Consider the following 57,671-nt stretch of genomic DNA (forward strand, 5'->3'; position numbering starts at 1 on the left):
AGGACAATGATTTGGTGAAAAAAGGGGATACTTTGTTTACGATTGAGAGCCAAGATTATCAGGTTCGTGTAGACGAAGCAGAAGCTGCATTGGCTGCTGCGGAAAGTAGCTTTGATGTATCAAAGGCGGATGTTTCGGCATCTTCTGCTAATGTAGCGATCTCAGACGCAACGATTCAATCAAATTTAGGAAGCATTGAGGCAGCACGTATCCGTGCGAAACAAGCGAACAACGACTATATCCGTTACCAAAATCTATATAATAATCAGTCTATCACGAAACAGCAATATGAGCAGGCTTTAACGACTAAATTAGAAGCGGATAAACAAGTGGAAATCTTACAACAACAACGCAATGCAAGCGCTTCACAACGGAATGCCATCGTAAGTAAGACTACCGTAGCTTCTAAACAGACGTCTGTTGCTGAGGCGAATATAAAAAGGGCGAAGGCGCAATTAGAGGCTGCAAAATTAAATCTGTCTTATACTGCTGTGCTAGCCTCTGTTGATGGTCAGGTATCGAATATCAAGGTGCAGCCCGGTCAGATGATCAACCCGGGGCAATCTTTATTTTATATTGTTGATAATATTGAAACTTGGGTGGTTGCGAATTTCAAAGAGACACAATTGCAAAAAATGAAACCCGGTCAAAAAGTAGGTATTAAGGTAGATGCTTATCCAAATATTGAATTTGAAGGTGAGGTCAATTCCTTTTCTCCGGCGACTGGGTCACGTTTCTCATTATTACCTCCGGACAATGCAACTGGTAACTTTGTAAAAACAGTACAACGCCTACCGGTAAAAATCAAATTGACAAAAGATAATAAAGCTGAAAATGTTGCTTTGCTCAGACCGGGCATGAATGCTGACGTAGATGTGCATGTTCAATAACTATGGAAAATTTAAATCAACAAGATAGTCTGGTTGAATATGGTTTTAGACGCGTAGTCATCACGATTACAGCCGTGCTCTGTGCCTTGCTGGAAATCGTGGACACCACGATCGTGAATGTAGCCTTAAATGATATGAAAGGATCGTTGGGGGCAACATTGACAGACGTGGCCTGGGTTATTACGGCTTATGCCATTGCTAACGTAATTGTTATTCCGATGACGAGTTGGTTGTCCCAACAGTTTGGTCGACGTAATTACTTTGCGGCGTCAATTATCATATTTACAGTATCTTCATTTTTGTGTGGTAACGCGACCAATATCTGGGAGCTTGTCGCATTTCGCTTTCTGCAAGGAATGGGCGGTGGAGCCTTGTTGGTGACTGCTCAGACCATCATCACAGAAAGCTATCCCAAAGAAAAACGTAGTATGGCACAGGCGATCTACGGTATGGGGGTGATCATTGGACCGACATTAGGTCCGCCTCTGGGGGGGTATATCATAGATAACTTCTCCTGGCCTTATATTTTTTACATCAATGTACCATTGGGAATTATAGCTACTTTGCTGACCTTGTCCTTTGTGCGTAGTCCGAAATATAGCCAAAAGCAATCGGCAAAAGAGGTGGATTGGTTTGGTGTGATCTTTTTGATTATGTTTATTGGTTCACTTCAGTTCGTACTGGAACATGGTCAACAGGATGATTGGTTTGATGACCCATTAATCTTAGGTCTGTCCATATTATCTGTATTCGGACTATTGTTCTTTATCTGGCGGGAGCTGGTATATGACAAACCTATTGTTAACCTGAGGGTATTGCGTGATAAGAATTTACAGGTAGGGGTGGTAATGAGTTTTATCCTTGGTTTCGGCTTATTTGGATCGACCTTTATTATCCCGATTTATACGCAATCGATATTGGGTTGGACGGCAACGGATGCAGGTCTATTGCTATTGCCAAGTTCGATTATGACTGGGATCATGATGCCATTTATTGGTAAAATGATCCAGAATGGTGTTCCGCAGAAGTATATGGTTGCTGTTGGATTGAGCATCTTCTTTGGGTTTTGTTTTTGGATGTATAGTCTAATGACAAACGATACAGGATCTGAACATATGTTTTGGCCGCTTATCCTTCGTGGGGTAGGTTTGGGGTTGCTATTTGTTCCTGTAATGACTTTATCCCTGTCTACCCTTCATGGTAAATCCATCGGTGAGGGAGCGGCATTTACGGGTATGATGCGTCAGCTGGGTGGTTCATTTGGTATTGCACTGATCACAACTTTTATCGCGCGTGACTCTCAAAAGCACCGTGTTGACTTAGTTTCCAATCTGGATCCGAGTAAGTTTGAGGTACAGCAACGTGTACAGCAGCTGCAGATGAGCTTTCAGGCGAAAGGCTTTGCTTCAAATGAGGCATTGGCCAAAGCGCATCAAATACTGGACATGAATGTCATGAAGCAGGCAACTGTACTGTCTTACATGGATGTATTCCTCTATTTGGGGGTTGTATTTTTGATCTGTGTACCTTTTGTACTGATGATCAAACAGGGCAAGACGCAGATCGATATGTCCAGTGTGCACTAACCGCTGTGTGGACCAGAAACCATCGACGCAAAATTTTATATCGTTTTATTGGCCCTCAAAAGGAATTTCACTTTTTGGGGGCTTTTTTATTTCCAGAAAGGCATAAAATAAAAACCTGATTTGAAATTGATTGTTAAATAATAAAATATTTTTTAAGATTATACGTCTATAAACTAGTCGTTACAAAGAAGTTATTAGTTCAAAAGAAGGCCGCATGTATACAGGAAGACTTAATTTTTTAGCTTTTATTATCCCTTTGTTTTTAGTGTTGATGTTATGTGAATATTGGTATAGTCTGAAGAAACAAAAGCGATATTATACATTTGATGAATCAATCTCTAATCTAAACGTTGGCATTGTTGAGCGTATGTGCGATATGTTTTCTGTTAGCCTGTTCTATTTTTTTTTCGCGTGGGTCTACCAGAACTTTGCGATTTTCCATATCGAAGCCAACCTTTGGACTTGGATCATACTTTTTCTATTTACGGATTTTTTGTGGTATTGGTATCATCGATATAGTCATGAGATCAACCTGCTGTGGGCGGCGCATGTGGTCCACCATCAAAGCGAAGATTATAATTTTACTGTTGCTGCAAGGATTACCATATTTCAGGCGGTATTTCGCTCCTTGTTCTGGGCTTTTATTCCGCTTTTGGGTTTTCCGCCTTTTATGATGACCACAATCCTATTGGTGCATGGAGTATATCCGTTTTTCTCCCATACCCAAACGGTGGGTAATCTGGGGATTTTTGAAAAAATACTTGTCACTCCATCACATCACCGTGTACATCATAGCAGTAACGAGATTTATCTGGACAAGAACTATGGTGATATTTTGATCATCTGGGATAAAATGTTCGGAACTTTTATTGCTGAACAAAGAGCGGAGCCTTGCGTCTATGGATTAACCAAACCAATTCATCGGTATACTTTTCTTTGGCAGCATTTTCACTATCTCTTTGAAATAGGGCTGTCGTTTAAGCGTGCGGTGGGATTTAAAAACAAAATGCGTACGATATTTGGTCGCCCTGATGATATACAACCTGAAATTCGGGAGGAATTGGAGCGGAAGATCTTTGCGGGAACCAAGACTCGGGTTCATGGAAAAAATCTGAGCCGATATATTTTCTTCCAATCCATATCCACGATGGGACTTCTGTTTTTCTTTTTGCTTTACGGCAACTACCAAAACAGTGTACAGCTGTTGGTGGGCGGTCTCTTTATCCTGTGTAGTGTCATTTGTGTTGGTGGCTTGCTGGAGCATGAAAAATGGGTTTTTCCTCTCGAAATGCTGCGGTTATTTCTGGTTTTGCTATTTATAACAATTACTTTTTTTTCGTTTCCGGCACTCCTTGTTCTCTTTACAATTGCGATGATGCAGCTCACCTTTTATAGACCGGTAAAATATCATTACGAACGAATTCTTCATTTATCGAAGCACTAAACCTATTCTTTTGTTAAAGGGTTTGGCACAGTTCGACGAAGGTCTGACCGTAATTTCTGGCCATGATGTCCCAGCTGAACTCTTTGCTCGTATTGCATTTGAATTTCTGCCCCAGTTTTTCATAATGATCTGGATGGTCTAAAATGGACTGTAACTGCGTTATCCATGCATGAGCGTCCCGGCTAGCAAGCAGAAGTCCGTTGTGATTATGTGTAATGGCGCTAGTAATCCCTTCCAGTTCGGCGGCGACAACGATGGTGCCTGCAGCAGATGCTTCCAGACAGACCAATCCGAAACCTTCCATATCCCCCGGTACCTGGATATTGGGCATCAGAAAAGCTTGGGCTCCTGCGAGCAGCTGCTTTAATTGAGCAATGGAAACTTTTCCCAGATGCTGGATTTGTTCCGGATATGCCTTCAATAATTTGCGCATATCCTGTTGATCTGTTGGATATCCAAGAAATAGGGTAAACAGATGATAAAATTTGTTGGGCAATAAGTTGAGTAAACGTTCCGTCGGCGTAGGGTTATGATCAAACGGCCCTATCATAACAAGTTTAAAATTACCCTGAACTGCAGGAATGACATGTTCCATAAGCCACGAAAACCCTTTGCGTCTTACAGGCCTTCCTAAGGTGATAAAATAAGGCAGAGGCGTAGCATTTCCGCTTAAGTTACGATACTCAGTTCCGATAAAATCCAGGCCATTTTCCGGTGTTACAGCAGTGCTGGGAAGGGCCGGATCCACACCGTTTGGGATGACCAAGATTCTGGACGCATCAATTCCACGTGATTGAGCGGCTTGGGCAGTTGCCTGACTCACTGTTATAATCCGGTCAAATACATTGAAGCGGGGGATTATCCGACGTTGAAAATAAGGAAATGGAAAAACGACATCAAGGCCATGAAGGGTGACGACTCTTTTGAGATGGCCATATCCCTTATGAAAAGATGCCAAAGCAGCAATTAATCCGTCATTAAAATGAATGAGCTTAATGCGGGGGTTGTCGCTGATTTTCGATAGGATACGTCGGTTCAAATGAAAGAAAAAAGTCAGAATGGATTCTTTATTATCATAAACGATTGTATGTACTTTTAGATAGAGTGCCACATTATTAATGAGCTCAAAGCTCTGTTTTTCCATTCCGCCGACCGCGGGCGGATATTTGTGGCTAACAAATAAGATTTCTATTTCAGACGGTAGCATGTAGATTTTTTCTTTTGATACAGAGATAAAATATTACTCCAATTGCAGTCCAGAGTAGCTGACGGCCACGGCGCAGGAGGGAAACACTTAGCCAGATGCTTCCACCTGAAATTCCGATCATGCTAAGTAGTATTTTGTTTGAGATTTCTTCAACGCCAAGTTGCCCCGGAATAAATGCACCTGCACTTTTAAATATAATTACACTCATATCCAGGATTAACCCATGGATTAGTTTGACATCAACAGTCATAAATTTTAAGATCAGGTAGAATTCAAGGCTTCCAATTAACCAATGTAATGCAAACAGCAAATAGGAATACCAAAATACCTTATTTTGCTGCTGGTAGAAGTCTTTTGTGCTCCAAAGTAACTTCTGGATCTGATTTTTCGCTTTCAATAGAAGTGATGTATCGACTACTTGTGCTGGTGGTGCTTTGCTGGATATGAGCCAATAGAATATAAAAATGACAAACAATATTAGTATCGCACAGACGGCATAGACCGCAGGTCCTGTAGATCGGATAACTTCTTTTTTTAGCGGAGAAAACATCAACCAGATCATTGCAAGTAAGAAAAGGTTTAATTGTGATAGTATGGCCGTGATACGGGAGATGGTGACAGCATTTAGCCCTTGCTGTAATGGGATATCATAACGGGTTAGCAATTGGGCTTTAAGCAGATCTCCGCCGATGATGCTGGTGGGATTGAAGAGTCCGACTGTTTCACCGATTTGACGCACTGCAAAAAGCTCGATCAGGTTGATCTTTTTTTTCGAGGCTCCCAGACAAACCCACCAAGCCAGTGTTCCGAAGAAGTAGGCTACAAAAGTTGTCAATACGATAATGATAAAGCGATAACCAATAGTTGACAGTTCTCTTTTCAAGGCGGAAAGATCGCTGTGGGTTAGGAAAATTACCATGGAAATTAGGATCAACATGAGAAAGACGGCTTTGATTAACCGAGGGAATGTTGTTAATTTGCCCATGCGAGGTCTGTGTCCTGTGTTTTATCGGCCAGTAATTCGATGTCGTCAAAGTATTGTTGGGATAGCCGTGACCAGTCTAATTGGCCGACATAAGAAAGTCCCGCTGTAATCAAGCTTCTTCTTAGCGCTGCGTCAGACAGGATTTTCTTTACATAGTATACATATCCGGCCGCATTTTCGGGCTGGCATTTAAATCCACTTACACCATGCTGAATCAGCGATGCTGAACCACCGCCATCTGCTATCACACAGGGCAGACCCGAAGCTAATGCTTCGACAACAACGTTGCCGTAAGTTTCTGAAACCGAAGGAAAGACAAAGACATCTGCTGATGCGTACAGTATGGCAAGTTCCTGATGTGTCTTTTTTCCCAGAAAAATAGCATCGGGCATTTCCTGCATTGCAGTTGACTTTGCGGTTCCTTCGCCGACTACAATAAAATTATAGTCCAGTTTTTGAGCTTGTATTTGCTGGTAAATGTCAATCAGGGTTTTGATATTTTTCTCCCAAACGATCCGGCTTACAAATAGCACGGTTGGTTTTCCATTTTTGGTCAGTTGTTGGATGTAACTCATATTCTTTTTCGTAGGTGTAAATAGCTGCGTATCAATGCCTCTTTGCCAGAGCTTCAATCCGTCCTGTTGAAGGCCGATCTGCTGGAGTTCAGCTAAGATAGATTTTGTCGGAACATAGATGATGTCACATTTGTTGTAGAAATTATTCATTGCACGTTTCATCCATTGTTCTGTGGGCTTGACCAGAGGCAATATATTTTTGAAATAATATGCGATGTAGGAGATGAAATGTGTGTGGTATATGGTTAATACGGGTATATTTCTACGTTTGGCATAATTCAATGCAAAGAAGCCCAGCAGCGAGGGGGTTGCGATATGAATGATGTCCGGTGCAAATTCATCCAATGCCAGTTCGAGCTTTTTTTTGATGAGCTGCGGAATAGCCAGACAATAATCATCATTGACAGGTATTTTAAATGTGGGAACTTTGTAAGAAAGAAAGTCCCGGAATTGTGTGGGACCGCCACCGTAAATAAAGAAATAACTGAAATTTTGTTGGTCAATACGATTTATGAGCTGAAACATTGTGCGAGATGCACCGTCAAAATCTTCAACGAGTATTTCTGTAAAAAAGGCTACCTTTCTCATTTTATTTTAATTAGGGGTTTCATAAAAATATTTGAAAAGCGTAACTCAAAAGCTACTTAGATATTAATCTTTTATCATTAAAGTGTTTGTAAATTGTTAATTATTAATAATTTGTCAATAATTTTTATAAGTAAAATTAATTTTAGAATATAGTTGACCTAATGTTGCAATGGTATTTTTGGGATGAACAAATTATTCAGTCCATGTTATTAGATTTATTGTTCGAAAGGAAAACTAGACTCAAAGGTCTCCGAAAGGTTCTGATTTTAGCTGTTTGTGCTTCGGCGGGCGTCATGTTGGGCTTCAAATTGAAGCCTAAGGAAGTGAGGCCCATGAATTTCGTTTATGTCGATATGCCAAACGCACGGGAAGGACGGCTTAGTTTATTGACCTATAACATCGCTGGTCTTCCAGAATTGATTTCAAGTGCCGAGACCGAAAGGGCTTCGAGCATTACCTCGATCGGTGAATTAATAAATTCTTTTGATATTGTCAATGTGCAGGAGGATTTTAATTATAATAAGTTTTTGTACAGTAGAAACAGGCATAGCTATCGAACTGAAAATATGGGCGGTGTACCTTTCGGCGATGGATTGAGTACACTGTCAAAATATCCTATACAGGATTTTGAACGGGTGAGCTGGAAGGACTGTAATGGATCGGATTGTTTGACTCCTAAAGGATTTTCGTATGCAAGAATCCAGCTGGCGAAAGAGGTTTTTATTGATGTTTACAATGTGCATGCGACAGCTCAAGATGATCCCGATGCAACGGTGGCCCGCCAGAAGAATTTGAATCAACTGAAAAATTATATTCGAAAGCATTCCGCAGGGCAAGCTTTGTTGATCATGGGCGATTTTAATGCTCATTATGCGTACACCTTGGATAATATTGTTTCTTTTCAGAGTGAGTTAGCGCTGGTGGACGCTTGGGTAAATTTGAAAAATAACGGTGAAATACCCTCGCATAAACAAGACTTTACAGCTCGGGCTGCATTGGATTTAACGGATGATTGTGAAGGAATTGATAAGATCTATTACCGTAATAATAACCGTATTGTTTTTGAAGCAAAGGACTATCAAGTTCAAAAGCATCTTTTTCAAAACAAGGCGGGACAAGATTTATCTGACCATTGTGCCGTATCGTTACAGTTGGGATGGCGCATGATTACCCCCTTCGATCAGTAGACTTTCTCAATTCTTTCATATCAATCGCGATTAGCACTGAGCCCCTTCAGTGCTTTTTTGTGTTTGGGTATTTTCGACGGTCCAAACAGGGCTATCTATAAATAAAAAGCCCCATAAATAAGTTATGGAGCCTTTATAAAATTGGGATAAATTATCTTATTTATACATCTCTTCGCGTTGTGCTTTTACCACATCGCTGTTGATGTATTCATCGTAAGTCATTAATTTGTCGATAATTCCTTTCGGAGTCAATTCAATGATCCTGTTTGCCACAGTTTCAGTCAATTCGTGGTCACGGGAGGTGAACAGCATTGACCCTTTAAAGTCTGACATTCCATTGTTCAATGCGGTGATTGACTCTAAGTCCAAGTGGTTGGTCGGCTCATCAAAAATTAAGAAGTTGGCTCCCTGTAGCATCATTCTTGAGAACATACAACGCATTTTTTCACCCCCGGAAAGTACTGAAACTTTCTTCATCACCTCTTCACCAGAGAATAACATTTTCCCCAAGAATCCACGTAGAAACTGTTCATCCGCTTCAGGGTTGGTTGTATAGTCTCTTAACCAATCGACCAAATTTTCATTTTTACCTTCGAAAAAAGCTGCATTTTCAATTGGCATATCCGCAGGTGTGATGGTAACCCCCCATTTAAATTCGCCACCGAAATCAGTATCTCTACCGGTGATAATATCGTAAAATGCTGTAGTGACTAAAGAGTTGGGACCTAATACCGCAATTTTATCACCTTTATTGATCATAAATGTGATATCCTTGAAGAATACTTCACCATTAACGGTTTTGCTCAAACCTTCTACCTGTAATGTTTGGTCTCCCGGTTCGCGGTTCATGGTATTGAACATGATTGCCGGATATTTACGGTTGGAAGGTTTGATCTCATCAATATTGATCTTATCCAACGCTTTTTTACGTGATGTAGCTTGTTTTGATTTGGATGCATTGGCTGAGAAACGACGGATAAATTCCTGTAATTCTTTAACCTTGTCTTCCATCTTTTTATTTTGGTCTGCACGCTGTTTTAATGCCAGTTGAGAAGATTCGTACCAGAATGAGTAGTTACCTGTATAAATAGTCATTTTACCAAAGTCTATATCTACGGTATGCGTACATACAGCATCCAGGAAGTGACGGTCGTGGGACACTACAAGTACAATTGCTTCATAAGAAGCTAAAAAGTCTTCTAACCATGCAATTGTATTGATGTCCAAGTCATTGGTAGGCTCATCGAGAATCAAGATATCTGGATTACCGAATAATGCCTGTGCCAATAAGACACGTACTTTTTGATTACCATCAATTTCAGAGACTAACTTATAGTGAAGCTCTTCTTTAATGCCCAAGCTGCTCAATAAGGTAGCTGCATTGGATTCTGCATTCCAGCCATCCATTTCTGCGAAAAGACTTTCAAGTTCGCCTGCACGTTCGCCATCTGCATCAGAAAAGTCTTCTTTCATATAAATGGCATCTTTTTCTTTCATGATTTTGTAAAGATCTTGATTACCCATCATGACAGTTTCTAATACCGTATATTCGTCGAAAGCATAGTGATCCTGACTCAATACAGACATGCGTTCGCCGGGAGTAAATGCCACCGAGCCCGTAGAAGGGTCAACTTCGCCAGAAATAATTTTTAAGAAAGTAGATTTACCAGCTCCGTTGGCACCAATAATACCGTAACAGTTGCCAGGTGTGAATTTTAAATTGACATCTTCGAATAGTACACGTTTACCATAACGAAGGGAGAGATTTGACACATTAATCATGCGGCAAAGATACGTTTTAATCTTGTATTTTTTAACTATTTCCAAACATCAGTTCCTGATATAATCGCCTCGGTTTTAGCTTTTGTAAAAGCTGGATTTTCATGTGAATAGCGTCTAACTGTCGAAAATGCAAAATGCAGACATTGGACCTACGGTAGAGTAGAGAACATGGTTAAAAAAATGTGCCAGATTAATAAATTATGAATTCGGTGCTATACCTATAAATTGGCTTCTTTTTTGTTGCTCTAGCGTTGAAATGAAATCAATTATGAAAAGAAATAGCATTCCGTATGCTTTAGTAGTCGTTTTTGCCTTTTTGCTGAATTTGCAGGGAGCCCATGCACAGTTTGGTGGACTGCTTGATAAGGCGAGCAAGGCCGTAGCTTCCAAAGGGAGCAAAATGTTGGGATTGGACAAGCTTTTAAAGGAACCTGATGCGATAAGCACAAGTTTTGAAGATGTGAATCGAAAAGGTGAACAGATGCCCGATTTTCAAAATACAGCCGTCTATAAACCCTTGGAAAATTTAACCAAAAATGGTCAGGACGGCTATCTACTCGAAGCAGGTCATTTTGAAATGACCAACAAAAGTTACTGTCTGAAGGCGGGTACCTATGCCCCGTCCAAGGGTGATGGCTATATGTACGCCCCTACGCTTGGAAAAAAAAGGGAGGTTGTTATCGCGATCTTAAAAAGTGCGGAAAGACATCCTGAAGTTTCACAATCGTCGATACAGATGTTATTGTGGACTATTATTGCCAAGACCAAATTTATAGACTATGCTGGTGAGGTCAAGGAGACAGCATTGAAGTTATTGAGCCCAGAACAGTTGTTGTTATTGGAAGGCGGGGCACTAGGTATATTACCGTTTGATGTTGTGCAAAAAGCGAAAGATCAGATGCCACCTGCTGTGCAAACTATATTTGAAGCAGAGAATAATATCAGGCAGCTGGTTTCTTCTGGCAACTATTCTTATGCCGAATTTGAAAAGTATGCGATTATGGCCGGTATGGCCGAACCTCGTACTGATGTCCCTAGTGGTATCTGGACACTTCATCCCGATGGTTATTACGTCCGATATTTTCCTAGCGGTTACTCCATGACCAAAGTACAGATATATGTACCGGAGGAACTGATCACAAAATTGAAAGGTAAAAAGTTGATTTACGACGCGACAGATGACATTGCTTGCCCTGCGAATACAGGATCACAACGTTTAGCGCAAACTAATGAGCCGATTAAACACTAGGTATGATGTGGGTAAAAGAGAAAATGGATGTATTTAGATAGAAACAACAAGGGAGATCAAACGATCTCCCTTATTCATTAAATTTCCTCTTTTGCCTCCTATATAATATAAAAATGATGACAATAATAGCTGCGATCCCTAAAATAATATAATGGGAGCCTGATTGTTGTTGATGTTGGGTTGTATCCTCTGTCGTCTGCGCATATATAAAATTTGCTACGAAAAGAAGCACCATGAAAATCCACTTCTTGCACATAATAAACGGTTTATTAACTATAGTAGCAAGCTAACTATTTTTTGCAATAAAGACAAATAAATTTTACAAAAATGACAATATCAAAAGGTGGTTTGCGGTGGCTGTGTATAATGTGTTGATTTTTATGGAGATGTCGGGTTTTAAGGCTATGTTTAAAGTTAAAATATCTCCATTATTGGAAGAGATTGTGTCGAAATGCCCTGTTTGGTAATGAACGATTAAAAAATATTCTTTTTTTTGTGCTATAATGGGACAGATTCATGTAATCTGGCTCTTAGGTGGAAATACTAAGGCCAGAGGTCGGATTAATGGGCGTAAAGTTGTATATTGTGAACCTTTTGAGCATTTAAAGATATTAATGTCATGTCAAAACTTATTAATTTAACTGTCTTCAGAGAATTTTTGAAATCTAGCTTTGCTGGAGGGATTATTCTTTTTTCCTGTGTAATCTTGGCGTTGATCGTGGCCAATACGTCGGTATATGGATCGGTTATGGACTTTCTGCTTCGAGAAGTAGGATTTGAAACCGACGGTATCCAGCTGAAATATTCCTGGTTGTTGTGGCTCAACGATGGACTAATGGCTATTTTCTTTTTATTGGTGGGATTGGAGATAAAAAGAGAAATTGTAGAGGGGGAGTTATCTTCTCCTAGTAAAGCTGTTCTTCCTATTTTAGCTGCCGTGGGTGGGGCGTTATTGCCTGCGGCAATCTATTTTATCATCAATAAAGATGCTACCGAGACGGTGCACGGTTGGGGAATTCCCATGGCGACGGACATTGCGTTTGCGCTTGCCGTAATCACACTTCTGGGAAATAAAGCTCCGGCTAGCCTCAAGATTTTTCTGGCGGCTTTAGCCATTGTGGACGACTTGCTTGCGATCTTAGTTATCGCTTTGTTCTATAGCAACGGGATTCATGCAACATATCTATTTATTGCGCTGGGCATATTTGTTTTTTTAGTTGTCCTCAATAAACTTGGGGTAAAAGCGCTGTGGGCTTATCTCATTCCGGGGCTTTTTATTTGGTATTTTATTCATCATTCTGGCATACATGCGACTATTGCGGGGGTGTTGGTAGCAATGACTTTACCCACTACGCCTGATGAAAAAGAGTCTCCGCTGGAAAAGCTTGAGCATTTATTGACTAAACCCGTGAATTTTATTATTATCCCTTTGTTTGCGTTTGCAAATACATTAATTCCAATTCATGCAGAGATGATTGGCGGTTTAACTTCAAAATTGGGACAGGGTATTATTGTGGGATTGATTGCCGGAAAATCAGTTGGTATATTTTTAATTTGTTTTATCGCAAAAAAATTGAAAATAGCACAGCTTCCGGATGGTGCAAGCTGGGTACAGATTTTCGGTGTAGGTTTATTGGGTGGAATTGGTTTTACCATGTCTATCTTCATATCTATCTTATCATTTGATGACGCCTTCTTGATCGAAGAAGCAAAATTCGCGGTGCTTATTGCTTCGCTCTGCGCCGGAATATTAGGATATACGATATTGAGATTAGCGGGTAATTTCAAAAACAATCGGGATAGTGTAGGTTAAAAATGGCATGGATTTAACATGCTGTCAGCAGGTTTATTGTCGGTATAGTTCTTAGGCGAGTAAAAGCTGACCTCATATATAGATTAGTTTTAGTAACTTAGCACACATTTAACAAAATAATAAAAATTGAGATTTACTGAATTTGGTTTTGTTCCGGAATTGGAAGAGGGCTTAGAAAGCATGATGTTTGAAGAGGCTACGCCTATTCAAGAGCAGACAATTCCCGTCATAAAAGAAGGAAGCGATATGATTGCCTGTGCACAGACGGGCACAGGGAAAACGGCGGCATATATGTTACCAATTTTAGATGCAGTCGCCAGAGATGCTAAAGAATACATACGTGCGATTATACTTGTTCCGACAAGGGAACTGGCATTGCAAATAGATCAACAGATCATGGGTATGTCCTACTATACCGGGGCAACTTCCATCTCGATCTACGGAGGTGGTGACGGTATGGGCTACGAGCAGCAGAAACGTGCTATCCGGGAGGGGGTTAATATTATTGTCGCTACCCCTGGTCGACTAATTAGTCACCTTACCTCAATGAAAGTCGATTTAACTCATCTGACGCATTTTGTGCTGGATGAAGCAGACAGTATGCTGGACATGGGGTTTCAGGATGATATATTACGTATTGTCAGCTATTTGCCAAAGAAAAAGCAAATGTTGCTTTTTTCCGCGACGATGCCCCTCAAAATCCGAAATTTTGCGAGAAAGATTCTTTTTAAACCCGTTGAGGTCAATATCGCCATTTCAAAACCTTCGGAAGGTATAGATCAGCGTGTTTATCTTGTATATGATAAACAAAAGATGGATCTATTGAAGATTATCTTACAGGATGTTAATTATGTCTCTGTCATCATTTTTGCCTCACAAAAAACTACAGTTAAATTATTGGCGCAAGAATTGCAAAAACAGGGAATAGACGCAGAAGGCTTCCATTCTGATCTCGAACAGGCGAAGCGTGAAGATATCATGAGCAGATTTAGATCACGGCAGGTGAGGGTGCTCGTTGGGACGGATGTGATTTCGCGTGGTATCGATATCGTAGGTATCAGCCTGGTTGTAAACTATGATGTTCCGCCAGATCCTGAGGATTATGTACACCGTATCGGCCGTACAGCGAGGGCTGCAACAACAGGGACTGCCATAACTTTTGTAAATGACAAAGATCAGCAACGTTTTTCTCAGATTGAAAATCTGATTGGTTATCCTGTCGAACAGATCGCTTTACCGGAGGGCTTTGAGACTGGACCTGAATATAATCCTACTAAGAAAAGCGGCAATTCGCAAAATAGAAGACGTTCCAATAAGAACAGAAATAAAAATTATCAGAAACAAAAAAGGGCTTAATTTATTAAGCCCCTTGTATTTTATGCTATTCGATTGTCTGATCGATTTATTCTGTCGCCCATACAGCCAGCTCATAGCCGTCGGGGTCTTTAAATTGAAATCTTTTGCCACCGGGAAAGCTAAAGATATCTTTGACAATGACACCCCCGGCCTGGGTGACTTTGTCACGCGTAGCGACCAAATCATTCGAGTAAAGAACGACTAAAATACTGCCGTTTATCGGTTTCCCAACTGTAAAACCTCCATCCACATATTTTCCGTCAAAGGCTGTATACTCAGGACCGTAATCTGTAAAGCTCCAGCCAAAACTTGCTGAATAGAATTTTTTAGCTCTTTCAAGATCGCTCGATATAAATTCGAGATATTGAATTTGCTCATGGATAAGTTTGTTATCTGAAGAAGAATTGCTCATAATATTGTCTAAGTGATGTTCATTTTTTTGAAAGCTCACCTGACTTTCTTATTTCAAGTGAGCTTTCGATATAATGTAAATATAAGACTTTGCCTGAACAAATTTTTGGGCATATCTCATGAATCTGTTGTTAATTAGTAGTAGACTGCCTCATATTCTTTGTGTTATATCGAAATATAGATTATTCTTTTTTTCTGCCAAGGAGTGCCTGGGTGAACACAGAGAGCATAACCAATGAAAGCCCGAGGTAGAATGATAGATTGAGTTCTTTGGATTCATGAAAGAAAAAAAATGCAATTAAGATAGCATATACAGGTTCGAGGTTAAGGCTTAAATTGAGCGTAAACGCAGAAATTCTCTTTAAAATTTCTGTGAAAGCGATGTATACGGCAACGGTACAAAATAGGGACAAAACGAGGAGGTATAACATATCCGTTGAACTCGGGATAAAAGAGGACATGGGATAATAATAAAGATAGCCTGGAAGGAGCAGGCCCAGACCGACAGTCCCGCCGATCATTTGATAATAATTGATAATTATGCTATTGTATCGTTTGACCAAACGTTCATTATAAACCGCATAAATCGAAGCGAATGCTGGTGAAATGATTCCCAAGATAATACCCAATTGATGCGTTGTATCGAAATGGAATATCAATACTATACCAAAAAGTGTAAGTCCACTTAGGAGAAACTCCGAACGTTTAAAACTTGTTCTGTTTATCATTGGGCCGAAGATTGCGGTAAAGAAACTAGCCATGCAGTAACAGACTACGCCAATGGAAATATTGGAATATTTGATACTTGCATAAAAAAGTAACCAGGAGGCTGTAATTAAAAGTCCATTTTTTGCGATAGTGAATTTTTCAGCTATGCTGATCTGATGTGGAATTTTAAACCATTTTAAAATTAAAAATAGAAAAATAGCAGAGAAAAATACCCGATACCAGGTTAGCATACCTTCATTGAGACTGATGACCTTGCCCAATACGCCCGATATACCTAAACATACCACAGCAAGATGTAGTATGAAATATGAATGTTTCATAAGATGTTGTCTTCCAGATCCATCTTAAAAAAGACAGATGCGATTGTTATAAAATGTGATTGTGAATTTAAGGCATGAGCAATTAGCCGATTATTCGGTGCCATGCTTTAATAATATTTTAGCAAATATTAAACGATTGGAGGAGGAAGACAGCTTGTTCTGTTCATAAAATTCTATTTCTTATCCGAAGATAAGAAAATTTAATGGTTTAATTTCGATGATTGTAAAATAACAAGGATCCATTCGGGTGATTGTATTTGTAGTGACGGTATCAGCCAAAAACGGGGGCTAATTTTCATTAGCCCCCGTTGATTAAACTTTCTGAAGAAAACCTTATGCTTGACCTAATACTGTTCGGTATCGTTAACTCCTCCCAATGCGCGGTAAAGATCCACCACTGCGTTGAGTTTTTCCCGCTTTATGCTAATCTGTTCTAGATCATTTTGTAAAGCATTGTTTTGTGCGGTTATGACTTCCAGATAATTTGCCATGCCACTTTTGTAGAGTAGGGCAGCGTCTGAAGTCGCCTTGGCTAATGAATTGGATTTAGCTTCAATCAGCTGAAGTCTCTGATCGCTATGCTTTATTTTTGCTAAAGCATCCGATACCTCCGAAACTGCTAGCATAACAGACTGTTTAAACTGTACCGCCAATTTTTCACGTTCGATTATCGAAATCTCATAGTTTGTCTTCAGCGCACCTTTTTGAAAGATCGGTTGGGTGATGTTTCCTGCTATTGTTTTCACAATGGACCCCGGCAGATCAAACCAGCGATTGAATTGAAATGAGTTTGTTCCGATCGAAGGGGTCAAACTGATTGAAGGATACATCGCTGCTTTGGCCAGCCCTATTCTACTGTTCGCTGCAACTACGGCATACTCGGCCGCTTTGACATCGGGTCTTCGGCTAAGCAGTTCGGCTGGAACTCCCGTTACCAATGTCCCATCGACAATAGTTGCATCAAGACCTTTGGAACGCTGAATTTTATCGGGAAAATCACCGCATAGTATACTTATGGCATTTTCTTCAATAGCGATATTCTGGTCAGCTAATGGAATCAGCAATTCTGCCGTTTTCTTTTGTGCTTCGGCCTGTTCTACCGCTAGAGAACTCACCAGTGAGGAATTGTATTGTAGACGGATCATACTCAATGTACTGTCACTAAGTTGTACATTTTTCTGGGCAATCTTTAACTGTTCGTCCAACGCGATCAGGTTGTAATAAGATTGGATAACCTGAACAATAATGCGCGTCTTTAACGCTGATAAATTTTCCTTTTGTCCAAAGAAATTTGCTAATGCTTCTTCTTTCTGCATCTTTGCCTTTCCCCAGATGTCTGCTTCCCAAGAAAGTCGGAGTGTAGCGTTGTAATCATCCATATAAGGGGTTCCAATAAATTGATCGCTAAGGGAACCGTTAAGGGAATTGGTGGATAACCAGGTCCTATTCGCGCCCAAGTTTAGATCAAGTGTTGGTAAAAGGCCCTTTTTTGATTGTTTATAAGCCAGTTCCAGCTGTTGCATACTTAAAAGTGCGACACTAACATCCGTGTTTTTGATGAGCGCTTTTTCAATGAGTGCAGTTAAATTGGGATCTTTCACAAACTTCCGCCACGATAATGCCAATGTATCCGAGGTCAGGACAATTTCGTTATTTCTGAAATTTTCAGGTAGGTCCAAATCCTGACGTGTATATTTTTTGCCGACACTGCACGAAGCGAGCAGTAGGGAAGTACCTGCTAAAAAAATAATATAGTGATGAAATTTTTTCATTTTAATCGTTTGTCTTTTTCACGAGTTTTTTACTTGAGACCTTCTCCTGTAAATATTGAAATACCAGATACAATAACGGTATAACGATCACACCGAGGATGACCCCGCTTAACATACCCATTGCTGCTCCCGTACTAATGGAGTGGTTACCTGTCGCTGTTCCCCCAGTAGCAAACATCAAAGGAACCATACCTGCGATAAAGGCTAATGAGGTCATTAAAATTGGGCGAAGGCGTGCTTTGGCCCCCTCCAAAGCAGAATCAATGAGTGAAGAACCAGCCCGTCTACGCTGTAACGCAAACTCAACAATCAGAATCGCATTCTTGGCCAAAAGACCAATGAGCATAATCAATCCGACTTGAACGTATATATTATTGTCCAGACCGATAGCACGTGTTCCTAAGAACGATCCGATGATCCCGGTCGGAATCGATAACAGGACTGCCAACGGCAATAGATAGCTTTCATACTGTGCGGAAAGTAAGAAATAGACGAACAATAAGCTCAATGTCAAAATGATCATTGTCTGATTACCAGAAGATTTTTCTTCCAAACTAAGCCCTGTCCATTCGAAACTATAGTCTCCAGGTAATTTGTTCAGCACATTTTTCTCCAGGGTTTCCATAATAGCGCCATTACTGATACCTGGGTTACTGACAACGTTAATGGTAAGCGAGTTGTACAAGTTGTAACGTGTCACAGATTCCGGTCCGTAGACTTTGCGAAGTGTAACCAATGTATTTACCGGTAGCATTTCCCCTTTATTATTCTTGACAAATATTTCATTGAACGCGTCCTTATCCGTTCTAAAAATTCCGTCTGCTTTTACAGCGATACGATAAAATTTACCAAAACGATTGAAATTCAGTGATTGGTCGCCGGCAAAATAGGTCTGAACAGACGAAAGCATTTCACTGACATCTACACCAAGCTGAGCCGCTTTATCTTCGTCAACTTCCAATTCCATTTGTGGATAATCTGCTCTGAACATGGTGTAGGCAAATTGTACACCTGGTTGTTGCATAATCTTTGCAATAACAGAATCGGACATTGCTTTAAGCTCTACCGGAGACTTTCCAGCTCTATCTTGTAGTACAAGTTCGGCACCGTTCATCATACCATAACCATCGACAGGAGGGGAGCGGAAAGCCATTGCATTGCCTTCTTTAACAGTAGTTAGCTTTTGAGAAATCACCTGATGAATCTGATCAATATCATTCATTTCGCCACGTTTCTTCTTATCCTTTAGACGGATGAATCCTGTTGCATAAGCCGCACTGGAGTTGTTGCCAATCATATTGAAACCAGTGATACTCGTGTGGCTTTCAATAGAAGGTAAGTCAGCCAATAGTTTTTCTATTTTTTCTACAGCTTTTGTTGTTCGATCGAGACCGGTACCTGGAGGCATTTCCAAACTGTACACGACAAAGTTATCATCTTCCATAGGAACGAAGCTTCTTGACGTACTGGTCATGAGATATCCCGCAGCAGCTATTGTAGCGATAATTAATAAGGCCGCTAGCCATTTTTTCTTAACAAGATATTTCAGAGAGCCGACGTATCTATTTGTCATGTTTTCAAAACCAGCATTAAAGGCTTTGAAAAACCGTTGTGAGAATCCTGTTTTTTGAACTTGCCCATCATGATTTTCAGCATGTGTATTTTTCAGCAACAAGGCACAAAGAGCTGGCGTCAACGTCAATGCATTTATTGCTGAAATTACAATGGCGATAACCAGTGTATAGGCGAATTGTTTGTAAAACATTCCCGATGAACCGGTCATAAAGCCGATCGGAATAAATACGGCACACATAACCAGGGTAATCGAGATAACCGCACCGGTTATTTCACTCATGGCACTGTGTGTGGCCTCGTTACCGGTCATGGTCGATGTTTCCATCTTGCCATGGACGGCTTCGACGACGACAATGGCGTCATCGACCACAATACCGATGGCCAATACCAAGGCAAAAAGGGTCAATATATTGATCGTAAACCCAAACACCAGTAGGAAAAAGAATGTCCCTACGATGGCCACTGGTACCGCGATTGCCGGAATAATCGTCGACCGGATGTCCTGTAAGAATAAGAAAACCACCAAAAACACCAGGAGAAACGCTTCAATTAATGTCGAACGCACCTGCGCGGTACTTTCATCCAGACGCTCCTTGGTACTGATCAGCTTAAAAATCTTGATGCCGGGAGGAAATGAGCGTTGCGCTATTTCGATCTGTTTATCGATACCTATTTCAATTTCGTTGGCATTGGAACCAGAAGTCTGGAAAATACCAATTGTAACTGTGTTCAATCCATTATTTTGCGAATTACCGCTATAGCTGATCGAACCAAATTCGATTCGGGCAACATCTTTCAGCCTGACGATCTGAACATCATTATTTTTAACAATAATGTTTTCATACTGTTCCGGAAGATTCTTTTTCCCTTTATATCGAATCACATATTCCAATGGTGCCTTTGATTCTTCACCTAGTTTTCCGGGTGCGGACTCCAGACTTTGCTTGGAAATGGCAGCGATGACTTCTTGGGGTACAAGCCCATAACTTGCCATTTTCTGAGGATTCAGCCAAACGCGCATGGAGTAGTCCTTGGAGCCAAATACCATGGCCTGGCCCACACCGGGAACACGTTTGATCTGTGGGATCAGGTTAATGTTGACATAGTTCTGCAGGAAAAGTTCATCATATTTTTTGTTATCTTCCGTATAGATATTAAAAATCATGATCATACTATTCTGTTGTTTGGAAGTCGTCAATCCCATCCGCACAACTTCTTGTGGAAGTATCGGTGTTGCCTGTTGCACCCTGTTCTGTACGTTTACAGCTGCTTGATCCGGATTTACACCAGCCTTAAAAACAATACGTACGGAGAATGTACCATCGTTACTTGCTGTTGAGGTAATGTATTCCATGTCCTCAACGCCATTGATCTGCTCTTCCAGTGGTGTGACAACTGACCGTAATACGGTCTCACTATTACCACCGGGGTAACTTCCCGTAACCTGAACCGTAGGGGGAGCGATATCGGGGAACCGTGTCTGCGGTAGTCTCAAAAGACCAATTACCCCGAGTATCACAAATATGATAGATATAACAGTTGCCAAAACTGGCCTGTCAATAAATTTCTTCAGCATTTTATTTTAAATTTTAGATAAATCTACTACAGGCTCTTATTTCTTAGTAGGTTGAACCTGCATTCCGTCATTAAGCATATCAATTCGATTCATTACGATTTTTTCGCCCGCTGTCAGGCCTGATTTGAGCAGATACTCATTGGCCGTATTTCCGGCAATCTCGATCTGTTTCATGGCAATTTTGTTTTTGTCTCCGATGACATAAACAAAATAGCGGTCCTGGATATCTTTAACAGCTGCCATGGGAACTAACAATACATTGTCATGAACCTTTTTTAGGACAACTTTGGCTGAACCGCCAGAACGAAGTATTTTGTCCGGGTTGGCAAATATTGCCTTTAGTGTCATACTACCAGTCGTCTTATCAATATTACCGCTGGCCATTTCTACTTTTCCGGGATGATTATATACTGTACCGTCAGCGAGGATCAATGTTGCGTTATCGTTGGATGATTTCTTTCCACTGTCTTTCATAAAGGTTATAAAATCAGCTTCGCTTAAGGAGAAATAGACGTTCACAGTATTGATTTCAGACAATGTTGTCAACGGTGTCGCATCTGCAGCCGTAATCAGGTTTCCGATACGATTTGGGATCCGCCCGATATATCCGCTTACTGGAGCATTTATTAAGGTAAATCGTGCATTGATTTGCGAGGAGCCTAAGGCCGCTTGTGCCTGTGCAACCTGAGCTTTTGCAGCAGCGTAATTCGCTTCGGCAGTTTTAAGCTGAAGTTCGGTGTACACCTTGCCTTCTACCAACGGCTTGATCTTTTCAATTTCCAGTTTCGCATTTTGTTCTGCGGACAGCGCTGCCTGATAAGCTGCCCTGCTGTTATTAACTTGTTCATTATATACATCTGCTTTTATTTTGAAAAGGGCTTGGCCTTTTGTGACGTAATCCCCCTCCTTCACATAGATCTGCTCCAGATAACCTGTTACTTGAGCTTTTACGTCAACATTGACCGTACCCTCTAACGTGCCGGGATATTTTTTTTCTGTTTCCGCCTGTGCGGGGGATAATTCGATAAAGTCAACAGTAACTGCCTGCTCTTGCGGTTGTTCTTGGTTACCTCCACAGGACGATAATAATGTAGCTGCTGTAATAAATTTAAGGATAGGTTTTAAAGTCATCGTTCTTAGTGCCATTTTATCATTTTATATAAAGCAAAAGAAAGAATTCTTTTAAGGGATGTTGTAAGGAAATCTACCGAGACGTAACAATTGCTTGCTGAAACGTAGCTATAATGCGCTGAATTTTGAAATTATTTAATCAGAATGGGTCTTTTTTGTCGTTTTCCTTAGAAAGACGTTACTTGCAGAAATGACCTCACCCGTTAATTGTGTCCAAAAATTTGGAATTAAAGACCATTGTCAATTAATAATCCAGCCAGTTTTTTAAGAGTTGTGCTTTTTCGCGGCTGACGAGGACTTCGACATCTTCGCTATATTTGATTTCTACTTTAAGTTTTCCATTAAAATGATTATGTAATCTCTTTATTGCGTCTATATGCACAATAAATTGTCTATTGGCACGAAAAAAAACTTTAGGATTTAGTTGTTGTTCCAGCTCTTCTAAGGTTTGTGGTACAATTTCGACCGTGCCACATTTCAATTTGGCATGTGTCAACTTAAACTCTGAATAAAAATACTGAATGTCTTCTACCAGTATTGTTTTATAACCATCCTTGTAGGGTAGGAGAAACCGGGTTCTGAAATCTTTTGGATAAATAAAATCCAATAAGCCCTGAATTGGGTCCTGATTCGTCTGTTGAAGTTTTAGACTGTCTAATTTGATCAGCGCATTTTCTAATTCTTTTTTTTCTACAGGTTTCAGGAGATAATCTATACTGTTGAACTTAAAGGCCCTGACGGCATATTCATCAAATGCGGTCGTAAAGATAATGGGGCAGTCAATTTTTATACTTTCGAGAATCTCGAAACTTATACCGTCGGAAAGGCGGATATCCATCATGACCAAATCCGGAGATTCATTGCCTTGAAACCAGCTGATACTATCCGTAATATTATCCAAGACATCCAGTATCTGTATAGATGGTTTTATTTCCTTCAACAGACGTTTTAGACGATCAGCATTCAATTTTTCATCTTCAATAATCAATACGTTGGCTATACTCATGACTTTTGTTCTATAAGTGGTAGATTAACTTTGAATGTCTTCCCATTGTTCATGATCTCAGGTTGCAGGCTGGACAATAGATCATATCTCTTAATGATATTCGAAATACCTATTCCAGATGATTCGGAAACATTTTCGATGGGGATCAGAATATTTTCGACAACTAATTGGTTATGGGCATTGGTGTACACCTTAATTTTTAATGAACGTTTTTTATTGGTTTGGTTGTGTTTTAGTGCATTTTCGACTAAAAGCTGTAAGGTGAGTGGCGGAAGTTGGTAATTAGACTTTGCAGGATCTACATTTATTTCAAAATGAACACCTTCTCCAAACCTGTTTTTAATTAAGAAAATATAGGAATCTAAAAAATTGAGTTCCTCCTCGAGAGAAATAACATCTTTTTTTGAATTCACTAAAAGGTAACGATATATTTTTGAGAAATTTTCAGCATATTCATATCCAAGTTGTTGATCTTCTAAAATGATTTCGGATAATACGCTCAAATTGTTGAAGACAAAATGTGGATCAATCTGTAATTTCAGTGATTGAAGTTCTGTTTCGAGAATGACTTGCCCCAGTTTGGCTGCACGTATGGATTCATTTTTCCAATTGTTGATCAGGTGGATACCAATGTTGATCCCCATAATCAATAATGCGACCATAACACTGATGGAGATATTCTGTATAGTACCTCTTTTTTCTTCCAGAGATGTTGCAAGGGTGAGGTTTTGCAGCTCAAAATAATGGGAAATGATATAAACCAGTAATAAATTGATAAGGAGGACCACAAGTAGATTAATAACGGTTTCAATAAGAAGCCTTTCCGCTGGGTGATCTTTCCATGTTAAGACACGGTCCAATTTCTTATGGACAATGATACTGAACTCTGAAATAAAGAAGCTATAAATAATGGTAAATGTCCATTCTCCCAATATTTCAAACGCGTTCCGCTGAAAATAACCATTCCAGCAACTTGAAAATGGATCTATAATATAGGCAACAAGATAAATGAGAAAAAAAGACAGTAGGGTAAATAATAACCTCTTCTTGTTTGTACTGATTAGATTTTTCTCATTTTTATAGATTGTCTTATCCTGCATTCTTTTTTACTTGTATATAGCTATTAAATCACTACAAATTTCGCAATTCATTTAAGGATTGAACCACAAATTTATTCTGAAACGTACAAAGAGCAAGCTGAAATATCAATTTGTACAACCCAATCGTATATTTTATAAATCATCCGTATCCCGCTCACGTTATATTAATATACTAAATTCGATTTGTTTTTACAATCAGATAATAATATTTAACCTGGTAATTTATTAAATTGTTCGGTGTAAAATTAATGTATATTATGGTTGAGTTATTTCACTTAAATTGTGTTCGGATTGTTTCGCAGGTGAACGACAATGTGTGCGGGCATTGCCTGTTAATTAAGGATGGAGACAGATTGGTTTTAATTGATACGGGTATTGGCTTGTTGGATACCCGTTATCCGATGGAACGGATAGGTAAAGAACTTGTGGAAATGGTTGGTTACCGTTTTAATGAGGAGCTGACAGCTATCCGTCAGATTGAAAAATTAGGATTTGATCCATCTTCTGTCACCGATTGTGTGATATCTCATTTAGATAATGATCATATAGGAGGACTGGCTGATTTTCCAAATGCCACTGTTCACGTTGGAAAAGAAGAGTATGAAAGCTATCTGGCCGGTAACCCGCGTTATTTGGAAATACCATTATCGTATCAGCCGATAATCAAAACTTATGCAAAAGATGATCTTCAATGGTGTGGTCTTGAAGTTAGAAAACTGGCGATTGATGTTCAGGTTCCACTGTATCTGGTACCTCTCTTTGGTCATACTTTAGGGCACTGTGGAGTTGCTATAGGATCTGAAGTCAAATTGCTCTATGTCGCTGATGCGTATTACATGAAAGTAGAACTTACTGACCAAACGCATCCTGTGAATATTTTGGCCGAAAGTAGAGCCGAAGATAATCATCAGCGCTTAGAATCGCTGGACAAAATCCGTCGCTTTATAGCCCTAAATCCTGGCGTTAAAGTATTCGGTTATCATGATATTACCGAGTTCGACGATTTCACCGAGTGATATAGTAATAAGTTGGAAGGTGGAGAGCTGTCCGCTTAAAAAAAGGATTGACAATGTTTCTTTTGTCAATCCTTATGGTTTAAGTGGAGTTACGTCTCCATGTAATCAAAAAAGCTGATTATTTTGGTTCTTTGTGGGGTGTCGGTGTATGGACAATATCGAAATAAACGGCTTTATTGTCGTTGTTCGGATAGATGCGGTACGTAAATTCCTGTTTTGTCAATACCGTAATATCAACCACACGTGTGAAAAGTGTTTCTCCCGCAGCATTTTTAGCAACGATAGTCCGTGTTTTCCCATCTGCTGAAACAGACCAGTCTCCATGCATTTTGGGAGAGTCATCCAGATTGAACATGGTAAAGGTACCATTGGATTTGAAGTAGGCAAAACCTACGAAATTTGAGACATTGGCATCTGTCAATACCACATTTTCACCTTTGTTATTTTTGGCGTTTGTTGTCTCCCAAGCGGTACTAGCTAATACCTCGCTTGGTGTAAGCTGAGGCTCTGGTGTAACTTCATCATCCTTACTGCAGCTGGCTATCAGCAAAGTACAAATGGCAATATAACATACCAATGCAATCTTTTTTAAATCTTTCATAATCATTAAATTTATTGTTTCACAAAAGTAATTGCATGGTTGTGATTGCATTTGTCCCTTTTATTCCAAGGTTTGAAGGATTTATAACAACTACAGAGACAGCCAAGATTTTCTAAAAAGGAGGCTATTGTATTGTTTTGATGCTTAAGGGGAGCTTAGTAAGAGTAAGAGTAGGAGTAGGAGTAGGAGTAGGAGTAGGAGTAGGAGTAGGAGTAGGAGTAGGAGTAGGAGTAGGAGTAGGAGTAGGAGTAGAAAAGTCTGAACTTTGGGGAAGCCGGAATAGGTCAAAGATGTTGCTACCAAAAATAAGGCAGGAGACCCTCGCGGTCCCCTGCCTCCCAGATATGTGATATAAAATTAGAAAAATTGCACCTTCGAAAATTAGTTATTGTTCCAGCCTCCACCTAAAGAGCGATAGAGATCTACTACAGCTGAAAGTTCGGCTTTTTTGACTTGCGCGAGCTCTAGTTCACTCTGCAATATATTGCTTTGCGCGGTGATTACTTCCAAGTAAGTAGCCATACCCGTCTCAAACAGTAGGTTCGCATGTTTTGTAGCCTCTTTCAAACGGTTGGTTCGATCCAAAGTAATCTGTTGTTTTTCTTTTAGTTTTTGAATCGAGACTAAAGCATCGGAAACTTCGCCAGCCGCAGCAATGACCTTTTGTTTGAAAATCATAACATTTTTTTCTTGTTCTATACGAGCAAGTTCATATTGTGTTTTCAACTCTCTACGCTGAAAAATAGGCTGTGTAATACTTCCTGTAATAGCACCAAATAACGAGCCTGGCAAATTAAACCAGTTACTGGCTTTGAAAGCATTGACTCCAGCCTCAGCACTTATGACCAAGGATGGGTACATTCTCGCTTTAGCGGATTTTTGATAGGCCTGAGAAGCTGTGACAGCAAGTTCAGCCTGCTTAACATCCGGACGGTGGCTTAGTAAGTCTGCCGGTATTCCTGTCGCCAAATCTTCTGGAAAACGAACATTGACCAATTGTTCCTGTGTTTTGATTTCTGCAGGGAGTTTACCACTAAGGATCTGAATTGCATTCTCCTGAAGGCGAATCTGCTGCTCGAAATCAGGGATAAGCGCGGCTGCAGACAAACGTTGTGCGTCAACTTGTTCTAAGGCAAGTAATGTAATATCACCAACTTCGTATTGTTGTTTAACGATGCGGAGGGTCGTGTCGCTTAACTGTAAATTTTGCTGTGCGATATCCCGCAATTGGTAAAGCATCAAAAGTTGATAATAGCCTTGCGCTACTTGGGCAATCAATTGTGTTTGTATGACTTTTTTCGCCTCTTCCGTCTGCAAGTACGATGCTAAGGCAGCGGCGTTCTGGTTTTTGATTTTTCCCCATAGGTCAGCCTCCCAAGATACACCCACTGAAGCCGTATAGTCTTCAACATGGTGCTGTTTTAGAAATTGGCCCAAACTTAATCCGTTCATACTGTTATTGGAGGGGTTGGTGCTGTTTCCCCTGATCTGCAACTGTGCTGAAGGAAGATAATTTGCTTTTACCTGCCTTAAGCTCAGTTGAGATGCCTCTATATTTTTAAGAGCCAATTGCATATCCAGGTTATGTTGGATAGCACTGTCGATCAAGCTTTGTAAAACCCGATCTTTAAAAAAGTCGCGCCAAGGAATAGAACCAATATTGTTTTCTTGTGGCGCTTTCCCCTGATCACGATATTGCTCGGGCAGATTTGGCGCAAGGTTTTTATTGCTGACCAATTTATCTGTTTTACAAGACCACGCTGCAAAAGATAAGATGAAAATAGTCAATAGCTTTGCTTTTCTATTCATATATTTCGATGTTGTCATTGTTCACTAATTATTTGTATGTACAGGAATTTCCAAAGAAATGGATTCATTTTCTCGTTGTTTTTCCCTTGGCGTGCCACTTACTTTCTCCTGTATAAATTGAAAAACAATAAAGAGGATAGGAATAATAAACAGTCCTAATACAACGCCACTGAGCATTCCACCGGCAGCTGCGATACTGATTGAGTGGTTACCCTGCGCAGAGGGGCCTACTGCGGTCATCATAGGAATCATACCCACAATAAACGCTAGGGAGGTCATGATAATAGGACGCAGACGTAGGCGTGCTGCTTTAAGCGCCGCGCTAGGTATTGAGAGTCCCTGTTTCCGCCCCTGGATAGCGAATTCGACAATTAAAATTGCATTCTTTGCCAACAAACCAATTAACATGACCAAAGCTACCTGAACGTAAATATTATTTGCCGTATCGGTGAAACTAATTGCTGCAAAGACACCGAATATCCCTGTTGGAATAGAGAGTATAACCGCTAATGGGATAATATAACTTTCATATTGTGCCGCAAGCAGGAAGTAAACAAAGATCAAACAAAGAATAAAAATAAGGGTCGACTGACCTCCCGAAACAATTTCTTCTTTGGTCATACCCGAAAATTCATAGGTAAATCCAGTAGGCAAATGCTGTTTCGCAACTTCTTCGACCGCACGGATCGCATCCCCTGAACTATAGCCGGGTTTTGGGATCGCATTGATTCCGATCGAATTAAATAGATTGTAACGCGAAGCAGTCTCAGGTCCATATACACGTTGCAATTTAACCAATGTGTTGATCGGTACCATGTCACCTAATCTGTTTTTTACAAAGATTCCGTCCATGGAAGTTGGTTCGCTGCGGTCTTTTGCATCTGCTTGGACCATAACGCGGTAGTATTTTCCAAATCGATTGAAGTCTGATGCCTGTGCACTACCGAAGTAGGCCTGCATGGTCTGCAAGATGCTTTTGGTACTTACACCAAGTTGCTCGGCTTTGATATCATCCACCTGCAATTCATACTGTGGATAATCCGCTTTGAATGTCGTAAAGGCCATCATGATTTCAGGACGTTTCATCAGTTCACCGATAAAGCCTTGACCAATAGTGCTGAATTTACCAAGTTGTCCTCCGGTTCTATCCTGAAGAACCATATCAAGACCATCCACGTTACTAAATCCGGGAACCGTAGGAAAGGTAAATACGAAAAAATTTGCACCTTTGATATTTGCTAAACGTTGGTTCACATCGGCCATGATTGCATTGATATCCTTGATGTTACCGCGTTCTTCATGAGGTTTCAACAAAATAAATGCAACACCCGCGGAAGGACTGGTTGATTGTGTTAAGATATTAAAACCAGCCAAAATGTTTAGTGTCTTGGTAAAGTCAGCATGTTGGAGCTGTTTTTCAGCTTCAGCCAATGCACCCGAAGTACGATCCAAAGAGGCACCGGCAGGCATGGATAATGATACGGCGATAAAACCCTGATCTTCGGAAGGGATAAATCCGGTTGGTGTACGACGAATCATAAAAATCGTCAACAACAAGGTGATCCCCAATCCTGCAAAAGCTACCCATTTGTAACGGATCAAAAAGCGTAAACTGCCTAAGTAATTCTTTGTGAGTCGGTCAAAACCAACATTAAATCCTGTAAAGAAACGTTCTTTGAAATTAAGTTTCTTGGCGCCGTCGTGGCCATGGTGTGTAGGCTTTAAAAATAGAGCACAAAGCGCCGGACTTAAAGTCAAGGCATTGATGGCCGAAATTACAATGGCTATGGCCAGGGTAAAGGCAAATTGTCGATAGAAAACTCCCGTCGAACCTTCCATAAACCCAATAGGAAGAAACACTGCGGACATAACCAGGGTAATGGAGATGATAGCTCCAGTAATCTCACTCATGGCGGAAGTGGTCGCTAATTTGGGCGGGAGATTATTATGCTCCATTTTGGCGTGTACCGCCTCCACCACCACGATGGCATCATCCACGACGATACCGATTGCCAGTACGAGTGCAAATAATGTCAGCAGATTGATGGAGAAACCAAAAAGCTGCATAAAGAAAAATGTTCCTACAATCGCCACAGGCACAGCGATGGCCGGTATCAACGTGGATCTAAAATCCTGAAGGAATAGGAAAACAACTAAAAATACCAGAATAAAAGCTTCGATCAAGGTATGTTTAACTTGATCAATAGATTGATCGAGCGCATCTTTGGTATTATATAAAACAAGATACTTCACACCCTTTGGAAAGCTTAAAGAAGCTTTTTCCATAAATTCCTGGATGGCAATCTGAATTTCATTCGCATTGGACCCAGCTAATTGCATGACGCCAATATTGAGCCCGGCTTTACCATTGATACGTGTATGGCTCGCGTAGGTGTATGACCCTAATTCAACGCGGGCGACATCTTTAAGTTTTAAGACCGAACCATCTGTATTTGATCGGATAATGATATTCTCGTAATCGCTGGCTTGGTTAAGCTTACCTTTATATTTGATGACAAATTCAAAGGCTTCGCGACTACTTTCGCCAAATTTTCCAGGAGCGGCTTCAACGTTTTTATCTTGGATAGCGGCCATCACTTCCTCCGGAGTTAATTTGTAGGCGGCCATTTGGTTTGGATTAAGCCATACACGCATGGAATAATCTTTACTACCACCGAAAGCCAATGCTTGTCCTACTCCAGGGATACGTTTAAGTTCTGGAATGATGTTGATCTGCGCATAATTGGTAATAAAGGTTTGATCATATTTACCCTCGTCCTCAGTATATAGATCCAATACCATGATCAAGCTATTTTGCTGTTTGGCGGTTGTAATCCCGGCCTGAACAACTTCGGCCGGGAGCTGGCTCGTGGCTTGTGCCACCCGGTTCTGTACATTGACAGCAGCCTGATCAGGATCAGTGCCCAGCTTAAAATATACCGTAATCATCAATGATCCGTCATTACTGGCGGTAGAGCTCATATAGCTCATGTTTTCGACCCCATTGATAGACTCTTCCAGCGAAGGAGCAACAGCACGAAGTACTGTTTCGGCATTTGCGCCTGGATATAATGCGGTGACCTGTACCGCAGGTGGGGCGATGTCCGGAAATTGCTGTAAGGGCAGCTTTAGGATACCGATTACTCCCAATATCACAAGTAATATGGAAATTACGGTGGCAAGTACAGGCCTTTCTATAAATTTCTTAAGCATAAGTTTGTCGTTATAATATTAATTGATGCTGTCTTTTGATAAAGGTTGTGGTGTGATTTTTTGGCCGTCTTGCAGTAAATCAATACCCTTATAAACAATGCGGTCGCCTGCATTTATTCCTTTACTTACAAGATAGTTTGAACCACTTTTTCCGATGACAGTAATAGGCTGCTGTACAACTTTATTTTCTTTTCCGACCGTATACACAAAGATCTTGTCTTGCATTTCAAGTGTAGCAAGTTGTGGCACCAATAGAGCCTGATCGTATTTCTTTTGTAGTCTGACACGGCCTGTATTTCCATTACGTAACACTCCTTCGGGATTACTGAAAGTCGCACGTAACGTAATCGCACCAGTGTTTTTGTCAAACTGACCATCCACCATATCTATTTTTCCTTTTTGATCATAAATAGTCTGATCAGAAAGCACTAAGCTGATTGGGGGAAGGTTGTTTAATTTTTGTTGCAGGTTACTACCTTCCGTATTGTTTTTGAAGGCAATAAAATCATTTTCTCCCAATGAAAAATAGACGTGGAGATCTCTGACATTTGAAAGTGCTGTCAAGGGTTGTGTATCAGTTGGGCCTACTAAACTTCCTTGTTTGCGTTGCAGCCTTCCGATATATCCATCGGTTGAAGCGCGGATCAAGGTATAGCCCACATTGATTTTTGCGGTCTCTACAGCAGATATTGCCAATTGCACATTTGCCTTAGCAGCATTGCGCGCACTGATCGCTGTTTTTAATTGAAAATCAGTCAGGACTTTGGTATTTACCAACTTTGTTTTCTTTTCAACTTCCAGTTCTGCATTTTCCAATGCAGCTTTCGCAGCTAATAAGTTGGCCTTAGCTTGATTCAATTGCTCTTGGTAAGGGCGGTCATTAATTTTAAAAAGCGCCTGACCTTTACTGACCTTCGCACCCTCATCGACATAGATCTGTTCCAAAATGCCCTCAACCTGGGGTCTGATTTCAATATTGGCAGAAGCTTCGATTGTTGCCGGATATTCCTGATAGATGGTCTCCTGGCCATTTTCGATGCTGACAACAGGTAGGCTAACTAGTGGCGGATCATTAGGCTTGCTTGTTCCTGTCGAACAGCTGTATAACAAAATTGCACTAAGCACATATGCAGTCTTTACGATATTAATTCGTTTAACACTGTTAAGTGCAGGAATGTAAATCTTCTTAAGACTTGGTGATACATTTGTTTTCATGTGATATTAAAAATTGAAGTTTTGGTGTATTTAACGGTGTTAGATTTTTTAACGTTGTATTTTTTGATGCAAAAAAAATTAGTCAGTAAGTGAACGTGTGATTCCGTAGATTGCATCTTTTAGTACCTCCTGGTTGGTATTGTCTCCGTTACCTTGATTAACTAAATTGATGGATATGAGGCCATGTATAATAGACCAGTATGTGAAATATTTTCTACAGATCAAGTCTTCTGACGGACTTTTATCTTTCATGATCTCACGAATTACGTCACTGATCAATCTGCCATGAGATTCAGCACACTTATACGTTTTTTCAAACCCACAGCAAGCTGTACCTACCCCAAACATGAGTTGGTATAATTCGCGCTCTTCAAATGCAAAATCCCAGTAACTGAACCACATTGCTTCCAATTGTTTCTCCAAGTCGGTTTGAGTTGATTTGGCTTGTCTGACTTTTTTTGCAAGTAAGAGATAACCTTGGTTGGCAAGTTCGTTTAAAATTGCATCTTTGTTTGCAAAATACTCATAAATCATGGGGGCGGTATATTCGATGATATCCGCAATTTTGCGCATACTCAATGCCTGCCATCCCTCTTCTTTTACGATTTGAAGAGCGGCATCGAGAATATTTGTTCTATTCTCATCCTTAAGGCGTTGTATGCGTTCTTTACTACCCATGCTTAATGCATAAATGATTTAACAGTGTTAAACAAAATTCTAACTTTTTATTTTATTTAATGACATTTGAAAGTCATTAAATAAAAATGTCGCTTAAATATTCTCAAATAGCCCCTTTGTTGTGAATATTGCGGGCTATTAGGATCTGTTTTATCCGGCTTCTCTCTTTGTCCGACAATGGAATTGCCTTTTCTAGTATGGTCAGGATGTCTGAGCTTTTCTCTGTTTGTAATAGGAGATCCAAGAAACCTAAATAGGTACGGATCAGGTCGGTTTTGACACCAAAGAAGATGCGCGGATCTATGATGTAGATTTCTTGCACCAATGCGAGCAATGTTTCTTTTCTTTTTTTATCGTTTTCTGTTTGCCCGTAATCGGGTAGAAAACCTTTCTTTTCCAATTCACGGAGTTTGACAGCAACCGCATTTTCCCGAACGTATTTTTTCTGTTTGCGATCCAGAAAATCGCGCAATTCAGCTAACAGATTACGGTACACAACTTGTTTCTCTTTGCCAGTGAAGAGATTAAGGTCCGTTGAATTGCTAATATCTTCTTGTTCAAAATCGTCAAAAAAATCGGATGTTACATAAACCGAGTGATGAAAATCTATCGCATTATTGTTAAAGCTACTGAGTACTTTGGCAATTTCTCTTTTATCGCTATTGCGCAAATAATAGTAATAGCGGTCCCCGATCTGTTGGTTCCAACGAATGTAATTGACCTGAAACGTGTAGGAAGGTCCGTCTTCCGGACTATATAAAGTCCATGACAGTAGATCCGTTTCTTGAATCAGATGATCATATATTAATATTGTGCCGTTGATTCGTATGGTGTAATCTAAATCGCGGTTAAGGTATAGAAACCAGCCAAATTCCTGCGCCATGAAATCTATAAATTCTTTTGATTCTAAATGGGACGAATTTAGCCCGAAAACGCCCTCCAATCTCACTCGGGTACCTGTCTGTTGATTTTCTACCAGGATACTTTCGCTAACGTCATATTGTTCTTTGCTGTCTCTATCAATTTGGATGCGGTATGTTTTTAAGACTCCTTCTTCTTTTACAATTGTATTCCAGATCGCTCTTGTTGCAAACAATGAAAATGAAAATCTGCCTTTTCCTTTCTTTCCTCTTGTATAGGAACTTCGCTTGATACTATTTTTCTTTACTGAATCCAGAAAATTACCAAATGAATAGGGTAGTGTATCGAAAATGATGCCCTCACCATTATCGTTGATGCTAATGCAGTTTATATAACCGAGTTCATTGCTATCAATTGCAATATCGACTTCGGTAGCTCTTGCATCAAAGCCGTTCCATATATATTCAGCAATGACCAGTTTCGGATCTTTAGGTAAACCAGCGGATTCTATACTCAGGTTGGTTATCTGCGTGTTTTTTTTCATGGCTATAGCAATTCTTGTAATTAAAATTTAAGGTGTTAAAAATAACAGGTTTCACAAATAGATTGTTTACTTCGTATTAGCTCTTTTACTTCTAAACTTTTTTATCGAGTAAGTTAATGCATAAGAGATTCCGAAATAGATGATAAGGTTCAGAAGAAGATATATGCCGTTGAAATATGTTCTGTCCGGTGGTTCTGGGTAACGCTTTCCTCCCAAATATGTATAAAATGGAAAGGGGAAACCAATCGCATCGTTACCATCCGAGGGGCTGTCAAATCTCGAAAATAGAATGGTTATGATTACCGTTAAAATAAAAAAAATGAGCCAAGTTGCTCTGGGAAACTTTGGAAACATACGCGTAAAGACAATTGTTGTTATAAATAAAAATACAATATCTTATGAATATTTGATGCATGTACTTTTCAATAGGTTTTGGTCTATCTTTTTTCAACCTTTTGTAAACTGAATGAAGTGTGTTTTCAATTTCTTTTGCATAAGAAAACGATTATAATTTAAAAGCGTTAGTTTTGATTGAGAAAATAATAAAGGCATTATATTAAAAAGTAGATTATGCTTATAAAAACATTGAAAAGTCTTTTTTATAGAGATCTGAATAGATTGAAAACAGAAATTGCATCTTATGCACAAGAAGAGAATATCTGGATTGTTGATCATGGTATTGCGAATTCAGCGGGAAATTTATGTTTACATTTAATTGGCAATTTACAAACTTATATTGGAGCGGAGATCGGAAAAACAGGCTATATTAGAAATAGGGAGGCTGAGTTTACCCTGCGGGATATTCCAAGATCGGTACTTTTAGATGGTATAGACAATACCATTAGTGTCGTTGATCTGGCTTTGGATAAGCTTAATCAGGACGACCTTGCCGCAATATATCCCCTATTAGTGTTTGAGGAGAAGACAACAACGGAATATTTGTTGGTGCATTTAACGACACATTTAACCTACCATTTAGGGCAGATCAATTATCATCGTCGCCTGTTGGATCTATAACAAATATTTAACGATGGAATCGGATTTAAAAAAGACATTAAATAAAAATCTTGTTGGTAAAGGGCTCCGAAATACGAGCGTAGACTTGTCTGTTTTAAAATACTATAGGCAATATGCCAAAACTTATGCCGAGATTCATAATGGCATTGTTGTACTAAGTGATTTAACGGCGAATTGGAGCTTTACCTTTATGGGGGCAATAGCGGAGCGTCTACACCTGTCTTCTCCTGATAGAAAAATGGAGATCAATAGTATTTGGGAAGACTTTCTCTTATCACGCGTACATCCTGAAGATCTGGCTGTCAAACATAGGCTTGAACTGCAGTTTCTTGATATGGTTAAGACCATAGGTCCCAAAGAACGTTTTCAATACCAGGCAAATAGTGTACTCCGTGTGGAGGGGAAAGATGGGAAGAATATGTTGATGTCACATCAGATCGTCTATTTGGATACCCCCGGTAAAGAGTTTCCCCAGCTGGCATTGTGCTGTTATACCTTATTACCCGACAAAGAAGATCAACATGGGAACAATAACTATATCTTTAATCAGGTCAGCGGTGAGGTCTATTTACTCCATAAACAAGATGTCAAGGATGCCATGAGCCAACGTGAGAAGGAGGTATTGAAGTGTGTAAGAGGGGGGATGATCAGTAAGGACATTGCTGAAAAGTTAGGTCTGAGTGTCAATACTATTAACCGGCATCGGCAAAACATTCTACAAAAACTGCGGGTTCGCAATCTGCACGAAGCGATCAGTGTATACGATAAAATGTATAAGCAAGAAGATGATTCTCAATAATATCAATTCTGTCAAAAGCAACTCTTTTGACAGACTTGATCATTATGATCAATCGGAACTATTTTCTTTTAACCATTTTGTTCGACGCTGGTCGGGAAGATGCTTGATGCTAAAGTGCTCAAAATTAGCCTGGAAGCCATCACCATCAGGTGATGCACCCATCATCCCAATTAATACGGGGTGGTTGTCTTGTAGCCATGCATTTCTCATCATCGTATATTGCTTGTCATCAAAGGAATAAAAGAATTCTACTGCATCAAGTCTCCGGATAGCCTTTATCCATATAAAAGGGATTTCTTTGTCTACCGGTATAATGCTCCAATCACTGGTCCGATGTGTGACAACAGTGCTTAGGTTATACTTTCCATCGACAAATTCTATTCCTGCTTTTATATAATTTTCATGATCTATCCGTAGCATAAGACCTGCTTGATCAAAACGAGTTTTATAGTTAGCCGAAATCTTGACCTTCACTTCAAATTCACCACCGCGCTCTGTGTAGAAGAAAGGTGCATCATCCACAGTAAATCCATAATGTGATATACGCCAGTAGTCACTTTTAGGTGTAACAAACATGGACAGCGCGTTGTTGCTGATTGTCCACTCGTTAGGTTCATTAAACCAGATCATCTTGTCCAATTTCTGCCCGGTCACCTGCATGGTAAAGAAAGGAAGCAATGAGGTAACAAAAAATGTTTTTATGTTTTTCATGATATTCTTTTTAGCAAAGGGTATATTCTGTATTCTGACGACAAAGATATCGTTGGTATACAGTATTTTTCAATACTGATTTATAACCATGATTTGAACTAAGATCTTTAAATGTAATTTATTTGCAATTTAATTGCATTTAATGCTATTGCTACATAGTTGCAACAATAAAAAAACTTACCTTCGTTTATCTTTATTGCAATCACTAGCTTGTTGCATGCTGAATTCAGTAAATACAATATAATAAGATAAAAAGTCTAAAGACATGGAGTTTTGGGAACGTAATTTTGTGGAAAAAGGAGAGATGTGGGGCGGAAGTCCTGCTCATTCAGCGCTAATGGCAAAGGATTTCTTTCTATCGAAAAATATAAAAGAGATCCTAATTCCGGGATTTGGCTATGGGCGAAATGGTCATGTATTTCTCGAAAATGGAATCGCTGTTACGGGAATAGAGTTGTCCAATACAGCAATTAAACTTGCGCGAAAACATTTTGGACCTCAAACGATTATTTATCATGGGTCGGTCGTTGATATGCCATTTGACACCAAAAAATATGGTGGTATATTCTGTTACGCACTTATCCATCTTTTGGGAACTGAGGAGCGGGCTAAATTGATACGCGACTGTTACGAGCAGTTATCCGACGATGGTTACATGATCTTTACGACTGTGTCAAAACAGGCAAATATTTATAGGCAGGGGACTGCCATAGGCACAGATCGTTTTGAAATGTTTGGAGGTGTTAGCATGTTCTTTTATGACTTGGAGTCTATTCGTTCAGAGTTCGAAAAATATGGGTTGATTGAAATCAAGGAAGTAGAAGAGAATTATCCTTTTTATTTGATCATTTGTAAAAAATAGAATAAACGAGAAAATCATAGATGAAACTATTGTGATTTATTTAATTCACCTGTTGGAATGATTACGTTTGGGAGACGAAAACCTTTTACTTACAGGTTTATAAATCTGCCAGTATCATCAGCATTTAAAATCAAATTTATAAAAATGAAAGACGATAAAAATTTTGATGTCATCATTATTGGAGGAAGTTATGCCGGACTTTCGGCAGCAATGGCACTGGGACGATCACTACGTCAGGTGCTTATTATTGATAGTGGACTACCATGCAATAGACAGACACCGCATTCGCATAATTTTATAACTCATGATGGCGAAAAGCCATCGGTTATTGCTAAAAAAGCGAAAGAGGAGGTATTAAATTATCCAACAGTAAGATTCCAGAAAGGACTTGCTGTAAGTGGAAAGAAAACAAGCAATGGCTTTGAAATCAATACTGAAAATGGCGAACTATTTAGTGCAAAAAAGTTGATTTTTGCGACTGGGGTAGAAGATATCATGCCAGGTATCCAGGGCTTTTCGGCCTGTTGGGGGATTTCAGTTATCCATTGTCCATACTGCCATGGATATGAATTCAGGGGCAAGAGAACAGCAATTATGGCTAACGGTGACCGGGCTTTACATTTGGTATCTTTAGTCAATAATCTCTCTACCGATCTGACAGTATTGACTTCTGGAGAAGCAAATTTTAGTGTGGAGCAGGCTGCAAAATTGAAGAAGCACGGTGTAACTGTCATAGATGAACCAATTAGTAAAATCCAGCACAAGAATGGCTGGGTGGAAAAAGTGATTTTCAAGGACAACAAAGCAATAGCATTTGATGCCGTATATGCAGCAATCCCTTTTAGGCAGCATTCAAGTATTCCTGTTGAGTTGGGCTGTGACTTGACTGAACAAGGGCATATTGTCGTTGACAATTTTCAGAAAACAACTATTAAAGGGGTTTTTGCATGTGGCGATAATACGAGTATGATGCGGTCCGTTTCCAATGCTGTAGCAGCGGGCAATTTAGCGGGAGCAATGGTCAATAAAGAATTAGTTGAAGAAAACTTCTAATATATACTTGCAAGATCGTAGCCACAACAAATTTAATCTTAATTTCATTCGGAAGCGATCTGGGATGAACGCTTCCGAATGAAGAACTTTTTAAGAGCTATTGTGCTTAGCCCAACTTAAGCAGACATTTTTCTCATTAGAAGTTCGAACGGACCATGTTTAAATCTTTTGCCCCAAAGTTTACTGAAATAGTAACTGCATGCAAAATAGAGAAGCGAAATAATAAATATGAGTATTGGGGATAGTGACTTGGATGGATTGATCTTGGTAAAGTATCCCTGATTTATCATAAATGAGAAGAAAACTAACCCGATTGTTAGATGGGAAATATAATGTGTCAATGTCATTTGTCCCGTTTTGGCCAAATCGTTTGCAAATTTGTGATGTGAAATAAATTTGCTGATATACATGAACGAAGCAATTAACATTAATCCAAATCCTATTGTACTGATTAGAAAGGGTAGAAAAGGGGGGAGGTAATCTGTATTCAGAAAAAAATCAATCTCAGGAGTCATCAGATTTTTGGGAATACCTTGCAATAGTTGGATCAATAAGTACATGACTAGTCCGATACCAAATGTTTTCCTCTGTATATTTAAATCCGTCCAGTCTAGTTTTGCCAGGTACATTCCGGTAATAAAATAACTCATCCAAGGGAAAACAGCATTCCAGCCATTATAGAAAGAGTTTCGTATAAAACCAGCTAAAGTCCACATATCTTTATATTCCAGTGTGTCAAAATTCCATCCTGTTTCATAGGGAATCCAAAGAAGTAGCAGGTGGAAGACGAGGGCAAAAATAATTGCGCCGTAGATATATTGTTTTTTATCGCGGAAAAGGAAAAATGAGGCAATGAACATATAAAACCCGTAAAAATGTAGAATATCCGCTGGCCACCAGATCGCGAGTACTAATCCCAAAACAAATAAAAATCCGGCCCGTTTAAGTACAATATATTTCTGATTTAGCTGCTCTTCAGCGGTGCCAAATGCCTGTTTTTTTGTCATCAGGGTTAATCCCATACCTGCTAACATAACAAATATAGTGCTTGAGTTGCCGCTAAAGAGGGAGAGGAATTGTCCCTGCCAACTGGTATCGTTGTGGTCTCCAAACACCATGTTAAAATTCACGATATACATCCCAAAGATTGCATACGCTCTTAATAAGTCAAATCCTATAAATCTCGTTTTTTCTGCCATGATAATTGCTTTCAAAATGTTATGCAAATTTTGAAAGATGTGTTAACATGGCATTTGACTTAAGTCAAATAATCAGTATTTGATTTTTGCGCGGATTCTGCTTAAGGTTTCTAATGAAATGCCCAGGTAAGATGCGATATAGGTAAGGGGAACCTGTTGTATCATATTGGGTTGATCTCTCAGGAGCTGTGAATAACGTGTGGAAGCATCAAGTGTATGAAAATCAAAAAGTCTTTTTTCCAGCCACATGGTGTAATACTCGGTCATCAAGAGATCGAGTTCCATTAAAGCCGAAAATTGACCTTTTATACGCTGAAAAGAACTATTATCAATTGATGATACCCTAACATCTGTGACCGCTTGTATAAATTCTTGGCTGGGCTGCTGGGTTACATAACTGCTAAACGCAACGGCGAGGTCATTTTCAAAGAGCAGCTCAGTCGTTAGCTCTTTGTTCTCGTTCAGATAAAATTTTCTTGCGATACCAGATTCAATCCAAAAGCTATATCGGCAGACCTCACCCTGATAGAGCAGAAAATCACCCTTTTTATAAGTTTTTATTTTTGATACAGCCTCGAGTGCACTGAGGGTTTCCCCGTCGAGCTGTTCAATAATGCTGTTGATCTTAAGGAGATGTTCATCCATAGGTTCCTGATAAGTACAGCCACTACCTTGATTCTATTTAACCTGTTGAACAGCTCCGGTTCTACTTGCCGTTTCTCTGCCCCATAATGCAATAGATTCCAATAGAGGAATAAGTGTCCTGCCAAATTCCGTAAGTTCATAATCGACCTTTAATGGCGCTTTGTCCGTGTGTACTGTGCGCTTAACCAAACCGTCAGCTTCTAATTCCTTCAGCTGTAGGCTCAACGTACGCTCTGTAATCATTGGACATTCTTTTCTCAGTTCATTATAACGTTTTTTTTCAATTAAATGAATGAGGATAACTGCCTTCCATTTGCCTCCTATATATTTCATTGTCAGGCTTGTACTGCATGGATATTGTTTGTTGTCTATCAAATACATCTGTTACTATCAAATTTGACCGTTATTGCAAATATATAATACTATCTTTATTTTTGCAACTATAAAAAATATAGTTAATTTAAAATTGTATGTTATGGCATTTTTAGAAACAGCAAAAGAACGTTATACAACAAAGAAGTATAATTCGACGGAAAGAATCACAGCGGACAAGATCGCTGAGCTAAAAGAAATACTTCGGTTGAGCCCTTCTTCCATCAATAGCCAACCCTGGAGGTTTTTCTTTATCTCAGACGGGGAGACAAAAACGAAACTGGCTGAAGCATCTTATTGGAATGCGGAAAAAATTAATGAGGCGAGTCATTTGGTAGTCTTTAGTGCACTTCATGATGTGGAACGATTTGAAGAGCAGATCAACGGTACACTACCCGAAGGCTCGATAAATTATTACCATCGTTTTTTGAAATCACAGGGAGAGCAGCATGTGCAATCCTGGATGAAACAGCAAGTGTATCTTTCTTTGGGATTTTTTCTCGCAGCATGTGCCGCGAATCATATTGATGCTACTCCGATGGAAGGTATTGAAAATGATCGTTATGATCGTATTTTAGGACTTGAACAATATCATACTTTATTTGCTGTTGCTATTGGTTATCGAAATACGGAGGATTCAAATCAGCCTAGCATAACAGCCAAGTCGCGTTTGAATATGGCGGATATTATTCGGGCAATATAACTTGTTTGATCGTGATTGGGAGGCCTAAAAAGTGCAGTAGTACCAAAAGTTGAACGAATTAATGGAAATAGATTTTTTGCAGAGGAGCTCGGTATTCTAAATATTAAACACAGGTATAGCTATTGACTAATTCACAATTAGACTTTATCCCTTGCAGGTTCGCATTGATAAACCACATTTTTTTGCAAAAAAAAATAATAATATGGCTCAAAACGTGTTGCTAAAGAGGATGTTGGGATGATTTTTGTTGTGTACGTAAATTATGAGGCAAGAATTGGCAGACAAGATAGCAATGTATAGTAAACGATACGGACTGTTTATGCATCCGGACTATATTAGTTTCGCGCGTGATACCACGCGATTGTTGCTTCGCAATGAATGTCTACGTATGGGAGATATAAAAATTTATCAGGATTATGTCGCCTCCCACTATCCGGAAGATCTCCCTTGGGAAATGAAACAATATCAGGAAGCAGCCAAGGCACTGATAAGAATGGATAAGGTAGCTGCTATTGCCTGGGTCTCTGCACATCAGATTAATCTTTTCGAGTCAGATATTTTTATTGATGATGAAGACGCAATTTTACGTCCTATCCAATTCAAGAACGATGATATGCTGCGCTACAACTTTAATACTTTGGAAGAGTTGATTTATAATCATCAGATACCTGAAGATCTATTCCGCAAAAATCAGACTTATTTTTGGATAGATGCGCGTATTGATTTGCGATAACTTTTTTTTGTTTTTGAATTTTAATTCTGAAATACCTTGTGAGTAGTAAATTTGATTATAATAAGTGCAAGTGAAATTGATGACGCTGATTTGTTTGAATATCCGGCTCTTTTTTGAAAACTAACAATTATTTTGAATCTTCCAGTATCTTTCTTGCGTACTCCACCCATTCCGGATTTTGTATAGTTTGGTCAATATAATAATCAGGTTGTATTCCTTTATTGTCTATGGCCATATTGGGGATTCGGTAGCTTTTGCTGAGTGCATAACCTAACCTATATTCTTTGCAGGGGGACTCTATAAAATACATATTCGATATATCCAGTACACCTGAAGTTGTTGTACCGAAGAGTTTTACTTTTTTACTTTGCTTAGCCTCAAGTAAAAATTGCTCCGCAGTACTTCCATTTCCACCATTAATGATGATAGCCACCTGCTTCGGATAGGGGAGTGTTGAGTAGCCGGAATCAATACGGACCAATTTTCGGTTTGGCATGAGATTGACAAATTCCCCCAAATGATTATTTAAACTATCATATGCAGCCCTGTAGAAAGGGACTTCTCTTGGATCAATACCGTATTCTTTATAGTTTTTGCAGAAATCCAACATCCGTTGGTTGTTTAATTTTGTAGAATAAAATGTTACTCCGATGGTACGAATGGGGTTTGTATATAGCAATGGAATAATTTCAGCATAACTGCCATCACTGCCACCACCGTTATTTCGAATATCAATAATTAAGTTTTCTATTTTTTCCAACTGCGGTCTATAGACAGCAATAAGGCTATCAATTGTTTGTTTTTGCCTACCGTTAAAGCTAGGAATACGTAACAGAATTGTTTTTGCACTAATCTTTTGAAGATAAGGTTTATCTGTTGAATAAGATTTTACAAAATCAGCCTCTAAAGGAGTGTTTTCTACTATCGGATATATTTTTGTATATAAATAATTGCCCAGTTGGAACATATTTTTGCCAATGAGTAACGTAGACGATATTTTTTCCGGAGTTTTATCTCTAAGATAATAGATACCTTCTGATAATTCATTATTTAGGGTGAATTTAACGTCACCTGACATCCAATTATCTGCGGTAGAGCTGACTATAATCCCCTTATACCCCTCAGGATACTTTTTGATAGCTACTTTGTAGGGAGGAGAATCCCATATCCCTTCTAGATTTTGTTCTTTTTTTATAGTAAGGTAATTCTTGAACTCGTCTTCCGATATGCTCACAGTAGGGTGATTGCTCTTACTGATAAAACCAGCCTCTGAAACTAATGAATCAACATCTTTTCCATCAATTCGGTTTATTGACAAATGACCTTTGCGCACAAACTGTAACCATTCTGACAAGAGCTTTGTGCAGTCTAAGTTTGATTTAATTCCCGCTAGTTTCTGCTCTATTTTTACATTGTGCGCCTGATAAGCTTCCTGTCCTTTCTAATCTAAAGCATATTGAAAACCAGCATCATTTTCCTCAATAATTTTTTTGACCCATTTAAGGTTTTCAGCACAATTGCAGTTTTGCGCCTGTAGATTATAACTGAAAATGAAAATAAAAACAAAGGACAGATTAAGCTTAAACATATTAATTAGGATTTTTAATTAGCTGACGGATGACAATTATTTGGCCAAATTTATAGTTGCTTTGTTATGAGCTAGATATGCTGTATATAAATTTTGAAATGTCCGATGACGGGCATAACTGTTCATTTTCGGACAGTAAATGTAAAATTTTCTAAGGTACCTGGTAAAATGATATCTGTCTTCGAAACTAAGAGCAATTTTAAATCGAGATGAAACCACTTGGACTTTTTTCGTCGCTTATATGAGATACGTTACAACTGTTTTATTTTTATATTTCTAAAGGATACACCTCTTGACCAGTCCTGAAGGGCAAGTTTTCCACTAGTATGTTTACCGAACTCTGGAAAATCTTTGAAGGTACTGTGCTTCACCATGTCTTTCCATTTTTTTGAATTGAAGTCCATTTCCGCTGTAACTGTACCATTCAGATAGAATGTGACTTTACCATCTTTCTGTACAATGCTCGATTGGTTCCAATCATCTTTTGCTTTGGTATTGACAAAATTTTGCTGCGGTAAAAACATGTAGAGACAACCCGCACGTTTCAACGGTTTGTCAAAGTCGGGATGTGAGTCAGCAAGTAACTGATATTCTGGTCCTGAATGATAAGTTGCATTGATGTCAGGCCGTTCTTGTACGTTGACAAAAACACCACTATTGCCTTCTTTTTCAAGTTTCCATTCAAATTTAAATTCGTAATTTTTATAATCGCTGTTGGAAATAAGGTCATATTTTTGACTTTCGTTGTTTGGGTCACAGTAGATTGTGCCATTTCTTACCACCCACGCGGTCGGTGCTTTTTTTTCATTGTTGTACGTATGCCAATTGTTCAATGTTGTACCATCGAATAAAAGTTGCCAACCCTCTTTTTGTTCTTTCTCAGTTAAGGTGTTTGGAGCACTCGCCTCATTTTTACACGAATAGAATAGGCAGCTGATAAAGACAGCAACAACAATTTTTTTGAATAGGTTTAAGTTTATCATTGTTTAAAGTTTGTCGTATATGAAAGTGTTCTTAATAATTTGATGTACTAAAATAATTTTTAATGTTTACTTTCTTTTATAAATGCAGACAATTATGTGAATTTGTTACACGACATGCCCATGTGGTTTCTATTTTTCAGCAGGAATAATCAACATCATGGGCCTTTTTCAGCATCTTTTCAGATAGATCAACACCTATAACAGATATTGCATCATTTTCAATCACATATCGACAATGCTATCCATATCCGCAGCCTAACCAGAACAGTTTTGTCTTTGAGATCCGTTAAATGTTTCTGAAATTCATGCCATTTGCCAGCGCGCAGTAAGCCCTTTTTGAGTGATGCATTTTGATGTATTCTTCAAACAATTTAGGGTTGTCGTATTTATTTTCTTGCATCTATTTTATATAAGCTTACTAGTTAGCCTTTATGATTCAATTTACATATTATTGCTGTTTTTTTTTCTATTTTTAACAGCTCATCTTACCAATCATTCTCATTTTGATAAAATAAGCCTATCATTTTGATAAGGTCTCATCAGTTTAATTTTTAGTCTTTTATTTTCAATGTGCTGTTTTGTAGTTGTTTATGTTTTCTTTGGGAACTATGGAATACCGTTTGGCCTATAGGGACAAAGCATATAATAATGGAAATGATAAAAAAAACAGAATCGTCAAAGAGCCCACCCACCTTGAAGCAGATCCATGGATCAGGGGTGACATAATATCCCTAACAGCGACAAGAAACAGTTTACAAATCTTTACTATTAATCCCTACAATAATGATAACACTCGTATTGATAATCACTGGACTGCTTGGCTTTTGGTTATTTTTTAAAATGGTGGATTTCTTCGAAAAAATTTAAGAAAACACAAGATAGAACAATGCTTACGTTAATGTTAGCCATGAAAGATTTAAAAGAAAATAAGGAGTATTCATCTCTAAACAAATGGTCTATGGACCGCATCGCGAAGGTTGTGATGATCATCTTGATACTTACTATGATCTATCAACTGTATCTCGGTTAAATTTTGAAAAAAGTAACATGCAAAAATTAAATCAATACCGGGTAGGTATGTACCTTATACTTCACTATAGGGAAATTCGTTCGGAAATTAACCTTCTGATTCGTAAACATAATTTTGCCGGAGCATTACAGGCAGTGGTCAACCACCTTCGCGTATTGAGCGCTGATCGTAATATCGATAAATTGTGCCGGCATATCCATTTTCTGGGAACATTATATAGCCGAGGTAACCATTACGTCAAATATATGATGGAGAATTTATTTGTACGATCCTTGACGGGACTCAAGCGGATCTACTCGGCAGAAGAATGGACAAGGATTGAATACCGTCTTCCCTTGTCTTTTCTGGAAATTCAAAAAAGACAGCAACAGGCAATATATTAATAATAAGACAAATGACAGCATTATTTATAGTGGCGCTATTGGTTTTTGGATACATTTGTTACGTACTCCTCAGACCCGAAAAATTTTAACAGTACTAAAAAACACCGTAGACGAATTCAGTTTTATCCAAAAGTGCGACAGATTTCTGATGGAAAGAAGAAGATTTCGAATAAGGTAGACAATAAAATCTTTCAAACAACAATTACACAACTGAAATGAATACAGAAATTTTTGGAATCGTTGCAATGTTTATCATCACATTGCTGCTTGGATTTCCACTCGGCAGGTATATTGCCAAAGTATATGCGGGTCAGAAAACGGGGCTCGATCCTATTTTTCAACCCTTGGAACGTTTATTTTATAAAATTAGCGGTATAAATCCGACCGTACAGATGACTTGGAAGCAGCATTTGGTCGCTCTTTTAACCATAAATTTTGTTTGGTTCCTATTGAGCATGGCCGTATTGATGAATATGGGGCATTTACCTTTGAATCCCGATGGCAACCCAAGTATGTCGGCTGATCTTGCTTTCAATACATCAATATCTTTTTTGGTCAACTGTAACCTACAGCACTATTCTGGCGAAACTGGGGTGAGTTACTTTGGACAGATCTGGCTGATGTTTCTTCAATTTGTTACGGCAGGTATTGGAATGGCGGCAGCTGCGGTCATTTTTAAGGCATTTAGAGATAAGACCACAACGCAGCTCGGCAATTTTTATGAGTTTTTTCTCAAGTCATGTACGCGGATACTACTTCCAATTTGTCTGCTCATTGCAGCAATTTTTGTCTTTCAGGGAATGCCGATGACGATGGAAGGGAAGGACAACATGATCAATATGCAAGGAGATACTGTGCAGGTGAGCAGAGGACCAGTTGCCGCATTTGTACCCATTAAACATCTTGGGACAAACGGAGGTGGATTTTTTGGTGCAAATAGCACACATCCATTGGAAAACCCTAACTATCTAACAAACATGGTAGAGATGGTCGCTCAGTTTCTAATCCCTATGGCCATGATTTTTGCCTTTGGTTTCTTTATCCGCAAGCGCAAGTTTGCATGGATGATGTTCGCTGTAATGACCATAGGTTTCCTGATCCTGACAATTCCAAATATCAGGATGGAAATCGCCGGAAATCCAGCAGTGGCACATATGGGAATTGACACCTCTCTTGGTGCCATGGAAGGTAAGGAAGTTCGCATTGGATCTGCTGCGTCTGGTTTCTGGAGTATTGTAACGACCATGATTTCAACAGGGTCGGTGAATTCTATGCACGATAGCTATATGCCATTGTCAGGTATGAACGAGCTTATTGCGATGATGGTCAATGCATTTTATGGTGGTGTTGGAGCGGGAATCCTTAACTTCTTTATTTTTATCATACTAGCTGTATTTATCAGTGGATTGATGGTTGGTCGTACCCCCGAATTTATGGGCAAAAAGGTGGAAGCCCGTGAGATGAAAATAGCCATGATCGTGGCACTGGCCCATCCTTTTCTTATTCTTGTCGGCACAGCATTGGCGACCGCTTTTCCGGCGCAGGGAGCATCTACATTAAACAATCCGGGATTCCACGGTTTTAGCGAGATATTGTATGAGTATACCTCTTCGGCTGCAAATAATGGAAGTGGCTTCGAAGGGCTGGGAGACAACACCCTATGGTGGAATATTTCTACAGGCATCGTGCTGTTGCTTGGGCGTTTTATTCCGATCATCGGCCCAGTGGCGATAGCCGGACTTTTGGCCGAGAAGAAATTCATCCCGGAAGGTGAAGGTACACTGAAGACTGATACAAGTACATTTGGGATGATGGTATTTGCGGTGATCGTTATTATAGCAGCACTATCCTTCTTCCCGGCATTGGCATTAGGGCCGATCGCTGAATATTTTTCCATGCAATAATTAAAATAATAAAATTTTAGAAATGAGCAATCAACAAACATTGTTTCAGAAAGAACTTGTACAACAAGCGTTAAAGCAATCTTTTGTGAAACTAAATCCTAAGGTAATGTTCCGCAATCCAGTGATGTTCACGGTGGAAATTGGAACGCTGATTATGGCCGCAGTTTGTGTTTGGATAATAACCGGGGAAACCTCTCAGGGTGGGCTCGGTTATAATTTCACTGTATTTGTCATTCTGTTCCTGACCTTGCTTTTTGGGAATTTTGCGGAAGCGATAGCCGAAGCCCGGGGAAAAGCACAGGCGGATAGTCTTCGTAAAACCCGTGAGGAGACGCCTGCTAAACTACAGGATGGCCGGGTAGTTTCTTCTGCACAATTAAAGAAAAATGATGTGTTTGTGTGTCAAGCAGGGGACATCATACCCCTTGATGGAGAAATTATAGAAGGGTTGGCGACGATAGACGAAAGTGCCATTACCGGGGAATCTGCCCCTGTCATCCGTGAGGCCGGTGGGGACAAAAGTTCCGTTACCGGAGGTACGAAAGTCTTATCCGACAAAATTGTCGTGCAGGTTACGACTGAGCCGGGTGAAAGCTTTCTGGATAAAATGATCGCTTTGGTTGAAGGTGCCAGTCGCCAGAAAACACCGAATGAAATTGCGTTGACGATACTATTAGCGGGGTTCACACTGGTTTTTATTATCGTTACTGTGACCCTCAAGCCATTTGCTGACTATGCCAATGTAGGTATCACGATCGCTTCTTTTATATCGCTTTTTGTCTGTTTGATACCAACGACTATTGGTGGTCTCCTGTCAGCTATCGGTATAGCGGGAATGGATAGAGCATTGCGTGCGAATGTCATCACAAAAAGTGGTAAGGCCGTGGAAACGGCGGGCGATATTGATGTATTGCTTCTTGATAAAACGGGTACGATTACGATAGGAAACCGGAAGGCGACCAATTTTTATCCTGCAAATATGGTTGAAATGGACAGTTTGGTACGTGCTGCTGTTTTAAGTTCTATGGCTGACGAAACGCCTGAAGGAAAATCCATTGTTGAATTGGCGGCAGTAAAACCAGCGAATTACGGCGTTCAGGAACCTGTATTTATCAAGTTCACCGCCGAAACACGCAGCTCTGGGATAGACTTTGACGGTACACGTATCCGCAAGGGAGCGACAGATGCGATACGTAATATCGTTACCAAAGCGGGGAATTCGTTTCCCATTGAGACAGACGAACGGGTGAAGGCCATTTCACAAAATGGGGGAACACCATTGGTCGTGGCCGAAAACGAACAGGTACTCGGTGTGATCGAATTGCAGGATGTGATTAAACCCGGTATTCAGGAGCGCTTTGAAAGACTGCGTAAAATGGGAATTAAGACAGTGATGGTAACTGGCGATAACCCGCTAACCGCAAAATATATCGCTGACAAAGCAGGTGTGGATGATTTCATTGCCGAAGCCAAACCCGAAGATAAAATGAATTATATCAAGAAGGAACAGGGCGATGGTCGATTGGTTGCCATGATGGGGGACGGTACCAATGATGCGCCGGCTCTCGCACAGGCAGATGTTGGCGTAGCAATGAATAGTGGTACACAAGCCGCCAAAGAAGCAGGCAACATGGTAGACCTGGATAATGACCCTACGAAATTAATTGAGGTAGTGGAAATTGGTAAACAATTACTGATGACCCGTGGTACGCTGACGACTTTCAGTATTGCCAATGACGTGGCCAAATACTTTGCCATTATACCAGCATTGTTTATTACGGCAATTCCAGCCCTACAAGGCCTAAATATCATGCATTTGAACAGCCCTCAGAGCGCGATTCTATCCGCAGTGATTTTCAATGCAATCATTATTCCTTTATTGATCCCATTGGCGTTGAAAGGGGTCGCTTATAAACCTATTGGTGCAAGTGCTCTGTTGCGGAGAAACTTACTCGTATTTGGGGTGGGAGGCGTTCTCGTACCTTTTATCGGAATTAAAGTGATCGATCTGCTGGTTGCACTATTTATCTAATATCTTTTAATAAAAATAAAATGAAAACACATATCTATCCAGCTATCAAGATTACCCTAGCGCTCCTGGTACTTCTCGCTATCATTTATCCAGCTGTTGTCTGGGCGATCGCACAGCTGGCACCCAATCATGGAAAGGGAGCGGTTATAAGCTATCATAATCAGAATTATTATAAAAATATCGGTCAGTCTTTTACTGACGAAACCTATTTCTGGTCCCGACCATCAGCCGTTGCATACAATGCTGCAGGATCGGGAGGAAGCAACAAAGGCCCTTCCAATCCTGAATATCTGACAGAGGTAAAAGCGCGTATTGATACCTTTTTAAAAGAAAATCCGGGGGTGTCAAAAGCGCAGGTTCCTGTAGACCTTGTCACAGCAAGCGGTAGTGGACTGGATCCCGATATATCCGTGGCTGCAGCAAAAGTACAGGTTGCGCGTATCGCCAAAGCAAGAGCCATAGATGTAGGTAGTGTACAGTCCTTAGTAGATGCACATGTGCAAAAGCCACTTTGGGGTATGTTCGGACCAGAAAAAATAAATGTACTTGAATTGAATATTGCCTTGGATCAGATGACTGAAAAATAAATGCGAAAGCCTGACGATACGAAGATCATAAAAGACGATAAAATAATTAGATAGATGAAGAAAATAACCCTGTTGACCGGCCTTATGTTCGGGTCGACGATATCCATATTTGCCCAGGAAGATACAACAAAAAATAAGACAGTGTCATTCAGCGGGTATGTTGAGGCCTATTATATGCGTGATTTTAATAATCCGATTGCCAACACACGTCCTGCTTTTGTTTACAGCCACAATAGAAATAATGAAGTAAATATTAATGTGGCATTGTTAAAAGCAACTTATGATACTGAAAATACGCGAGCTAATGTCGCCTTGGCAACAGGTACCTACATGAATGCCAATTATGCGGCTGAGCCGGGCGTATTGAAGAACATCTATGAGGCCAATGTTGGTGTACGCATTTCGAAAAAACACAATTTATGGATTGATGCCGGTATTTTTTCCTCCCACTTGGGATTCGAAAGCGCCATCGGAAAAGATAACTGGACATTGACAAGGAGTCTTTTTGCCGATAACTCGCCATATTTTGAAACAGGCGCAAAAATATCATACACGTCCGCATCGGGGAAGTTATTTCTTAGCGGGCTTGTGTTAAACGGTTGGCAACGTATACAGCGAGTCGATGGCAATAGTTTGCCTGCCTTTGGACATCAGCTAGTCTATAAGCCAACCGATAATTTAACCATTAACAGTGGATCTTTTATTGGTAGTGACAAAGCCGATAGTGTCAGGCAGATGCGCTATTTTCATAATTTATATGCCATTTATCAGCTCAATAGACAGTTTGGCTTTACAGTCGGTTTTGACATTGGGGCAGAGCAAAAGGAAAAAGGAAGCGGCAGCTATAATGTATGGTATACTCCGGTGCTGATTGCACGTTATATAGGTTCGGATAAATTTAGTCTTACCGCTAGGGGCGAATATTATCAAGATAAAAAAGGAGTCATTGTTTCTACTGACGCGAAAAATGGTTTCCGGACATTTGGCTATTCACTCAATGCTGATTATTCCATCCTCCCGAATGTACTCTGGCGGATGGAATTACGTAATCTGACAAATAAGGACGCAATTTTCCTAGACCGGAAAAATAATCTTGTAAAAAATAGCACAACTGCCGTGATGGCGCTAGCTGTTAGTTTCTAATTAAAAACAAACCTTGCTGTTGTGCGTTGATTCAACAGCAAGGTAAGCGAAATGACACGCAAAAAATGGAAGAAAGAAAAAACGCGGAACATTTTCTGGATCTGATCAGGAAATCCAGACGGGGTAGATTCAAACTCTATATCGGTATGAGTGCCGGTGTGGGGAAAACCTATCGTATGTTGCAGGACGCGCATAACTTACTGCATAGCGGGATTGACGTACGCATTGGTTACATCGAAACACATAATCGAAAGGAGACGCATGAGTTGCTGGAGGGAATTCCATTTATTGCTAGGCGCAGCCTTTTCTACAAGGGAAAACAATTGGAAGAACTTGATGTAAGTGCTGTGCTGAACATTCATCCCGAAGTGGTCATTATTGATGAACTGGCACATACAAATATCGAGGGAAGTAAAAACACGAAACGCTGGCAGGACGTCCTCGAGATTCTCGATGCTGGTATAAATGTAATCAGTGCTGTCAATATTCAACACATTGAGAGCTTAAATGAGGAGGTAAAGGCGATTACGGGAGTGGAAGTGAAAGAGCGCGTACCAGATAGCGTGGTGGATTCTGCTGATGAAGTTGTCAATATAGACCTTACTGCAGAAGAACTTATCAACCGTTTAAAAGATGGTAAAATCTACGAGTCGTCAAAAATTCAGGCCGCATTACAGAATTTTTTCAAGAATGAGCATATTCTTCAGCTGCGGGAAATGGCTTTAAAGGAAGTGGCATCTCAGGTGCAGCGTAAAGTAGAAATAGAAGTACAGCCACAGCGATGGGTACGCAAAGAACGCTTCCTTGCCTGCATTAGTTCCAACGAGATCAAAGCCAAAAATGTAATCCGAAAGACTGCTCGTCTCGCTGGTTATTATAACAGTAGCTGGTTAGTATTATACGTTCAGGTGCCTGCAGAACGTGCTGATAGGATAGCCCTGAACAAGCAGCGGCATTTAATCAATAATTTTAAATTGGCAACAGAATTGGGCGGAGAAATTGTAAAGATTGAAGCATGTCGGGTTGCTGATGAAATATTGGCCTTATGTGAACAGCGACATATTACCACGGTGTGTATCGGAAAGCCGAGACTGTCACTGTTTAGAATTTTACTGTCAACCGACACATTCCGTAGACTGTTGGCACAATTGTCAAAGAAGGATATTGACCTCATTATATTGTCTTAAAATAGTGATAATAGCGTATACTATATCATGAACATAAGTTAATTGACAAACAACGATGAAAATAAAAACGAAACTTACTTTTGGAGTAGGCTCCCTGTTTCTCATGATCTTGCTGCTCGCTGCATTGAGCGGCTGGTATGTGTACAGGTTAAAGAAAGATACCGGAAATATATTGACAGCCAATTATAATACATTGCTTTACGCGAAAAATATGTTATTGGCACTTGAGGATATCCCCAAGAAAAATGACGCGCTTTCTAGCTTCGAAAACAACCTGAATCAGCAAAGGAAGAATGTTACTGAACCCGGAGAGCAACAGACCACCGACGCCATTGTTAAGCATTTTGGGCAGCTTAAAAGTAACCCGCAGGATATGATGGTCATTTCAGCGATCAGGAAGGATATCACGCAGCTAATGCAGCAAAATATGGCGGCAATTTCAGCTAAGAGCCTAGTGGCGGATCGCACTGCTGAACAGGCTATCCTGATCATTTCATTTGCTGGGGCACTTTGTTTTATTATTGCTTTTATATTGCTTATCAATCTACCATCCAATATTGCGGATCCAATTGCTAAATTGACAGGAAGTATTCGACAGATTGCTGGTCAGAATTATAAAGAACGTCTGCACCTACAGAGCACAGGAGAATTTGCAGAACTAGTTAGATCCTTCAATACGATGGCAGAAAAGCTTGAGGAGTATTCAGAAAGTAAACTGGAAAAGATCTTAAAGGAGAAGAAACGCATTGAGGCTCTTGTCGACAATATGCATGATCCTGTTATTGGACTTGATGAACATGGACAGGTAATTTTTGCAAACGAAGAAGCGATCAATATCACAACCTTGAAAAAGGAGCAGCTGGTCGGAAGGTTTGCGCCGCTCGTTGCCGAAGAAAATGATCTGATAAGGGATATTTTTAAAGACCTATCACTTCCGCCGGATAAACGGGAAAAACACCCCATTAAAATTTATGCAAATGAAAGGGAAAGCTATTTTGAAAAGGATATTATAGATATCAATGTATTACCGACGGGCGAAGCTAATTCAACATTTATCGGCCAGGTGGTGATCTTAAAAAATATCACTACTTTCAAAGAACTCGACCTGGCAAAGACAAATTTTATTGGTACGGTTTCGCATGAATTTAAGACGCCCATCGCTGCGATTCAAATGGGAATCCAGCTATTGGAAAATGAACAGATCGGGCACCTAAACCCTGAGCAGATCGGACTGCTCAAAGGGATAAAAGATGATTCTGACCGCTTGCTTAAGATCACCGGGGAACTACTAAACATGACCCAAGTGGAGAGTGGCGCTATTCAGATCAGCTTACATACAACTGATGTAAGGCCTATTATTGACTATGCCGTGATGGCAAATCAGTTTGCTGCAGATCAAAAGCAGGTAAAATTTGTTTTGGAAATAGATCCCACCATAAATACGGTTGTAGCGGACAATGAAAAAACAGCTTGGGTATTGACGAATTTTCTTTCTAATGCCGTACGTTATTCCTATGAAGATGCCAGTATTCAGATCCGTGTTGAAAAAATTGAATCGGCGATCCGGTTTTCGGTCACCGACCATGGACAAGGTATTGAACCTAAATACTTAGACAAGATCTTCGAACGTTATTTTCGTGTTCCGGGATCCAAAAAGGGGGGAACTGGGCTAGGTTTGAGTATCAGTAAAGAATTTATTGAGGCACAAGGTGGTGTAATAGGGGTAAAGAGTGAATACGGTGCCGGAAGTTCATTTTACTTTATATTGAGAGCACGCGGCTCAAATAATCCATAACGAATAGTATGGGGCATTTTCAATAAAAGGGCTTCATCATACGTATTGACTTACCAGCTGTAGTTTTATTGTCTGTAAATGATTTGAAAGACAAATTCGATAAGGCAATACGGAGTATTAGGTAGTGCCTGGAAACTACCTGTAATACTCCGTATCCGGTAAAGACAAGCTATTAATTATTGACCAGTGCCATGGCACCATCACTATAACGAGCGCCCACATTCGGGTATTTCCGAAGTATTTCTTCGATGGTATTTAAATCCGAATCAGACAATTGTACATCGATGGCTCCTGCATTTTCTTCCAGGTACTTTCTTTTTTTCGTCCCCGGAATCGGAATAATGTCATTTCCCTGAGCGAGTACCCAAGCCAGTGCCAATTGTATCGGTGAGCATTGTTTATCTTGGGCCAATAATGCAAACTCAGCAATTAATCGCGCATTATTCGCTGCATGTTCACCCTGATTGCGGGGAAGTGTTCTCCTGAAATCATCTGCCGATAGACTATCTAAATTTAAGGTGTTGGAAAATAAACCTCGGGCCAATGGCGAATAAGGAATCAAGCTAATACCCAGATTACGTACAGTCTGCAGAATTTCTTTTTCTACATCACGTGTTAGTAGAGAATACTCACTCTGAAGAGCTGCAATAGGATGGACAGCATTGGCTTTAATAATTGAAGCCGGTGATGCTTCGCTTAGTCCCAGGTACCTTACTTTGCCTTCCTTTACTAATTCGGCCATTGCGCCCACAGTATCCTCGATAGGTATGTTCGGGTCTACCCGATGAGCATAATACAAGTCTATGGTATCGATGCGAAGACGTCTTAGGCTATTTTCTACAGCTATTTTTATCCAAGCTGGCGAACCGTCAAAGTAAGTATTTGCAGTACCGCTCGGTCCAGCGGTTCCATCTTTAAAGCGAAAGCCAAATTTGGTCGCAATAAATACTTTGTCCCGATTGGGAACGAGAACTTTTGAAATTAATTCTTCGTTGGCGCCATTACCGTACATGTCCGCTGTATCCCAGAAATTTACACCGAGATCCAATGCTTTTTCAAGCGTGGCGATACTCTCTTTTTCATCAGTGGGTCCATAGGCAAAACTCATTCCCATACAACCCAATCCAATAGCAGATAACTGTTCGTCTGTAGTTCCAAGATTTCTATATTTCATGACTGTTATATTTTGTTCGATACAAAAGTAATGAAGGTATCTCGTGCCTTACTTAAGACAATCAAACAGATAATTATACTATTCAAACAGTCGTTGCGCGCAATTGGTTTGGTGACATTCCAGTATGTTTTCTGAAAAAATTTGTAAAGTAAGAGGGGTATTCAAAGCCTAAACTATAGGCAATATCTGAGATATTCCAGTTTGTATGTAAAAGCAATGTCCGGGCTTCCTGGGCAATACGGCCGGCGATATGTGCACTAGTCGTTTTACCTGTTGTTTCCTTAACCGAACGGTTGAGGTGATTGATATGTACCGAAAGCGCGTGGGCATAATCGCCCGGACTTTTCAATTGCAAACCCTTATGAACTGTATTTACTGGAAACTGGCGTTCTAGAAGTTCCAAAAAAAGGCTGGATACCCGGATAGATGCGTTGGTATATGAACCAAACTCCTGAGCAGGGATCGATTTCATTGTTTCATGGATCAATAAATGCAGATAACTACGAAGGATATCATCTTTATGGGCATAGTCTGAATTCATCTCCGACATCATTTTTTTGAAAATTGTTGAGATTTCATCCAGTTGTTCAGCATTTGGAAAGTAAATAGGGTTGCTCCCTATTTTGAAAAGAGGCGAATCCTTTAAGCTCTCTATGCGTTCACTATGCTGGATAAACTCTTCTGTAAATACGCAATACCATCCAGATTGTGCTGCTGACTCCGGTTCCCAAGCGTAAGGTACGACGGGATTGGCAAACAACATGGCAGGGCGGTCGATCTGTATCCATTTATCAGCGTAATATAATTTGCCGCGGCCTATAATCAGTGAAGTTTTATAAAAGTCACGACGATTATAGGGGGAGACCAAGGTACAGGATTCTCTGCTAAATACATTGAAATGTCCTATACCTGTATTATTGAGCGGTAAATCTAAGTTTGCATAGCCCGGGTGCCTTTTGTAGAAATCTGTTACGCTTTCAGCTGAGTTCATAGTACTAAATTATAAAATTCGTTTTACAATGCATGGTCATTTACAGTTCAATTTTTTACTCCGTATCGATGATAATTCCTTTGTAACTCGGGTAAGTATGGGGATCGGCGACCACACTTACCGTTAACCTCCAATACAGTTTCAATTTTATTGTTTGTCATTTATCTTTTTTTGTATTATTGTACGCTAGAGAATCTTTCGTTAGATCAACACATCTACTATCACGGAGCCAATGTTCTAGTTTGATTAGGAGAGGGGTAACGATCGTTATTGCCCCAGCATTTTCTCGAAAATCGAAGATACTTTGGAAGGTTTAAGGGGGAAATGGAATATGCAATCACATAACGTGATATGAGGCTATAGGTTTTTATTGAGAACTTTTATTAACTTTGGGGATTTCTACTGAACAGAAATAATAGATAAACTACGCAAATCACATTATTTTTCTGAAAAGAAGTGAGTGCCCAACGACAAGCTACCATGATTAAGATATACCATAATAAACAATGCAGCAAGAGTTGCGCAGCGTTGGACTTTCTGCAAGAGCATACTATAGATCTG

At 39.8% G+C, this 57,671-nt stretch carries 48 protein-coding genes (2 of these 48 cut by a window edge); 23 read left to right on the forward strand and 25 right to left on the reverse strand.

What is annotated here, in order from left to right:
* The 3 genes from D7322_RS04290 to D7322_RS04300 form a co-directional block, all read left to right on the forward strand.
* Window positions 1–890: the 3' portion of an HlyD family secretion protein gene (locus D7322_RS04290; protein ID WP_121121649.1), read on the forward strand. 214 nt of this gene lie to the left of the window's left edge; 890 of the gene's 1,104 nt are visible here — the last part of the coding sequence; its start codon lies beyond the left edge, outside the window; it ends in the stop codon at window positions 888–890.
* A gap of 2 nt (window positions 891–892) precedes the next feature.
* Complete coding sequence (locus D7322_RS04295; protein WP_121121651.1) at window positions 893–2,476, forward strand: MDR family MFS transporter; 1,584 nt, start codon at window positions 893–895, stop codon at window positions 2,474–2,476.
* Between the two features lie 214 nt (window positions 2,477–2,690).
* Window positions 2,691–3,920 (forward strand): sterol desaturase family protein, encoded by a 1,230-nt coding sequence (locus D7322_RS04300; RefSeq protein ID WP_121121653.1) that lies wholly within the window; start codon window positions 2,691–2,693, stop codon window positions 3,918–3,920.
* 13 nt (window positions 3,921–3,933) lie between these two features.
* Here D7322_RS04300 and D7322_RS04305 read toward each other — a convergent pair whose 3' ends face one another.
* The 3 genes from D7322_RS04305 to D7322_RS04315 are packed head-to-tail and all read right to left on the reverse strand — an operon-like array spanning window position 3,934 to window position 7,275.
* On the reverse strand, window positions 3,934–5,127 hold the full coding sequence (locus D7322_RS04305; RefSeq protein WP_121121655.1) for a glycosyltransferase family 4 protein: 1,194 nt from the start codon (window positions 5,125–5,127) through the stop codon (window positions 3,934–3,936).
* Window positions 5,114–6,064, reverse strand: a complete 951-nt coding sequence (locus tag D7322_RS04310; RefSeq protein WP_183078597.1) for a lysylphosphatidylglycerol synthase transmembrane domain-containing protein — start codon at window positions 6,062–6,064, stop codon at window positions 5,114–5,116. Before D7322_RS04310 ends, D7322_RS04305 begins: the two co-directional genes overlap by 14 nt.
* Before the next feature lie 35 nt (window positions 6,065–6,099).
* Window positions 6,100–7,275 (reverse strand): glycosyltransferase family 4 protein, encoded by a 1,176-nt coding sequence (locus tag D7322_RS04315; RefSeq protein WP_121121659.1) that lies wholly within the window; start codon window positions 7,273–7,275, stop codon window positions 6,100–6,102.
* A gap of 203 nt (window positions 7,276–7,478) precedes the next feature.
* Between D7322_RS04315 and D7322_RS04320 the strand changes: the two genes are divergently transcribed.
* Window positions 7,479–8,462, forward strand: coding sequence for an endonuclease/exonuclease/phosphatase family protein (locus tag D7322_RS04320; protein ID WP_183078598.1), 984 nt, complete (start codon window positions 7,479–7,481; stop codon window positions 8,460–8,462).
* A gap of 156 nt (window positions 8,463–8,618) precedes the next feature.
* Here D7322_RS04320 and D7322_RS04325 read toward each other — a convergent pair whose 3' ends face one another.
* Complete coding sequence (locus D7322_RS04325; RefSeq protein ID WP_121121663.1) at window positions 8,619–10,244, reverse strand: ABC-F family ATP-binding cassette domain-containing protein; 1,626 nt, start codon at window positions 10,242–10,244, stop codon at window positions 8,619–8,621.
* Between the two features lie 268 nt (window positions 10,245–10,512).
* On the opposite strand from D7322_RS04325, the gene D7322_RS04330 reads away from it, so the two are divergent.
* The 3 genes from D7322_RS04330 (at window position 10,513) to D7322_RS04345 (ending at window position 14,662) form a co-directional block, all read left to right on the forward strand.
* Window positions 10,513–11,493, forward strand: coding sequence for a hypothetical protein (locus D7322_RS04330; protein ID WP_121121665.1), 981 nt, complete (start codon window positions 10,513–10,515; stop codon window positions 11,491–11,493).
* A 619-nt stretch (window positions 11,494–12,112) separates the two neighbouring features.
* Window positions 12,113–13,306: a Na+/H+ antiporter NhaA gene (gene nhaA / locus D7322_RS04340; protein ID WP_121121669.1), complete on the forward strand. Its 1,194-nt coding sequence runs from the start codon at window positions 12,113–12,115 to the stop codon at window positions 13,304–13,306.
* A gap of 126 nt (window positions 13,307–13,432) precedes the next feature.
* Entirely contained in the window at window positions 13,433–14,662 is a 1,230-nt protein-coding gene (locus D7322_RS04345) for a DEAD/DEAH box helicase (protein ID WP_121121671.1), read from the forward strand.
* 46 nt (window positions 14,663–14,708) lie between these two features.
* Here D7322_RS04345 and D7322_RS04350 read toward each other — a convergent pair whose 3' ends face one another.
* The 7 genes from D7322_RS04350 to D7322_RS04380 all read right to left on the reverse strand — a co-directional run bounded on the left by D7322_RS04350 (window position 14,709) and on the right by D7322_RS04380 (window position 24,282).
* On the reverse strand, window positions 14,709–15,113 hold the full coding sequence (locus D7322_RS04350; RefSeq protein ID WP_245971251.1) for a VOC family protein: 405 nt from the start codon (window positions 15,111–15,113) through the stop codon (window positions 14,709–14,711).
* 142 nt (window positions 15,114–15,255) lie between these two features.
* Window positions 15,256–16,122, reverse strand: coding sequence for a DMT family transporter (locus D7322_RS04355; RefSeq protein ID WP_121121673.1), 867 nt, complete (start codon window positions 16,120–16,122; stop codon window positions 15,256–15,258).
* A gap of 344 nt (window positions 16,123–16,466) precedes the next feature.
* Window positions 16,467–17,894: an efflux transporter outer membrane subunit gene (locus D7322_RS04360; protein ID WP_121121675.1), complete on the reverse strand. Its 1,428-nt coding sequence runs from the start codon at window positions 17,892–17,894 to the stop codon at window positions 16,467–16,469.
* 1 nt (window position 17,895) lies between these two features.
* Window positions 17,896–21,045: an efflux RND transporter permease subunit gene (locus tag D7322_RS04365; RefSeq protein WP_121121677.1), complete on the reverse strand. Its 3,150-nt coding sequence runs from the start codon at window positions 21,043–21,045 to the stop codon at window positions 17,896–17,898.
* Between the two features lie 36 nt (window positions 21,046–21,081).
* Window positions 21,082–22,191: an efflux RND transporter periplasmic adaptor subunit gene (locus tag D7322_RS04370; protein WP_121121679.1), complete on the reverse strand. Its 1,110-nt coding sequence runs from the start codon at window positions 22,189–22,191 to the stop codon at window positions 21,082–21,084.
* 229 nt (window positions 22,192–22,420) lie between these two features.
* Complete coding sequence (locus tag D7322_RS04375) at window positions 22,421–23,182, reverse strand: LytR/AlgR family response regulator transcription factor (protein ID WP_121121681.1); 762 nt, start codon at window positions 23,180–23,182, stop codon at window positions 22,421–22,423.
* Window positions 23,179–24,282 (reverse strand): sensor histidine kinase, encoded by a 1,104-nt coding sequence (locus D7322_RS04380; RefSeq protein ID WP_121121683.1) that lies wholly within the window; start codon window positions 24,280–24,282, stop codon window positions 23,179–23,181. Before D7322_RS04380 ends, D7322_RS04375 begins: the two co-directional genes overlap by 4 nt.
* A gap of 257 nt (window positions 24,283–24,539) precedes the next feature.
* On the opposite strand from D7322_RS04380, the gene D7322_RS04385 reads away from it, so the two are divergent.
* Window positions 24,540–25,298 carry an MBL fold metallo-hydrolase gene (locus D7322_RS04385; protein WP_121122107.1) on the forward strand — a complete coding sequence of 253 codons (759 nt, stop codon included), beginning with the start codon at window positions 24,540–24,542 and terminating at the stop codon, window positions 25,296–25,298.
* 118 nt (window positions 25,299–25,416) lie between these two features.
* On the opposite strand, the gene D7322_RS04390 is transcribed toward D7322_RS04385, so the two are convergent.
* The 6 genes from D7322_RS04390 to D7322_RS04420 form a co-directional block, all read right to left on the reverse strand.
* A complete protein-coding gene (locus D7322_RS04390) occupies window positions 25,417–25,899 on the reverse strand; it encodes a DUF4822 domain-containing protein (protein ID WP_121121684.1) in 483 nt (160 codons plus the stop codon).
* A 381-nt stretch (window positions 25,900–26,280) separates the two neighbouring features.
* The gene (locus tag D7322_RS04400; RefSeq protein WP_121122109.1) at window positions 26,281–27,708 is read right to left on the reverse strand and encodes an efflux transporter outer membrane subunit; all 1,428 of its coding nucleotides are present in this window, start codon (window positions 27,706–27,708) and stop codon (window positions 26,281–26,283) included.
* Window positions 27,709–27,732: 24 nt separating this feature from the next.
* Window positions 27,733–30,921 carry an efflux RND transporter permease subunit gene (locus tag D7322_RS04405; protein ID WP_121121688.1) on the reverse strand — a complete coding sequence of 1,063 codons (3,189 nt, stop codon included), beginning with the start codon at window positions 30,919–30,921 and terminating at the stop codon, window positions 27,733–27,735.
* Between the two features lie 18 nt (window positions 30,922–30,939).
* Window positions 30,940–32,136: an efflux RND transporter periplasmic adaptor subunit gene (locus D7322_RS04410; RefSeq protein ID WP_121121690.1), complete on the reverse strand. Its 1,197-nt coding sequence runs from the start codon at window positions 32,134–32,136 to the stop codon at window positions 30,940–30,942.
* Window positions 32,137–32,214: 78 nt separating this feature from the next.
* Window positions 32,215–32,814: a TetR/AcrR family transcriptional regulator gene (locus D7322_RS04415; RefSeq protein ID WP_108632157.1), complete on the reverse strand. Its 600-nt coding sequence runs from the start codon at window positions 32,812–32,814 to the stop codon at window positions 32,215–32,217.
* Between the two features lie 103 nt (window positions 32,815–32,917).
* Window positions 32,918–34,219 (reverse strand): ATP-binding protein, encoded by a 1,302-nt coding sequence (locus D7322_RS04420; RefSeq protein ID WP_121121692.1) that lies wholly within the window; start codon window positions 34,217–34,219, stop codon window positions 32,918–32,920.
* Between the two features lie 570 nt (window positions 34,220–34,789).
* On the opposite strand from D7322_RS04420, the gene D7322_RS04430 reads away from it, so the two are divergent.
* Window positions 34,790–35,236 (forward strand): DUF1572 family protein, encoded by a 447-nt coding sequence (locus D7322_RS04430; protein ID WP_121121696.1) that lies wholly within the window; start codon window positions 34,790–34,792, stop codon window positions 35,234–35,236.
* A gap of 13 nt (window positions 35,237–35,249) precedes the next feature.
* Window positions 35,250–36,035 carry a helix-turn-helix domain-containing protein gene (locus D7322_RS04435; RefSeq protein ID WP_121121698.1) on the forward strand — a complete coding sequence of 262 codons (786 nt, stop codon included), beginning with the start codon at window positions 35,250–35,252 and terminating at the stop codon, window positions 36,033–36,035.
* Between the two features lie 48 nt (window positions 36,036–36,083).
* On the opposite strand, the gene D7322_RS04440 is transcribed toward D7322_RS04435, so the two are convergent.
* Window positions 36,084–36,746 carry a DUF1349 domain-containing protein gene (locus D7322_RS04440; protein WP_245971252.1) on the reverse strand — a complete coding sequence of 221 codons (663 nt, stop codon included), beginning with the start codon at window positions 36,744–36,746 and terminating at the stop codon, window positions 36,084–36,086.
* Window positions 36,747–37,011: 265 nt separating this feature from the next.
* On the opposite strand from D7322_RS04440, the gene D7322_RS04445 reads away from it, so the two are divergent.
* Both D7322_RS04445 and D7322_RS04450 read left to right on the forward strand, forming a co-directional pair.
* The gene (locus D7322_RS04445; protein ID WP_121121700.1) at window positions 37,012–37,608 is read left to right on the forward strand and encodes a class I SAM-dependent methyltransferase; all 597 of its coding nucleotides are present in this window, start codon (window positions 37,012–37,014) and stop codon (window positions 37,606–37,608) included.
* A 144-nt stretch (window positions 37,609–37,752) separates the two neighbouring features.
* Window positions 37,753–38,661, forward strand: coding sequence for an NAD(P)/FAD-dependent oxidoreductase (locus D7322_RS04450; protein WP_121121702.1), 909 nt, complete (start codon window positions 37,753–37,755; stop codon window positions 38,659–38,661).
* 116 nt (window positions 38,662–38,777) lie between these two features.
* On the opposite strand, the gene D7322_RS04455 is transcribed toward D7322_RS04450, so the two are convergent.
* From D7322_RS04455 to D7322_RS04465, 3 genes are all read right to left on the reverse strand, one after another.
* Window positions 38,778–39,860: a DUF418 domain-containing protein gene (locus D7322_RS04455; RefSeq protein WP_121121704.1), complete on the reverse strand. Its 1,083-nt coding sequence runs from the start codon at window positions 39,858–39,860 to the stop codon at window positions 38,778–38,780.
* A gap of 72 nt (window positions 39,861–39,932) precedes the next feature.
* On the reverse strand, window positions 39,933–40,505 hold the full coding sequence (locus D7322_RS04460) for a Crp/Fnr family transcriptional regulator (protein WP_121121706.1): 573 nt from the start codon (window positions 40,503–40,505) through the stop codon (window positions 39,933–39,935).
* 33 nt (window positions 40,506–40,538) lie between these two features.
* On the reverse strand, window positions 40,539–40,838 hold the full coding sequence (locus tag D7322_RS04465; protein WP_220700015.1) for a winged helix-turn-helix transcriptional regulator: 300 nt from the start codon (window positions 40,836–40,838) through the stop codon (window positions 40,539–40,541).
* A gap of 142 nt (window positions 40,839–40,980) precedes the next feature.
* On the opposite strand from D7322_RS04465, the gene D7322_RS04470 reads away from it, so the two are divergent.
* Together D7322_RS04470 and D7322_RS04475 are read left to right on the forward strand one after the other, a co-directional pair.
* Window positions 40,981–41,580, forward strand: coding sequence for a nitroreductase family protein (locus tag D7322_RS04470; protein WP_121121709.1), 600 nt, complete (start codon window positions 40,981–40,983; stop codon window positions 41,578–41,580).
* Window positions 41,581–41,842: 262 nt separating this feature from the next.
* On the forward strand, window positions 41,843–42,313 hold the full coding sequence (locus tag D7322_RS04475; RefSeq protein WP_121121711.1) for a hypothetical protein: 471 nt from the start codon (window positions 41,843–41,845) through the stop codon (window positions 42,311–42,313).
* A 127-nt stretch (window positions 42,314–42,440) separates the two neighbouring features.
* Here the strand turns inward: D7322_RS04475 and D7322_RS04480 are convergent, their stop codons facing one another.
* Together D7322_RS04480 and D7322_RS04485 are read right to left on the reverse strand one after the other, a co-directional pair.
* Window positions 42,441–43,646, reverse strand: coding sequence for a S41 family peptidase (locus tag D7322_RS04480; RefSeq protein WP_147430287.1), 1,206 nt, complete (start codon window positions 43,644–43,646; stop codon window positions 42,441–42,443).
* Window positions 43,647–44,152: 506 nt separating this feature from the next.
* Window positions 44,153–44,884, reverse strand: a complete 732-nt coding sequence (locus D7322_RS04485) for a 3-keto-disaccharide hydrolase (RefSeq protein WP_121121715.1) — start codon at window positions 44,882–44,884, stop codon at window positions 44,153–44,155.
* Window positions 44,885–45,931: 1,047 nt separating this feature from the next.
* Between D7322_RS04485 and D7322_RS04490 the strand changes: the two genes are divergently transcribed.
* The 8 genes from D7322_RS04490 to D7322_RS04525 all read left to right on the forward strand — a co-directional run bounded on the left by D7322_RS04490 (window position 45,932) and on the right by D7322_RS04525 (window position 54,945).
* On the forward strand, window positions 45,932–46,297 hold the full coding sequence (locus D7322_RS04490) for a DUF7674 family protein (RefSeq protein WP_147430288.1): 366 nt from the start codon (window positions 45,932–45,934) through the stop codon (window positions 46,295–46,297).
* 11 nt (window positions 46,298–46,308) lie between these two features.
* The gene (locus D7322_RS29220; protein ID WP_104383366.1) at window positions 46,309–46,386 is read left to right on the forward strand and encodes a potassium-transporting ATPase subunit F; all 78 of its coding nucleotides are present in this window, start codon (window positions 46,309–46,311) and stop codon (window positions 46,384–46,386) included.
* Between the two features lie 126 nt (window positions 46,387–46,512).
* On the forward strand, window positions 46,513–48,201 hold the full coding sequence (kdpA, locus tag D7322_RS04500) for a potassium-transporting ATPase subunit KdpA (RefSeq protein ID WP_121121718.1): 1,689 nt from the start codon (window positions 46,513–46,515) through the stop codon (window positions 48,199–48,201).
* A gap of 22 nt (window positions 48,202–48,223) precedes the next feature.
* Entirely contained in the window at window positions 48,224–50,233 is a 2,010-nt protein-coding gene (gene kdpB, locus D7322_RS04505; protein WP_121121720.1) for a potassium-transporting ATPase subunit KdpB, read from the forward strand.
* Between the two features lie 20 nt (window positions 50,234–50,253).
* Window positions 50,254–50,820, forward strand: a complete 567-nt coding sequence (locus tag D7322_RS04510) for a K(+)-transporting ATPase subunit C (RefSeq protein WP_121121722.1) — start codon at window positions 50,254–50,256, stop codon at window positions 50,818–50,820.
* Window positions 50,821–50,874: 54 nt separating this feature from the next.
* Window positions 50,875–51,963 (forward strand): porin, encoded by a 1,089-nt coding sequence (locus D7322_RS04515; protein WP_121121724.1) that lies wholly within the window; start codon window positions 50,875–50,877, stop codon window positions 51,961–51,963.
* A 65-nt stretch (window positions 51,964–52,028) separates the two neighbouring features.
* Complete coding sequence (locus D7322_RS04520) at window positions 52,029–53,150, forward strand: sensor protein KdpD (RefSeq protein ID WP_121122113.1); 1,122 nt, start codon at window positions 52,029–52,031, stop codon at window positions 53,148–53,150.
* Between the two features lie 55 nt (window positions 53,151–53,205).
* A complete protein-coding gene (locus D7322_RS04525; RefSeq protein ID WP_121121726.1) occupies window positions 53,206–54,945 on the forward strand; it encodes an ATP-binding protein in 1,740 nt (579 codons plus the stop codon).
* 172 nt (window positions 54,946–55,117) lie between these two features.
* On the opposite strand, the gene D7322_RS04530 is transcribed toward D7322_RS04525, so the two are convergent.
* Window positions 55,118–56,119 (reverse strand): aldo/keto reductase, encoded by a 1,002-nt coding sequence (locus D7322_RS04530; protein WP_121121728.1) that lies wholly within the window; start codon window positions 56,117–56,119, stop codon window positions 55,118–55,120.
* 82 nt (window positions 56,120–56,201) lie between these two features.
* Window positions 56,202–57,110: a helix-turn-helix domain-containing protein gene (locus D7322_RS04535; protein WP_121121730.1), complete on the reverse strand. Its 909-nt coding sequence runs from the start codon at window positions 57,108–57,110 to the stop codon at window positions 56,202–56,204.
* 480 nt (window positions 57,111–57,590) lie between these two features.
* Between D7322_RS04535 and arsC the strand changes: the two genes are divergently transcribed.
* Window positions 57,591–57,671: the 5' end (the start) of an arsenate reductase (glutaredoxin) gene (gene arsC / locus D7322_RS04540; RefSeq protein ID WP_121121732.1), read on the forward strand. It continues 276 nt past the right edge of the window; the window shows 81 of its 357 coding nt (coding positions 1–81); the start codon lies at window positions 57,591–57,593; its stop codon lies beyond the right edge, outside the window.

This window comes from Sphingobacterium puteale, assembly GCF_003627955.1.
In the GTDB taxonomy this organism is placed as follows: Bacteria; Bacteroidota; Bacteroidia; order Sphingobacteriales; family Sphingobacteriaceae; genus Sphingobacterium; species Sphingobacterium puteale.

Coding starts and splice junctions, on each gene's coding strand:
- D7322_RS04295 (WP_121121651.1), top strand. CDS start 893: ATGGAAAATTTAAATCAACAAGATAGTCTGGTTGAATATGGTTTTAGA.
- D7322_RS04300 (WP_121121653.1), top strand. CDS start 2,691: ATGTATACAGGAAGACTTAATTTTTTAGCTTTTATTATCCCTTTGTTT.
- D7322_RS04305 (WP_121121655.1), bottom strand. CDS start 5,127: ATGCTACCGTCTGAAATAGAAATCTTATTTGTTAGCCACAAATATCCG.
- D7322_RS04310 (WP_183078597.1), bottom strand. CDS start 6,064: ATGTTGATCCTAATTTCCATGGTAATTTTCCTAACCCACAGCGATCTT.
- D7322_RS04315 (WP_121121659.1), bottom strand. CDS start 7,275: ATGAGAAAGGTAGCCTTTTTTACAGAAATACTCGTTGAAGATTTTGAC.
- D7322_RS04320 (WP_183078598.1), top strand. CDS start 7,479: ATGTTATTAGATTTATTGTTCGAAAGGAAAACTAGACTCAAAGGTCTC.
- D7322_RS04325 (WP_121121663.1), bottom strand. CDS start 10,244: ATGATTAATGTGTCAAATCTCTCCCTTCGTTATGGTAAACGTGTACTA.
- D7322_RS04330 (WP_121121665.1), top strand. CDS start 10,513: ATGAAAAGAAATAGCATTCCGTATGCTTTAGTAGTCGTTTTTGCCTTT.
- nhaA (WP_121121669.1), top strand. CDS start 12,113: ATGTCAAAACTTATTAATTTAACTGTCTTCAGAGAATTTTTGAAATCT.
- D7322_RS04355 (WP_121121673.1), bottom strand. CDS start 16,122: ATGAAACATTCATATTTCATACTACATCTTGCTGTGGTATGTTTAGGT.
- D7322_RS04360 (WP_121121675.1), bottom strand. CDS start 17,894: ATGAAAAAATTTCATCACTATATTATTTTTTTAGCAGGTACTTCCCTA.
- D7322_RS04365 (WP_121121677.1), bottom strand. CDS start 21,045: ATGCTGAAGAAATTTATTGACAGGCCAGTTTTGGCAACTGTTATATCT.
- D7322_RS04370 (WP_121121679.1), bottom strand. CDS start 22,191: ATGGCACTAAGAACGATGACTTTAAAACCTATCCTTAAATTTATTACA.
- D7322_RS04375 (WP_121121681.1), bottom strand. CDS start 23,182: ATGAGTATAGCCAACGTATTGATTATTGAAGATGAAAAATTGAATGCT.
- D7322_RS04380 (WP_121121683.1), bottom strand. CDS start 24,282: ATGCAGGATAAGACAATCTATAAAAATGAGAAAAATCTAATCAGTACA.
- D7322_RS04385 (WP_121122107.1), top strand. CDS start 24,540: ATGGTTGAGTTATTTCACTTAAATTGTGTTCGGATTGTTTCGCAGGTG.
- D7322_RS04390 (WP_121121684.1), bottom strand. CDS start 25,899: ATGAAAGATTTAAAAAAGATTGCATTGGTATGTTATATTGCCATTTGT.
- D7322_RS04400 (WP_121122109.1), bottom strand. CDS start 27,708: ATGAATAGAAAAGCAAAGCTATTGACTATTTTCATCTTATCTTTTGCA.
- D7322_RS04405 (WP_121121688.1), bottom strand. CDS start 30,921: ATGCTTAAGAAATTTATAGAAAGGCCTGTACTTGCCACCGTAATTTCC.
- D7322_RS04410 (WP_121121690.1), bottom strand. CDS start 32,136: ATGAAAACAAATGTATCACCAAGTCTTAAGAAGATTTACATTCCTGCA.
- D7322_RS04415 (WP_108632157.1), bottom strand. CDS start 32,814: ATGGGTAGTAAAGAACGCATACAACGCCTTAAGGATGAGAATAGAACA.
- D7322_RS04420 (WP_121121692.1), bottom strand. CDS start 34,219: ATGAAAAAAAACACGCAGATAACCAACCTGAGTATAGAATCCGCTGGT.
- D7322_RS04430 (WP_121121696.1), top strand. CDS start 34,790: ATGCTTATAAAAACATTGAAAAGTCTTTTTTATAGAGATCTGAATAGA.
- D7322_RS04435 (WP_121121698.1), top strand. CDS start 35,250: ATGGAATCGGATTTAAAAAAGACATTAAATAAAAATCTTGTTGGTAAA.
- D7322_RS04440 (WP_245971252.1), bottom strand. CDS start 36,746: ATGAAAAACATAAAAACATTTTTTGTTACCTCATTGCTTCCTTTCTTT.
- D7322_RS04445 (WP_121121700.1), top strand. CDS start 37,012: ATGGAGTTTTGGGAACGTAATTTTGTGGAAAAAGGAGAGATGTGGGGC.
- D7322_RS04450 (WP_121121702.1), top strand. CDS start 37,753: ATGAAAGACGATAAAAATTTTGATGTCATCATTATTGGAGGAAGTTAT.
- D7322_RS04455 (WP_121121704.1), bottom strand. CDS start 39,860: ATGGCAGAAAAAACGAGATTTATAGGATTTGACTTATTAAGAGCGTAT.
- D7322_RS04460 (WP_121121706.1), bottom strand. CDS start 40,505: ATGGATGAACATCTCCTTAAGATCAACAGCATTATTGAACAGCTCGAC.
- D7322_RS04465 (WP_220700015.1), bottom strand. CDS start 40,838: ATGAAATATATAGGAGGCAAATGGAAGGCAGTTATCCTCATTCATTTA.
- D7322_RS04470 (WP_121121709.1), top strand. CDS start 40,981: ATGGCATTTTTAGAAACAGCAAAAGAACGTTATACAACAAAGAAGTAT.
- D7322_RS04475 (WP_121121711.1), top strand. CDS start 41,843: ATGAGGCAAGAATTGGCAGACAAGATAGCAATGTATAGTAAACGATAC.
- D7322_RS04485 (WP_121121715.1), bottom strand. CDS start 44,884: ATGATAAACTTAAACCTATTCAAAAAAATTGTTGTTGCTGTCTTTATC.
- D7322_RS04490 (WP_147430288.1), top strand. CDS start 45,932: ATGCAAAAATTAAATCAATACCGGGTAGGTATGTACCTTATACTTCAC.
- D7322_RS29220 (WP_104383366.1), top strand. CDS start 46,309: ATGACAGCATTATTTATAGTGGCGCTATTGGTTTTTGGATACATTTGT.
- kdpA (WP_121121718.1), top strand. CDS start 46,513: ATGAATACAGAAATTTTTGGAATCGTTGCAATGTTTATCATCACATTG.
- kdpB (WP_121121720.1), top strand. CDS start 48,224: ATGAGCAATCAACAAACATTGTTTCAGAAAGAACTTGTACAACAAGCG.
- D7322_RS04510 (WP_121121722.1), top strand. CDS start 50,254: ATGAAAACACATATCTATCCAGCTATCAAGATTACCCTAGCGCTCCTG.
- D7322_RS04515 (WP_121121724.1), top strand. CDS start 50,875: ATGAAGAAAATAACCCTGTTGACCGGCCTTATGTTCGGGTCGACGATA.
- D7322_RS04520 (WP_121122113.1), top strand. CDS start 52,029: ATGGAAGAAAGAAAAAACGCGGAACATTTTCTGGATCTGATCAGGAAA.
- D7322_RS04525 (WP_121121726.1), top strand. CDS start 53,206: ATGAAAATAAAAACGAAACTTACTTTTGGAGTAGGCTCCCTGTTTCTC.
- D7322_RS04530 (WP_121121728.1), bottom strand. CDS start 56,119: ATGAAATATAGAAATCTTGGAACTACAGACGAACAGTTATCTGCTATT.
- D7322_RS04535 (WP_121121730.1), bottom strand. CDS start 57,110: ATGAACTCAGCTGAAAGCGTAACAGATTTCTACAAAAGGCACCCGGGC.